56 protein-coding genes and 1 tRNA gene (2 of these 57 only partly in view) are annotated in these 57,671 nt (G+C 34.1%); 37 read left to right on the plus strand and 20 right to left on the minus strand.

Annotated elements, in window-relative coordinates; all coding sequences use genetic code 11:
* The 7 genes from sov to ACFQ39_RS02645 form a co-directional block, all read left to right on the plus strand.
* Window positions 1-234, plus strand: partial view of a T9SS outer membrane translocon Sov/SprA gene (sov, locus tag ACFQ39_RS02615; protein WP_377176152.1) — the 3' portion only. 6,801 nt of this gene lie to the left of the window's left edge; 234 of the gene's 7,035 nt are visible here — the last part of the coding sequence; its start codon lies beyond the left edge, outside the window; it ends in the stop codon at window positions 232-234.
* Between the two features lie 11 nt (window positions 235-245).
* The gene (gcvH, locus tag ACFQ39_RS02620) at window positions 246-626 is read left to right on the plus strand and encodes a glycine cleavage system protein GcvH (RefSeq protein WP_377176154.1); all 381 of its coding nucleotides are present in this window, start codon (window positions 246-248) and stop codon (window positions 624-626) included.
* Window positions 592-981, plus strand: a complete 390-nt coding sequence (locus ACFQ39_RS02625; protein ID WP_377176156.1) for a VanZ family protein — start codon at window positions 592-594, stop codon at window positions 979-981. Before gcvH ends, ACFQ39_RS02625 begins: the two co-directional genes overlap by 35 nt.
* A gap of 58 nt (window positions 982-1,039) precedes the next feature.
* Complete coding sequence (locus ACFQ39_RS02630) at window positions 1,040-1,759, plus strand: energy transducer TonB (protein WP_377176158.1); 720 nt, start codon at window positions 1,040-1,042, stop codon at window positions 1,757-1,759.
* A 129-nt stretch (window positions 1,760-1,888) separates the two neighbouring features.
* Entirely contained in the window at window positions 1,889-2,623 is a 735-nt protein-coding gene (locus ACFQ39_RS02635) for an energy transducer TonB (protein ID WP_377176160.1), read from the plus strand.
* Window positions 2,624-2,767: 144 nt separating this feature from the next.
* Window positions 2,768-3,349, plus strand: coding sequence for an acyltransferase (locus ACFQ39_RS02640; protein WP_377176162.1), 582 nt, complete (start codon window positions 2,768-2,770; stop codon window positions 3,347-3,349).
* 48 nt (window positions 3,350-3,397) lie between these two features.
* A complete protein-coding gene (locus ACFQ39_RS02645; RefSeq protein ID WP_377176163.1) occupies window positions 3,398-5,482 on the plus strand; it encodes a gliding motility protein RemB in 2,085 nt (694 codons plus the stop codon).
* Here ACFQ39_RS02645 and ACFQ39_RS02650 read toward each other — a convergent pair.
* The 3 genes from ACFQ39_RS02650 to ACFQ39_RS02660 form a co-directional block, all read right to left on the minus strand.
* Window positions 5,479-7,968 (minus strand): DUF5686 and carboxypeptidase-like regulatory domain-containing protein, encoded by a 2,490-nt coding sequence (locus tag ACFQ39_RS02650; RefSeq protein ID WP_377176165.1) that lies wholly within the window; start codon window positions 7,966-7,968, stop codon window positions 5,479-5,481. The genes ACFQ39_RS02645 and ACFQ39_RS02650 overlap by 4 nt on opposite strands.
* A 120-nt stretch (window positions 7,969-8,088) precedes the next feature.
* A complete protein-coding gene (locus ACFQ39_RS02655; protein WP_377176167.1) occupies window positions 8,089-8,973 on the minus strand; it encodes a helix-turn-helix transcriptional regulator in 885 nt (294 codons plus the stop codon).
* 153 nt (window positions 8,974-9,126) lie between these two features.
* Window positions 9,127-10,107 (minus strand): pyruvate dehydrogenase complex E1 component subunit beta, encoded by a 981-nt coding sequence (locus ACFQ39_RS02660; protein ID WP_377176169.1) that lies wholly within the window; start codon window positions 10,105-10,107, stop codon window positions 9,127-9,129.
* 259 nt (window positions 10,108-10,366) lie between these two features.
* Here ACFQ39_RS02660 and ACFQ39_RS02665 point away from each other — a divergent pair, with 259 nt between their 5' ends.
* The 8 genes from ACFQ39_RS02665 (at window position 10,367) to ACFQ39_RS02700 (ending at window position 16,178) form a co-directional block, all read left to right on the plus strand.
* Window positions 10,367-11,113 (plus strand): electron transfer flavoprotein subunit beta/FixA family protein, encoded by a 747-nt coding sequence (locus ACFQ39_RS02665; RefSeq protein WP_377176172.1) that lies wholly within the window; start codon window positions 10,367-10,369, stop codon window positions 11,111-11,113.
* Between the two features lie 23 nt (window positions 11,114-11,136).
* A complete protein-coding gene (locus ACFQ39_RS02670) occupies window positions 11,137-12,102 on the plus strand; it encodes an electron transfer flavoprotein subunit alpha/FixB family protein (protein ID WP_377176174.1) in 966 nt (321 codons plus the stop codon).
* Window positions 12,103-12,222: 120 nt separating this feature from the next.
* Window positions 12,223-12,834 carry a bifunctional nuclease domain-containing protein gene (locus ACFQ39_RS02675; RefSeq protein ID WP_377176176.1) on the plus strand — a complete coding sequence of 204 codons (612 nt, stop codon included), beginning with the start codon at window positions 12,223-12,225 and terminating at the stop codon, window positions 12,832-12,834.
* 10 nt (window positions 12,835-12,844) lie between these two features.
* Window positions 12,845-14,233: a NupC/NupG family nucleoside CNT transporter gene (locus ACFQ39_RS02680; protein WP_377176178.1), complete on the plus strand. Its 1,389-nt coding sequence runs from the start codon at window positions 12,845-12,847 to the stop codon at window positions 14,231-14,233.
* An 18-nt stretch (window positions 14,234-14,251) separates the two neighbouring features.
* Complete coding sequence (locus tag ACFQ39_RS02685) at window positions 14,252-15,076, plus strand: thymidylate synthase (protein ID WP_377176180.1); 825 nt, start codon at window positions 14,252-14,254, stop codon at window positions 15,074-15,076.
* A gap of 17 nt (window positions 15,077-15,093) precedes the next feature.
* On the plus strand, window positions 15,094-15,306 hold the full coding sequence (locus ACFQ39_RS02690) for a hypothetical protein (RefSeq protein WP_377176182.1): 213 nt from the start codon (window positions 15,094-15,096) through the stop codon (window positions 15,304-15,306).
* Window positions 15,307-15,308: 2 nt separating this feature from the next.
* A complete protein-coding gene (locus tag ACFQ39_RS02695) occupies window positions 15,309-15,692 on the plus strand; it encodes a 2TM domain-containing protein (RefSeq protein ID WP_377176184.1) in 384 nt (127 codons plus the stop codon).
* Window positions 15,693-16,178: a dihydrofolate reductase gene (locus tag ACFQ39_RS02700; RefSeq protein WP_377176186.1), complete on the plus strand. Its 486-nt coding sequence runs from the start codon at window positions 15,693-15,695 to the stop codon at window positions 16,176-16,178. It abuts the gene before it with no gap.
* 58 nt (window positions 16,179-16,236) lie between these two features.
* Here the strand turns inward: ACFQ39_RS02700 and ACFQ39_RS02705 are convergent, their stop codons facing one another.
* Entirely contained in the window at window positions 16,237-16,824 is a 588-nt protein-coding gene (locus tag ACFQ39_RS02705) for a hypothetical protein (protein ID WP_377176188.1), read from the minus strand.
* Window positions 16,825-17,030: 206 nt separating this feature from the next.
* Between ACFQ39_RS02705 and ACFQ39_RS02710 the strand changes: the two genes are divergently transcribed.
* Window positions 17,031-17,903 carry an AraC family transcriptional regulator gene (locus ACFQ39_RS02710; RefSeq protein ID WP_377176190.1) on the plus strand — a complete coding sequence of 291 codons (873 nt, stop codon included), beginning with the start codon at window positions 17,031-17,033 and terminating at the stop codon, window positions 17,901-17,903.
* Here ACFQ39_RS02710 and sppA read toward each other — a convergent pair whose 3' ends face one another.
* On the minus strand, window positions 17,904-19,676 hold the full coding sequence (gene sppA / locus ACFQ39_RS02715; protein ID WP_377176192.1) for a signal peptide peptidase SppA: 1,773 nt from the start codon (window positions 19,674-19,676) through the stop codon (window positions 17,904-17,906).
* A 130-nt stretch (window positions 19,677-19,806) separates the two neighbouring features.
* Here sppA and folK point away from each other — a divergent pair, with 130 nt between their 5' ends.
* Window positions 19,807-20,928 carry a 2-amino-4-hydroxy-6-hydroxymethyldihydropteridine diphosphokinase gene (gene folK, locus ACFQ39_RS02720; protein WP_377176194.1) on the plus strand — a complete coding sequence of 374 codons (1,122 nt, stop codon included), beginning with the start codon at window positions 19,807-19,809 and terminating at the stop codon, window positions 20,926-20,928.
* 2 nt (window positions 20,929-20,930) lie between these two features.
* Here folK and gldC read toward each other — a convergent pair whose 3' ends face one another.
* Complete coding sequence (gene gldC / locus ACFQ39_RS02725; protein ID WP_377176196.1) at window positions 20,931-21,266, minus strand: gliding motility protein GldC; 336 nt, start codon at window positions 21,264-21,266, stop codon at window positions 20,931-20,933.
* Window positions 21,267-21,279: 13 nt separating this feature from the next.
* Window positions 21,280-22,236 carry a gliding motility lipoprotein GldB gene (gldB, locus tag ACFQ39_RS02730; protein WP_377176199.1) on the minus strand — a complete coding sequence of 319 codons (957 nt, stop codon included), beginning with the start codon at window positions 22,234-22,236 and terminating at the stop codon, window positions 21,280-21,282.
* 70 nt (window positions 22,237-22,306) lie between these two features.
* Between gldB and nadE the strand changes: the two genes are divergently transcribed.
* Complete coding sequence (nadE, locus tag ACFQ39_RS02735) at window positions 22,307-23,095, plus strand: NAD(+) synthase (protein ID WP_377176201.1); 789 nt, start codon at window positions 22,307-22,309, stop codon at window positions 23,093-23,095.
* Between the two features lies 1 nt (window position 23,096).
* Here nadE and dnaG read toward each other — a convergent pair whose 3' ends face one another.
* From dnaG to ACFQ39_RS02770, 7 genes are all read right to left on the minus strand, one after another.
* Entirely contained in the window at window positions 23,097-25,064 is a 1,968-nt protein-coding gene (dnaG, locus tag ACFQ39_RS02740) for a DNA primase (RefSeq protein ID WP_377176203.1), read from the minus strand.
* Window positions 25,065-25,128: 64 nt separating this feature from the next.
* Window positions 25,129-26,367 (minus strand): ATP-dependent Clp protease ATP-binding subunit ClpX, encoded by a 1,239-nt coding sequence (gene clpX / locus ACFQ39_RS02745; RefSeq protein WP_377176205.1) that lies wholly within the window; start codon window positions 26,365-26,367, stop codon window positions 25,129-25,131.
* 5 nt (window positions 26,368-26,372) lie between these two features.
* Entirely contained in the window at window positions 26,373-27,035 is a 663-nt protein-coding gene (gene clpP / locus ACFQ39_RS02750) for an ATP-dependent Clp endopeptidase proteolytic subunit ClpP (RefSeq protein ID WP_377176207.1), read from the minus strand.
* 142 nt (window positions 27,036-27,177) lie between these two features.
* Complete coding sequence (gene tig, locus ACFQ39_RS02755; RefSeq protein WP_377176209.1) at window positions 27,178-28,500, minus strand: trigger factor; 1,323 nt, start codon at window positions 28,498-28,500, stop codon at window positions 27,178-27,180.
* 168 nt (window positions 28,501-28,668) lie between these two features.
* Window positions 28,669-29,010 carry a phage holin family protein gene (locus ACFQ39_RS02760; protein WP_377176210.1) on the minus strand — a complete coding sequence of 114 codons (342 nt, stop codon included), beginning with the start codon at window positions 29,008-29,010 and terminating at the stop codon, window positions 28,669-28,671.
* 35 nt (window positions 29,011-29,045) lie between these two features.
* Window positions 29,046-29,813 carry an alpha/beta fold hydrolase gene (locus ACFQ39_RS02765; RefSeq protein ID WP_377176212.1) on the minus strand — a complete coding sequence of 256 codons (768 nt, stop codon included), beginning with the start codon at window positions 29,811-29,813 and terminating at the stop codon, window positions 29,046-29,048.
* Window positions 29,810-30,526: a pyridoxine 5'-phosphate synthase gene (locus ACFQ39_RS02770; RefSeq protein WP_377176214.1), complete on the minus strand. Its 717-nt coding sequence runs from the start codon at window positions 30,524-30,526 to the stop codon at window positions 29,810-29,812. The genes ACFQ39_RS02765 and ACFQ39_RS02770 overlap by 4 nt, the downstream gene beginning before the upstream one ends.
* A gap of 84 nt (window positions 30,527-30,610) precedes the next feature.
* Between ACFQ39_RS02770 and ACFQ39_RS02775 the strand changes: the two genes are divergently transcribed.
* The 9 genes from ACFQ39_RS02775 (at window position 30,611) to ACFQ39_RS02815 (ending at window position 38,281) form a co-directional block, all read left to right on the plus strand.
* Entirely contained in the window at window positions 30,611-31,273 is a 663-nt protein-coding gene (locus ACFQ39_RS02775) for a CBS domain-containing protein (protein ID WP_377176216.1), read from the plus strand.
* Between the two features lie 2 nt (window positions 31,274-31,275).
* Window positions 31,276-32,157: an NAD kinase gene (locus tag ACFQ39_RS02780; protein ID WP_377176218.1), complete on the plus strand. Its 882-nt coding sequence runs from the start codon at window positions 31,276-31,278 to the stop codon at window positions 32,155-32,157.
* A 109-nt stretch (window positions 32,158-32,266) separates the two neighbouring features.
* Window positions 32,267-32,944: a type IX secretion system protein PorG gene (gene porG / locus ACFQ39_RS02785; RefSeq protein WP_377176220.1), complete on the plus strand. Its 678-nt coding sequence runs from the start codon at window positions 32,267-32,269 to the stop codon at window positions 32,942-32,944.
* 5 nt (window positions 32,945-32,949) lie between these two features.
* A complete protein-coding gene (locus tag ACFQ39_RS02790) occupies window positions 32,950-33,708 on the plus strand; it encodes an isoprenyl transferase (protein ID WP_377176222.1) in 759 nt (252 codons plus the stop codon).
* Complete coding sequence (bamA, locus tag ACFQ39_RS02795; RefSeq protein WP_377176224.1) at window positions 33,695-36,271, plus strand: outer membrane protein assembly factor BamA; 2,577 nt, start codon at window positions 33,695-33,697, stop codon at window positions 36,269-36,271. Before ACFQ39_RS02790 ends, bamA begins: the two co-directional genes overlap by 14 nt.
* A gap of 59 nt (window positions 36,272-36,330) precedes the next feature.
* Window positions 36,331-37,203 carry an OmpH family outer membrane protein gene (locus ACFQ39_RS02800; RefSeq protein WP_377176227.1) on the plus strand — a complete coding sequence of 291 codons (873 nt, stop codon included), beginning with the start codon at window positions 36,331-36,333 and terminating at the stop codon, window positions 37,201-37,203.
* A gap of 34 nt (window positions 37,204-37,237) precedes the next feature.
* Window positions 37,238-37,741, plus strand: coding sequence for an OmpH family outer membrane protein (locus ACFQ39_RS02805; RefSeq protein WP_377176229.1), 504 nt, complete (start codon window positions 37,238-37,240; stop codon window positions 37,739-37,741).
* 154 nt (window positions 37,742-37,895) lie between these two features.
* A tRNA-Val gene (locus ACFQ39_RS02810) sits at window positions 37,896-37,970 on the plus strand.
* 179 nt (window positions 37,971-38,149) lie between these two features.
* Window positions 38,150-38,281, plus strand: a complete 132-nt coding sequence (locus ACFQ39_RS02815) for a hypothetical protein (RefSeq protein ID WP_377176230.1) — start codon at window positions 38,150-38,152, stop codon at window positions 38,279-38,281.
* Window positions 38,282-38,430: 149 nt separating this feature from the next.
* On the opposite strand, the gene ACFQ39_RS02820 is transcribed toward ACFQ39_RS02815, so the two are convergent.
* Window positions 38,431-38,943: a gamma carbonic anhydrase family protein gene (locus ACFQ39_RS02820; protein ID WP_377176232.1), complete on the minus strand. Its 513-nt coding sequence runs from the start codon at window positions 38,941-38,943 to the stop codon at window positions 38,431-38,433.
* A gap of 85 nt (window positions 38,944-39,028) precedes the next feature.
* Between ACFQ39_RS02820 and ACFQ39_RS02825 the strand changes: the two genes are divergently transcribed.
* Window positions 39,029-39,907: a NifU family protein gene (locus ACFQ39_RS02825; RefSeq protein WP_377176234.1), complete on the plus strand. Its 879-nt coding sequence runs from the start codon at window positions 39,029-39,031 to the stop codon at window positions 39,905-39,907.
* Between the two features lie 10 nt (window positions 39,908-39,917).
* Complete coding sequence (locus ACFQ39_RS02830; protein WP_377176236.1) at window positions 39,918-42,062, plus strand: prolyl oligopeptidase family serine peptidase; 2,145 nt, start codon at window positions 39,918-39,920, stop codon at window positions 42,060-42,062.
* Here ACFQ39_RS02830 and ACFQ39_RS02835 read toward each other — a convergent pair.
* Window positions 42,049-42,492 carry a hypothetical protein gene (locus ACFQ39_RS02835; protein ID WP_377176238.1) on the minus strand — a complete coding sequence of 148 codons (444 nt, stop codon included), beginning with the start codon at window positions 42,490-42,492 and terminating at the stop codon, window positions 42,049-42,051. The two genes, ACFQ39_RS02830 and ACFQ39_RS02835, sit on opposite strands and share 14 nt — an antisense overlap.
* Before the next feature lie 52 nt (window positions 42,493-42,544).
* Between ACFQ39_RS02835 and ACFQ39_RS02840 the strand changes: the two genes are divergently transcribed.
* Entirely contained in the window at window positions 42,545-43,675 is a 1,131-nt protein-coding gene (locus ACFQ39_RS02840) for a saccharopine dehydrogenase family protein (protein ID WP_377176240.1), read from the plus strand.
* Window positions 43,672-44,232 (plus strand): DNA-3-methyladenine glycosylase I, encoded by a 561-nt coding sequence (locus ACFQ39_RS02845; RefSeq protein WP_377176242.1) that lies wholly within the window; start codon window positions 43,672-43,674, stop codon window positions 44,230-44,232. The genes ACFQ39_RS02840 and ACFQ39_RS02845 overlap by 4 nt, the downstream gene beginning before the upstream one ends.
* 36 nt (window positions 44,233-44,268) lie before the next feature.
* On the opposite strand, the gene ACFQ39_RS02850 is transcribed toward ACFQ39_RS02845, so the two are convergent.
* A complete protein-coding gene (locus ACFQ39_RS02850) occupies window positions 44,269-45,312 on the minus strand; it encodes an SRPBCC family protein (protein ID WP_377176245.1) in 1,044 nt (347 codons plus the stop codon).
* Window positions 45,313-45,492: 180 nt separating this feature from the next.
* On the opposite strand from ACFQ39_RS02850, the gene rsgA reads away from it, so the two are divergent.
* The 4 genes from rsgA to ACFQ39_RS02870 all read left to right on the plus strand — a co-directional run bounded on the left by rsgA (window position 45,493) and on the right by ACFQ39_RS02870 (window position 51,045).
* Window positions 45,493-46,437: a ribosome small subunit-dependent GTPase A gene (gene rsgA, locus ACFQ39_RS02855; RefSeq protein WP_377176247.1), complete on the plus strand. Its 945-nt coding sequence runs from the start codon at window positions 45,493-45,495 to the stop codon at window positions 46,435-46,437.
* A 206-nt stretch (window positions 46,438-46,643) separates the two neighbouring features.
* A complete protein-coding gene (dtd, locus tag ACFQ39_RS02860; RefSeq protein ID WP_377176249.1) occupies window positions 46,644-47,096 on the plus strand; it encodes a D-aminoacyl-tRNA deacylase in 453 nt (150 codons plus the stop codon).
* A 17-nt stretch (window positions 47,097-47,113) separates the two neighbouring features.
* A complete protein-coding gene (locus ACFQ39_RS02865; protein ID WP_377176251.1) occupies window positions 47,114-49,021 on the plus strand; it encodes a DUF3857 domain-containing protein in 1,908 nt (635 codons plus the stop codon).
* Window positions 49,018-51,045, plus strand: a complete 2,028-nt coding sequence (locus ACFQ39_RS02870; RefSeq protein WP_377176253.1) for a DUF3857 domain-containing protein — start codon at window positions 49,018-49,020, stop codon at window positions 51,043-51,045. Before ACFQ39_RS02865 ends, ACFQ39_RS02870 begins: the two co-directional genes overlap by 4 nt.
* Window positions 51,046-51,198: 153 nt before the next feature.
* On the opposite strand, the gene feoB is transcribed toward ACFQ39_RS02870, so the two are convergent.
* The 3 genes from feoB to ACFQ39_RS02885 form a co-directional block, all read right to left on the minus strand.
* Window positions 51,199-53,307: a ferrous iron transport protein B gene (gene feoB, locus ACFQ39_RS02875; RefSeq protein ID WP_377176255.1), complete on the minus strand. Its 2,109-nt coding sequence runs from the start codon at window positions 53,305-53,307 to the stop codon at window positions 51,199-51,201.
* 5 nt (window positions 53,308-53,312) lie between these two features.
* Window positions 53,313-53,540, minus strand: a complete 228-nt coding sequence (locus ACFQ39_RS02880; RefSeq protein ID WP_377176257.1) for a FeoA family protein — start codon at window positions 53,538-53,540, stop codon at window positions 53,313-53,315.
* Window positions 53,541-53,633: 93 nt separating this feature from the next.
* The gene (locus tag ACFQ39_RS02885; protein ID WP_377176259.1) at window positions 53,634-54,314 is read right to left on the minus strand and encodes an SCO family protein; all 681 of its coding nucleotides are present in this window, start codon (window positions 54,312-54,314) and stop codon (window positions 53,634-53,636) included.
* A 79-nt stretch (window positions 54,315-54,393) separates the two neighbouring features.
* Between ACFQ39_RS02885 and ACFQ39_RS02890 the strand changes: the two genes are divergently transcribed.
* A complete protein-coding gene (locus ACFQ39_RS02890) occupies window positions 54,394-56,286 on the plus strand; it encodes a M1 family aminopeptidase (RefSeq protein WP_377176261.1) in 1,893 nt (630 codons plus the stop codon).
* Between the two features lie 103 nt (window positions 56,287-56,389).
* Window positions 56,390-57,671 carry the 5' portion of an RIP metalloprotease RseP gene (rseP, locus tag ACFQ39_RS02895; protein WP_377176263.1) on the plus strand. It continues 47 nt past the right edge of the window, so the window shows 1,282 of its 1,329 coding nt (coding positions 1-1,282); it begins with the start codon at window positions 56,390-56,392; its stop codon lies off the right edge, out of view.

The raw sequence follows: 57,671 nt of genomic DNA on the forward strand, positions 1-57,671 counted from the left end.
GACAATCTCACTATCATTAGGTCATACGGCGCAACAGATGATCTCCAAAACAATCAGATTACAGGTGGACAAAATCTAACGACCATCAAATTCTTAGTCGATTATTCTCTAAACAAAAATTTGTTAACATCTTTTTACTTTGATTATAATAAGTCTAAATTTGCAATCTCGACAACTTACCCTAGAACAGCCATCAATTCGGGGATAAGTTTTCGTTACATCATAGGAAACTAAAACTAAAATAAATGAATATACCTGAAAATTTAAAATACACCAAAGATCACGAGTGGATCAAGATAGAAGGTGAATTTGCCATTGTAGGAATTACTGATTTTGCACAAAGCGAATTAGGAGATATTGTCTATGTAGATGTAGAAACTCAGGGTGATACTGTAGAACAGGAAGATGTTTTTGGCAGTGTGGAAGCCGTAAAAACAGTTTCAGACTTGTTTATGCCTTTATCCGGTGAAGTTGTTGAGTTTAATGAAGCCTTAGAGTCATCTCCTGAAAGCATTAATTCAGATCCTTATGGAAAAGGATGGATTATTAAAATTCTATTTTCAGATGAATCACAAATAGATAATTTACTTGATGCTACAGCATATAAAGAAATTATTGGAGCATAATGCTCTTTATATCGCAATAGCAATTACTACATTTATTGCCTATTTAAGTTTAAGTTCAGAGTCCAAAATAGACCTCGGTTTTACTTTTAAGTCGAAAGATAAATTGTATCACACCTTAGCCTATTTTACACTAACATTTGCATGGCTATTTGCTTTTCGAAATAAGTACCAAAACAACAAGTTTAAAATACTGACCTTATGTGCCTTAACATTTTATGGCATTATTCTTGAAGTCTTACAAGGAACATTAACGAATTATAGAACATCTGATTTATACGATGCGATTGCCAATTTTTTGGGAGTAATCTTAGGAATTTTTGCTTTTAATATCTTTTTAAAATGGTACAATCAATAAATTACTTGTTATTTTTTAAATTATTTCATTAAATTAGCCACCATTAAAATCTTAGAGAATGGAATTGAAAAAAAACCCTAAAGCTAATCTCGAAAAACACAATAAGCAATTTATGTTGCTTGGTTTGGTATTGGCACTTTTGATCATATATGTAGGGATAGAATGGAAAACTTTTGAACGAAACATTGCCGACCTGGGTGTTGTCAATGCTGAATTAGATGAAGAAATCGATATCCCTATTACAGAAAGAATTCAGGAAGTGAAGCCACCACCACCACCACCACCGGCTCCTGAAAAAATTGAAATTGTTGAAGACGATACCGAAATTGAAGAAACAGTTCTGGAATCTACAGAAACTGACCAGAATGAGGTAGTTGAGGTGCAAGAAATTGTTGAAATTGTTGAAGAAGAAGTAGTTGAAGAAGATGTACCTTTTGCTATTATTGAAGAAGTACCTACTTATCCAGGTTGCAAAGGATCGAATGCAGAGAAAAAGAAATGTCTTCAAGATAATATTCAAAAAATAGTCAATAAAAACTTTAATACAGGCTTAGCCAATGACCTAGGTTTATCTCCAGGTAAAAAGAAAGTTTATGTGATGTTTAAAATTGATAAAACAGGAAAAGTAACTGACATCGCAGCACGTGGACCACATGCCAGACTTGAAAAAGAAGCAATTAGAGTTGTGGAAAAAATCCCTGAAATGACTCCTGGTAAACAAAGAAACAGACCAGTTGGTGTGAAATATACATTACCAATCACGTTAATTGTAGAGTAATCTCAAATGAAAATATCTAAAAAGACCACCTAAAAAGGTGGTCTTTTTTATTTAATAGTAATGATAAAAATCATATTCTAACATCATAACCTTTTATAACTTAGATTTATAATTATAAATTTAAAAGTCATGTTAGTAAAAAAGCATCATAAAGCAAGACTTTCTCCTCATACAAAGATTTTCTTTCAACTTGGCTTAGTTTTAGCCCTATTTGTAATTTATATTGCCTTAGAATGGAAAACAGTAGATAGAACTGTAGACGAGTTGGCAAATTATTCTTTTCAAGAGGAATTGGTCGAAGACATTCCAATTACAGAACGTATTTTAGAATCTAAACCGTTGCCACCGCCACCACCTGCACCAGAGAAAATAGAAATTGTAGATGATGATTTGGAAATAGAAGAAACAATTATTGAATCTACAGAAACAGACCAAAATCAGATGATTGAAGTATCTGAAGTTGTGATTACTGAAGTTGTGGAAGAAGAAGAAGTTCCAGAAGATGTACCTTTTGCTATTATTGAAGAAACACCCGTTTTTCCGGGTTGTACAGGTACAAAACAACAAAAAAAGGAATGTTTACAAGAAAAAATTCAACAACATGTAAACAAAAATTACAATACCGGTTTAGCCTCAGAGCTTGGATTACCTTCAGGTAAAAAGAAAGTATATGTAATTTTTAATATAAATAGTAAGGGGGAAATTGCCAATGTGGCTGCAAGAGGTCCACATGCAAGATTAGAAAAAGAAGCTATCCGTGTTGTAGAGATGTTGCCAAAAATGACACCAGGTAAACAAAGGGGCGTACCTGTTGGTGTTAAATACACTCTACCCATAACCCTAATTGTTCAGGACGGAATGTAGTTCGTTTTAAAATGTTACATAACTCGTGTTGAGATTTGGTAAAAATTCTCAACACGAGTTTTTATTTATAACATCTTTTGTTTTAAAGTGAAAGTGAACGGGTAAAATATATTATTTTTATTTTTTCATTTAACAGAAATCTCTATGAATAAGAAAAACTTTTTTGCCCACGAATCCGCTGTAATAGATTCACCTTGTGAAATTGGTGAAGGAACTAAAATTTGGCATTTTAGCCATATAATGCCGAATTGTGCCATTGGTGAAAAGTGCAATATTGGTCAGAATGTAGTAGTTTCTCCTAATGTAATACTTGGCAAAAATGTAAAAGTTCAAAACAATGTTTCAATCTATACCGGGGTTATTTGTGAGGATGATGTGTTCTTGGGACCTTCTATGGTCTTTACGAATGTCATTAACCCGAGAAGTGCTGTCAATCGAAAAGAAGAATATATGCGTACTGTGGTTAAAAAAGGAGCTACTATTGGCGCGAATGCTACTATAGTTTGTGGTAATAATATTGGAGAATATGCCTTGATAGGTGCAGGAAGCGTTGTCACCAAAGAAATTTTACCTTATGCCCTTGTGGTTGGCAATCCTGCGAAACAAATAGGTTGGGTAAGTGCTTACGGCCATAGGTTACATTTTAATGATGATGGGGTAGCTATTTGTCCTGAAAGCAATGAAAAATATGCCCTTAAGAACAACATTGTTACCAAAATAAATTAGTTTTGTGCCTGACATAAATTGCTTCTATCAAACTTGTTAATAAATAAAATGAACAGATTACTTTTCGCAATTATACTTTTATTTAGTTCTTCAATTTTTGGCCAAATCGAAAAACCTCCTATCTATCCCGGATGCGAGAATTTAGACGCTAACCAGACAGAAGCTTGCTTTTTTACTAGCCTCAAAAATGATGTAATTTCTAAATTTAATGTGCCAGAAAAAGCAATTCGAGAAAATTACAAGGGAAAGGTTAATGTCATTTTTGTTGTTGACAATACAGGTAAAATAAATGTCTTACATGTGACAGCGATGTATCAGGAACTTGAGGACGAAGTAAATCGAATATTTAATACATTGCCCAAAATTGTTCCTGCCACCTATAACAGCCGAAATATAGAAAAACAATATTTATTACCTATTTCAATCCCTTTAGACAAAGCAGGGCAAGAATACCAAGTTCTCGCAAAACCCACACCAGTTGTCTCTGAACCATTCATGATTGAAGATACACAGAAAGTGGAAATTGAAGATGCCATTCAAAACACTAGTATATTTCCAGAATTCCAAAGTGAATTAAACATACCATTTACACACATAGGTTATGATGATATCATATATCATTTAGAGCAAAATGAGAATACCCATACAGCTTCGAAACCCTATTTGTATAACGAAGTAAAGCCATATATCGACCTCGAAGCAAAAAGAAATGCAATATTAAAAGACAAAGAAACCTGGGCTGGTAGAAAATTGTGGAATGAACATTTGTTTTTAGTAAAAGGAAAAAATTACTGGTTTACGGTGAACCCTGCTTTCGATTTCCAGATTGGTAAAGATAACTCTGACATAGATTATACTTACAACAACACAAGAGCGATCCAAATACAAGGTAGCTTAGGAAAAAAATTCAGCTTTTCAACATCTTTTTACGAAAGCCAAGGAAGGTTTGCCCAATATATCAATGAGACCACCAGAGAATATAATCCAATAATTGGTGCCAGTGCCATTGTACCTGGCCGAGGAAAAGCTAAAAGTTTTAAAGAAGGTGGGTTTGATTACCCTGTAGCAGAAGCTTATCTAAGTTACACCCCAAACGAATTCTTCAACTTTCAATTTGGTAATGGCAAGAATTTTATTGGTGATGGATATCGTACTTTCTTTTTATCAGATGTAGCCTCTCCCTATCCCTTCTTTAAAATAAGCACCAACTTCTGGAAAATAAAATATACCAATCTCTGGATGTGGATGTCTGATGTAAGAAGAACCACAACTGATGATGGAACCAATTTACAGAAATATGTTGCCATGCATCATTTGAGTTGGAATGTAACCAAAAACTTTAATATTGGGCTATTTGAGGCGGTCATTACGAATGAAAATAGTTATAATGGCTTTGATGTATCATTCTTTAATCCGATTATTTTTTACCGCGCTGTAGAGTTTTCAAACGGTGGAGATTTAAGCGGAAATGTTCAAATTGGTTTGAATATGAAATATAAAATCAATGAAAGAATTTCTGTTTACAATCAATTTTTAGTAGACGAAATGACTGTTGATGAAGTTTTTAGTGGAGAAGGATATTGGGGTAATAAATTTGCTTTTCAGTTAGGAGGGAAATTTTTTGATGCCTTTAAAATTAAAAATCTAATGTTGCAGGGTGAGTTCAATTGGGTAAGGCCTTATACTTTTGCACATGGTGAAATTCCTTTAAACTCGGGTCATTACAACCAACCAATCTCTCACCTCTGGGGAGGGAATTTTTGGGAAGTTGCAGGCATTGCGCGTTATCAAAAAGACAGATGGTATGGAGATATGAAAATTATAATCGGAGAAAAGGGATTCGATTTTAGTAACTCTAACGTGACTTATGGTGGCGATATCTATAAATCATACAATGATAGACTTTCTGATTATGACAATAGTGTGGCCCAGGGTAATACCACTAATATTTTTATTACAGAATTAAAGGCTGGTTATGTCATTAATCCAGTGACAAATCTCAATGCTTTTGCAGGATTTACTTATCGAGGTTTCTCTCCATTAGAATCTGCTGGCATCGTAAGAGAAGATCAAACAACTTGGTTTACAGTTGGTGTTAGGTCAGATTTGTTCAACTGGTATTTTGATCGTTAAAAATAAAATCCTAAACCAGCTTTAAATGCAAAGTTAGTGGCCCCTGGAATATCTCTATAGCTACCTCGATAAACTAGGTCAAAACGCAAGAGTTTAAATATATTTCCAACCCCAACATGGTATTCCCAGTAAAGTTTTTCTGGTGCCAAATACTGAATTTCGGATGCATTTAAAGCAATATTCTCATCAGAAATATTTCCTACTACACCTCTAACCCCTACTATTTCTCTCCATTGCAATTTTCGTATTAAAGGTATTTTAGAAAAAATTCTTCCATTAAAATTATGCTCTAAATGCAATGAGGCGTATTCATCCGTAACAAATTCATAGTAATCTAAAAGATCAAAAAGTCTTTGACCTGTAAAATAAGTTTGGTTACCAGGGACAATATTGAGTAGTAATAGTGGAACTTCGTGATAGGTCTTTCCAATCTCAAAATAGGCCTTAGATCTACCCAATAAACCAATTTGAAAGGGCTGTTCGTAATAAAACTGAAATTTGTGGTAATCAAAATCGCTATTAAAAAGTCCTTCTAAACCTTTTGTGTAACTAAAAAATAAAGTAGGGTATCTCCCTTCGTTACTTACCCCTCTATCAACACCTAATCCCCATGGTTTTCTTCCTGGTGTATATTGAATACTCATACTCACCTCAGCCTGGTTAATCACACTCCTAATATTACCGTTCTCATCCAAAAAGTTCGCATTAAATACATTTTGATCTGCGGATTTTAGAGATTTCAAAGTACCACCGACCTTGATTTCTACATTTTTTAGAGGTTCAATGGAGACTTTCCCATTTGTAATATTTACATCGGATAAAAAAGAGTTATCTCCCCTTGTAAAAAGTGAAGTTGAGGCGAAACTTTTATCAAGCACATCATTAGAAGTGGTTAGGCTTACACCTAACTGTTCTATATCACGCCTGTTTCCTAAAGATAAAACAATTCTTTTATTTTTTTCTACCAACCATTTTCCTTCTATTCCATATTTAAATTTTCGATCTCCAAAACCATAGGCAATATAGCCTTGGAAACGCCACATATCAGATTGAGTAAAATAGGTTCTACCTCCAGCACGCAATTTAAAACCTTCGATCTCATTTAAACCAATTGTTGAATAAATAGGGCCCCAGTCAAAACCATTTGCCACTTGCCAATAGCCCGAAGTGAGTATTTCAGCAATCCCATTTAATTCTTTGAAGCGTTTTACAGTTTGAAGTGTATCTAACATTTTATAGATTCCAACTTCATCGTCATTCAGTTTTTCCATTCGATTCTCAGACCAGAAATCATCATTTTTATGATATATCTCCTGATCAGGAATTACTTTCTTTTTATAATACTCTTCAGGACGTTTAAAATTGAATAGATGATTATCGTACAGAGTTGTTCTTTTACCGTATACTCCTTTAGATTCGTCTTTGCTCCTCAAAGCAAAATCACTCATAAAGTGATCTCTTTTAAGTATAAAAACACTGTCATTTACTACATCAAACTCCTGTTCGATATACACTTCTTTTACCCAGTTAACATCGGCACTTTTATTGGCGTACATTTCAATTTGTTTGATGGCAAAAGTGGTATCATTCACCCAAAAATTCCCTTTAAATGTTAATTCATTCTTTCTTCGTGGATAAAAAACAATATTGTAACACCATTTATTCTCAATAAATGAACTATCGGCCAATACGTAGTTATAGGTTTGAGGGCCTAATTTTGACAATGGACTTGCAAAACTTTTGTCGAAAAATTTGACAAAATTTTCATAAATATCATAGTCAACATATAGCTGTTTTATGAAAGCAATTAACCCTTGATTATCTTGGAAACCGGAGTTTTTATTTCCTAACAGTTCCTCATTGAATTTTTTTGGAATAGTATTGGTTCCATAAATTTTGTAAGCCGATTCATTTATGAAAATTGGCAAATAGGGTTTTCCTGTGATGGAAGAAGTATCCACTTCATCGAAAATAAATTCCATGCCCTTAAAAACCTTACTCGATTTAAATTTTTCGTCTATATTATTTAAGTCGAACTCAATTTTTTCATACTTGCTGTATTCAAATTGGTTGTAAAGATTTAAACCGTTCTTTCTCTTTTTCGCCCAAATCTTTTTTAAAATATCTATTGCAGGATTATCTTTATTCTTAACCCTTCCAGAATAAACAGTGACTTCCTTGAGCAGATCTGCGTCTTCCTTTAAAACAACCAATAGATTATAATTATTTGTCTCTAGAGGCACAATGGTCTTTTGGAAGCCCATAAAAGTAACTTCCATTTCACTGTAATACTCATCTGCTTCAATATAGAATTTTCCATTTTCATCAGAAACTGTTCCCTTGATTGAACCTTTAAGAAGAATATTGGCGAAGGGTACAGGTTCATTGTTCTCATCTACTACCCTTCCACTAGCTCTTACTTGTGCAAAAAGTTGAAAATGTAAAAACACAGAAAAAAATAAAAAGAAAATAATTTTCTTAGTCATAAGCCTTTCATAAAAAATCCTTTCAAAAAAGAAAGGAAATTAAGGTGTTCAAAATTAATGTTTTTAATACCAAAGCAAATGTTTTCTTAGAGAAATGATTGTTCAAAAAGTATACGACTGTTAAACGCCAATACTTTGTAAATATTTCTTGGGAGTAGATCCGTATTTTTTCTTGAATGCCGCTATAAAATGGCTAGGAGTGCTGTAACCTACCTCAAAACTTATTTCTGCAATATTATATTTTTTAGTTGTGAGAAGATTCCTAGCGTATTCCATCTTATAATTAAATAAAAAAGCAAAAGCTGTTTCCCCATAAATATGCTTAAATCCATCTTTGAGGTATTGAAGTGGCAGATTTACTTGATTGGCTAGATCTGTTAATGTAGGAGGCTCGGCAAAATTATCTATCAAAATCTCTTTGGCTAATCTTATTTTTTCAACATTATTATCATCTTCTAAATATGGACATTTTTGTTTATCATCGGCATCTGATTGATGGAAATACAAACTTAGCAATTCGTATACTTTACCTCTGGTGTATAATTTTTCTAAGGAAGAATGTAATCCATAATTATAAATTTGATTTAAAACAATCATCAAAGAAGGTTCTAATGCTTTTTCCAAATAGTATTTTTTTTCAATATTTTCAGGATTCAGAAAATGTATCAGATTAGCTTCTTTTGTAAAAAAGGAATGGAACTTATCAATAGAAATAAGCAAAACTATAGCCCTTGTGCGAGCATGCAACAATAAATCAACCGGAAGATTTACTTGTGGATTATAGATAAGGTATGAATTATTCTCACCGATCTCTAAATGGTAATTTCCATTGTTGAAATTTAATTGATAACTACCCTGAATTCCAAAATGCATTTGTATAACATTGCTATCTCCTTTATGAAAAAAGTTCTTATCAATAGGTCTATTATTTTTTAATTTAATGATTGAAAAACCTGGCTCAACCTCAAACTTAAATGCCATACTTTCATCGATACTTTCTGCCATGATATTTTAATTATTCAAATTAGATAATTGCTCAATCTAATAAATACGTACCAAAAATAAGCATTTTAAATCTTAATACTCAATTCTTTTAGCGACATTCATAAACAAAAAAACCATCCCGAAAGATGGTTTTCTCAAATTTATAAATGGTTTTTATTTTACGTACATCACTTTTTTTACCGCTGCAATTACATCGTTTGCATTTGGCAACCACTCTTCCAATAGAACAGGTGAAAAAGGTGCAGGTGTATCTGCTGTAGTAATTCTCTGAATAGGAGCATCTAAATAATCAAACACATTTTCTTGTACCTGATAGGTAATTTCACTTGCCACACTTGCAAAAGGCCAAGCCTCCTCTAAGATCACCAAGCGATTTGTTTTTTTAACAGAGTTAAAAATTGCCTCGTGATCCATAGGTCGAACGGTTCTTAAATCAATTATTTCTAAAGAAATCCCTTCTTTTTCAAGTATTTCAGCAGCTTTATAAGCTTCTTTAATAATTTTACCGAACGACACTACAGTAACATCTGTTCCCTCTCTTTTGATATCTGCGACACCAATTGGCAAAACATATTCTCCTTCTGGAACTTCTCCCTTATCTCCATACATTTGCTCCGACTCCATAAATATAACCGGATCGTCATCTCTAATGGCAGCTTTCAGCAAGCCTTTTGCGTCATAAGGGTTTGAGGGTACAATCACTTTCAGTCCTGGTGTATTTGCATACCAATTCTCAAAAGCTTGAGAATGCGTAGCTCCTAACTGACCCGCACTACCTGTTGGACCACGAAAAACAATCGGACATGGAAACTGACCACCAGACATTTGTCTAATTTTTGCAGCATTATTAATAATTTGATCTATTCCGACCAAAGAGAAATTAAAAGTCATAAACTCAACAATAGGTCTGTTACCATTCATCGCAGAACCCACAGCAATTCCAGAAAATCCCAATTCGGCAATAGGCGTGTCAATAACCCTTTTAGGACCAAATTCGTCTAACATTCCTTTAGAAGCTTTATAAGCTCCATTATATTCGGCAACTTCCTCACCCATTAAATAAACAGATTCATCGCGTCGCATTTCTTCACTCATTGCTTCGGCGATTGCCTCTCTAAATTGAATTGTTTTCATTTTCCAAGATTTAATTTAAAAACTCATTTTATTACCAACACATCAATTATCTTTATCCTAACATCCATCACCCAACCGTTATTAAATAATCCGTGTTCTAAAAGATGTGCAAAAATAAATATTTTTTATGGAAAAGATGCGATTTAAAATAGGTTTAAAAAATTAGTTTTAAGTATTTTTTATTATGCATGCATAGTATTTTAGATATTTTTATTTTATCTTCGTAAACTTTAAATTTTGAGAATTAACACAATTAGATATGAAAGTATTAGTATGTATAAGTCATGTCCCAGATACAACATCTAAAATTAATTTTTCTGATAATGACACTAAATTTGATGCAAATGGAGTTCAATTTGTTATCAATCCTTACGATGAATTTGCGCTCACAAGGGCTATGTGGCTTAAAGAAAAGCAAGGTGCTACAGTAACAGTACTCAATGTTGGCAACCAAACAACAGAGCCAACCTTAAGAAAAGCTTTAGCCATTGGCGCAGATAATGCGGTGAGAATAAATGCCGAACCTACTGATGGTTATTTTGTTGCAGGTGAGATTGCATCGTATGCAAAAAAAGAAAATTTCGATCTGATCTTGGCCGGAAAAGAATCCATTGATTACAATGGTGGAATGGTTCCAGGTATGATTGCACAGATGCTTGAACTTGACTTCGTGAATGCCTGTATTGGATTTGAGGTAGATGGAGATTCTGTAAAGGCAACACGCGAAATTGATGGTGGTAAAGAAATCTTGCAAGCTAAATTACCATTGGTTTTAGCTGGTCAGAAAGGTATGGTTGAAGAAAAAGACTTAAGAATTCCTAATATGAGAGGAATTATGATGGCGAGACAAAAACCATTAACTGTAGTTGAACCAACCCATGAAAATAGTAAAACTGAATCGACCAAGTATGAAAAGCCACAACAAAAATCGGCCTGTAAAATGATAGATGCCGAAAATTTGGACGAATTAATATCACTTCTACACAACGAAGCCAAAGTAATTTAATGATAACTTTTAAATAAAAAAATATGTCTGTTTTAGTATTTGCAGATCACGCCGAAGGAAAATTTAAGAAAATAGCTTTAGAATTAATTTCTTACGGAAAAAGTGTAGCCAAGAAAGCACAATCAAAATTAATTGTTGCCACCATAAACACCGATGAGGATCAGGAATTAGCTCAATATGGTGCAGATAAAATAGTCAAAATAAAGGATTCCCGCCTTAATGCATTTTCGGCAAGGGCATACAGTGATGCCTTAGCCCAGGTAGCCAAACAGGAGAGCTCTGATATTATTTTGATTGATTCGAGTAGTAACGGGAAATATCTAGCACCGTTGTTAGCCGTGCAGTTAGAGGCCGGAATGGCGACAAACGCAATTTCTGTACCGGAAACCATAGCCCCATTTGTTGTAAAACGCATGGCATTTTCATCAAAAGGCTTTGTATTCACATCAATCAATTCGGATAAAAAAGTTGTTTGCTTAGCGAAAAATTCCTTTGGTTTAAAAGAAGAGGCTACAAATCCTGAAAAAGTTTCTTTTGAGCCAAAGTTAGATGATAAAGATTTCGATTTAAAATCAATTTTAGTCGAAAAAACATCAGGTCAGGTAACCATTGCAGATGCCGATATCGTTGTTTCTGGAGGAAGAGGTCTAAAAGGACCTGAAAATTGGGGTCTAGTTGAAGATTTAGCCGGAGTACTGGGTGCTGCTACAGCTTGTTCTAAGCCGGTATCCGATCTAGGCTGGAGACCTCATTCTGAGCATGTTGGGCAAACCGGAAAACCTGTTTCATCGAATTTGTATATTGCAATTGGCATTTCCGGAGCGATTCAGCATTTGGCCGGAGTGAATTCTTCAAAAGTAAAAGTTGTGATCAACACAGATCCGGAAGCTCCTTTTTTTAAAGCAGCAGATTACGGTATTGTAGGAGATGCTTTTGAGGTTGTTCCTAAGCTTACAGAAAAATTAAAAGTATTTAAAAGTAACCAATAAACGATTTTTTCGTAAATTGGTAGAGTCAAGGCTGTTTGAATTTGGGCCAAATATGTCCTGAATTTGTGCAGCCTTTTTCATTTTTTATTAATATTTTCGCCATTTAATTACTTTCTAATTGTGAGTTTAGTAAGATTGAACATAAAGGGTATATCTTATAGTCAAACCCAGAGCGGAGCATATGCGCTAGTTTTAAGTGAAAATGATGGTGAACGTACATTGCCAATTATTATTGGAGCTTTTGAGGCCCAATCTATTGCAATTGCTTTAGAAAAAGAAATCAAACCACCTAGACCATTAACACATGATTTGTTTAAAACCTTTGCAGATCGTTTCAATATTCATATTAAACAAGTCATCATACATAAGCTTGTAGACGGGGTGTTTTATTCCAGCTTAATTTGTGAAAGTGATGGAATTGAAGAGATCATAGATGCCAGAACTTCTGATGCAATTGCTCTAGCCATCCGTTTTCAGTCTCCAATTTTTACTTTTGAGAATATTTTAGACAAGGCTGGGATTATATTAAAAATCAAAGACCAAACTAAATTGGAACAAGCTAAATTTAAGATGGAAGATCTTATCGCTGATATTGATGATGAATTGGAGGAGGACAATCCACTTAAAGATGAAAGCTTAGAGGAATTAAAGAAACAATTAGAACAAGCCGTATTAAACGAAAACTACGAATTGGCTGCTAGATTGCGCGATGAAATTTCTAAACGAGAATAAAAATAAGTTTATGCGCAAATTTTGGTTGGCTATTTTACTCGCATTCGGAACTACATCTATTTTCGGTCAAACCACCAATGAATTGATCATTGAAAATCAAGGTTTTTCATTTCAATCATTGTGGAAAGGAGTTTTAGGGATGATTGTACTTTTGTTGTTAGCCTATCTATTTAGTTCTAACAAAAAACAAATTAACTGGAAAACAGTTGGTATAGGTTTAACCGCACAATTATTGCTAGCGGTGGGCGTATTAAAAGTACCCTTCATTAGAAGTATTTTTGAATTTCTGGGTAAAATATTTGTAAAAATTCTCGATTATACCAGAGCAGGGAGTGAATTCCTTTTTGGCAGTTTAATGAACGAAGATAGTTTTGGATTTGTTTTTGTATTTCAGATTTTACCTACAATTATCTTTTTTTCCGCCTTAACATCGCTGTTATTCTATCTTGGTGTCATTCAATTTATCGTAAAAGGAATGGCATGGGTTTTGACTAAACTTTTAAACATTTCTGGCGCCGAAGGTCTATCAGTTGCCGGGAATATCTTTTTAGGGCAGACCGAAGCACCCCTGATGATTAAGGCATATCTCGAAAAAATGAATCGATCTGAGATATTATTAGTGATGATTGGAGGTATGGCAACAGTAGCTGGTGGTGTATTGGCAGCATACATCGGTTTTTTAGGAGGAGATGATCCCGAACTGCGTTTACAATTTGCAAAGCATTTACTCGCAGCTTCGGTTATGGCTGCCCCTGGGGCTATTGTTATTAGTAAAATGCTATATCCTCAAACAGAAGTAATTGATAGTGAAATAGAGATTACCCAAGACCAAATCGGCTCAAATATATTGGATGCAATTGCTAACGGAACTACCGAAGGGTTAAAGCTTGCGGCCAATGTAGCCGCGATGTTATTGGTTTTTGTTGCATTTATTGCCATGTTGAATGGTATTTTAGGAAAAATTGGTGGTTTAACCCACCTAAATGAATGGATAAGCACTCATTCTCCCTACCAAACATTGTCTATTGAAGCGATCTTGGGAACGATTTTTGCGCCATTGATGTGGTTGATTGGAGTAGCCAAAGAAGATACCATGCTTATGGGTCAACTTTTAGGTATTAAACTTGCCGCCAGTGAATTTGTGGGTTATATACAGTTGGCCGACCTCAAAAATATGGCAAACCCATTGCATTTAAAATATCAAAAATCTGTTATCATGGCTACTTATATGCTTTGCGGATTTGCTAATTTTGCCTCTATTGGAATTCAGATTGGTGGAATTGGATCTCTTGCACCATCACAACGAAAAACTTTATCCGAGTTTGGTATAAAGGCACTTATTGGAGGCACATTAGCCTCTCTTTTATCAGCAACCATAGCAGGAATGATTTTAGGTTAATTAATTACAACTAAAAAAATGAAGCAATATTTAGATCTTATAAAACATGTTAGAGATAATGGAATTTCAAAAACCGATAGAACCGGAACAGGTACAAAAAGTGTTTTTGGGTATCAAATGCGTTTTAATTTAGAAGATGGTTTCCCCTTGGTTACAACAAAAAAACTTCATTTAAAATCTATCATCCATGAACTTCTCTGGTTTTTAAAAGGAGAAACGAATATTCAATATTTAAAGGATAACGGAGTTAAAATTTGGGATGCATGGGCAGATGAAAACGGAGATTTAGGTCCGGTTTACGGATATCAATGGAGAAATTGGAATGGAGACGGCATTGATCAAATTACCGAGCTAATTCAAACCATTAAAACTAATCCGGATAGTAGAAGAATGATGGTCTCTGCATGGAATCCAAGTGTTCTGCCGGATACCAAAATCTCTTTTGCAGAAAATGTTGCCAATGGAAAAGCCGCACTTCCTCCTTGTCATGCTTTTTTCCAATTTTATGTTTCAGATGGAAAATTATCATGTCAGTTGTATCAAAGAAGTGCTGATGTTTTTTTGGGTGTTCCATTTAACATTGCCAGTTATGCCCTTTTTACTATGATGGTTGCCCATGTTACTGGTTTAGGTTATGGTGAATTTATACATACATTTGGCGATGCACATATTTATAACAACCACCAAGAGCAAATTGATTTACAATTAACCAGAGAGCCTAGAGAATTGCCACAAATGATTTTAAATCCAGATATCAAAAATATCTTTGATTTTACTTTTGAAGACTTTACCTTAGTAAATTATAATCCACACCCCCATATTAAAGGAGCTGTGTCTGTCTAATTCAATAAAATATAGATATGAATACCTCACAACTTAAATTAAGCCTTATCCAACAAATTGTTCAGTTAAATGATGAGCAATCTTTAATGAAAGTCCAAGAGTTTATAAAGAAATTGATTCCTCTAGAAGATTCTGTCGATCATTCATTTCTCAATAATAATCGCACCGACTCGCACAATAGCAGAGAAAATTTTAGTGAATACATAAAAGAATGGATCAAAGAAATGTAGTTATGTCAAACCTAGATCCTTCAGAAATTCATCAGACCTACGAAAAAGCGAGACTCAGGACCAAACAAAAACGAAGACTCTACTATCACTTTATGTTATTTTTAGTCGGTTCGGTATTTTTTATCGTTCTGAATAAATACATGAATATTTTTCCAGAAAAAGATTGGTTTTTCTGGGCCATTATGATCTGGCTTTTCTTTTTAATCATCCATACCTTGAATGTTTTTGTATTCAATCGATTTTTTGGTGAGGAATGGGAAAGAGTTGAAACTGAAAAGCTGATCAAAAAACATCAAAAGAAAGTAGAAAAACTCGAAGTAAAATTGGAACAAAAAGGAACATTTAATCCTGAGTCAACAGAAAACTCGAAAGAATCTACGATGTAAATGATTACAATAATCGCCGCGGTAGCAGACAATTATGTTTTAGGTAAAAACAATCAATTGATTTGGCATTTACCTGAAGACCTTAGACGATTCAAGAGAATTACAGCTGGTCATTGTGTGATCATGGGTAGAAAAACTTTTGAATCTCTAAACGGACCTTTACCTAAAAGGAAGAACATAATCATCACAAGAAATAAAGATTACAGAGCAGAAAACTGCTTTGTTGTTCATTCTTTGGAAGAAGCTTTACAACTTTCACAAGAAGATGATAATCCATTTATTCTAGGTGGGGCTCAGATTTACGAGCAAGCACTTCAATTTGCAGAAAGAATGGACCTTACTTGGGTACATCACAATTTTGATGGCGATGCTTTCTTTCCAAATTTTGATAAAAGTATCTGGGTTGAAATTGAAAGAGAAGATCATAAAAAGGATGAAAAAAATAAATACGACTATAGTTTTGTGAAATACAAAAAAAATGGGTGATAAAATCACCCATCTTCTCAATCTAACTATTTATGAACAAAATATGAATTTTCTATAATTAAAAGTGAATAGTTTCTGTAAATACCCTACCCTCTGTTTCCATTCTAATGATGTATGACCCTGGAGCAGCCTTTGAAAAATCAAACATTTTAGAAATACTTACTTGATTCGAAATACTTTCAGAATAAATCAAATCTCCAGATCCATTTTGGATACTAATTGTAAAATTGTCTTTACTAAAAGATAATTTAGAAACTGTTACCATGTTATCTTTTGCAATAACAACCGGTTTCATAATGATATATTCAAGATCTGTTATAACAGTTACACCACTTTGCGTAATTTCAAGGGGGATTACTTTGACCATAGACTTATCTTCGACTTCAATTTTGTAATTACCTTCTGGTAATGAAGATAAATTATAACTCTTAGCATAATTTCCGTCTTTCTTTACTTCCTCTTTGTAAATTCTTATTCCGTTTTGGTCTTTAATTGAAATAAGAGTACCCTTCTTTAAGTTACTGAATTTTACAGGTGCAATTTTTTCAATGGACTCATTTTTAGGATTTTCAATATCCCTTGCCATAATCATCGTTGCACTTAACATCAATGCTAGTACAAATGTGTTTTTAATAATTGTTTTCATAATACTGATTTTTTTAGTTTTTTTAGATAGGACAAATGTATGGCACATAACCCTACCCCGCTACAGGGATTTTAATCAATTTGTATGTTATTTTAACACCCATAACTTAACTCTGACTTAATATTGTTAATTTAACATACTTTTAGGTTAATAGAGTATAATTAGTTTAATGTGCTTTACGTAAATTTGCATCGTAAACATGAGTTATGAAAGCAACTAAACCCTTATTAGAAAAGGTTAGTCCGAGTTTTGGAAGTTCGATTCTGGTAAGAAAACATACTGAAAAAATCCATAGTAAATTTCCTTTTTGGCATTTTCACCCGGAAATTGAATTAGTCTATGTAAATAAAGGTGCAGGAAAAAGACATATAGGCAATCATTTATCTTATTTCAACAATAGTCAGCTTATATTATTAGGTGCTAATTTGCCACACAATGGTTTTACCGACAGGTTAACATCAACTGGATCAGAAACCGTAGTGCAGTTTAAACCTGATTTTTTGGGTAATGGGTTTTTTAATCTACCCGAAGCGAATAATATTTCTAACCTACTTGAAAAAGCAAAAAAAGGAATTCTTTTTAAACCTGAAACAAAAAAATTAGTTGGTCCTAAAATTGAAGGATTAACTGAGCTAGAAGGTTTTGCTAGAGTTTTAAAATTATTAGAAATCTTACATGATCTGTCTAAGGCAAATGATTATGTCTTGCTAAATGTTGATGGATTCGCTTTTGAAACAGAACCCCAAGACAGTGCGAAAATTGATACCATTTTTAAATATGTAAACAGTCATTTTCAGAGCCAAATAACATTAGATGATATTGCCGATCAGGTAAGCATGACGGTACCTGCCTTTTGTAGGTATTTCAAAAAATCTACAGGTAAGACTTTTACGAAGCTGGTAAATGAATATCGCGTAGTTCATGCCACTAAATTATTGAATGAAAGTCAAATGAGTATAACAGAGATCTGTTACGAATGTGGCTTTAACAACTTTTCCCATTTCAACAAAACATTTCAAGAAATTACCGGAAAAAGTGCTTCGAACTATCGAAGTGAATTGAAGAAAATCGTACAATAATTAATTTATAGTGAATAAAAACGGAACTCTAGCCTGGACACCTTTCCAATTTGAGAATTCGTCTATTTGCTTATAAATCTTGTAATTTTGCTCGCCTAATTCACTTTGAAGTAACTTTTCTTTTGAAGATCTGATAAAACTCATGCCTTTAAAAGCATCCTTAAACTCCTTTTGATAGTCCGGATAATTACGTACCTGATAACTAGATAAATCAGCTAAGTTAGCAGCTTTTTCTATGGCATCTTCCAAACTACCCAATTCATCTACTAAACCAATTTTCTGTGCCTGTGTACCTGTCCAAACCCTTCCTTGGGCAACACTATCTACTTCTGCAAACGTCATATTTCTACCGTCAGCCACCTTCTGAACAAAGGTTTGATAAAAATCATTGATATCACTTTGAACATTGCCATAAAATTCAGGATTCATGGGCTCAAAAATACTGTATCCACTGGATTGTCTATTAGTGCCTACTTGCTCTGCATTTATTCCGATATCGCCAACAAATTTGCTCAGGTTTGGTAAAATACCAAAGACACCAATCGAACCGGTAATCGTAGTTGGTTCGGCAAAAATGTAATCTGCATTACAAGCCATATAATACCCTCCAGATGCCGCTACATCTCCCATAGAAACAACCAAGGGCATCTTATCAGAGATAAGTTCAAGCTCCCTCCACATAATATCACTAGCCAAACCGCTACCTCCTGGTGAATTAATTCTCAAAACAATCGCTTTGACACTAGGATTTTTCTTCGCTTGTTTCAAAGCTGAAATAATCAAATCCTGTCCTAGTGTATTTTCATCCCCTTCACCATAAATAATTTCGCCTTGGGCATAAATAACTGCAACTCTATCTTTTGCCGTAGATTTTATTCTGCCCTTTCCAGATTCAATATATTTCTTTAAAGTGACATAATTTACATCCTCTACATCTTCAACACCAACTCTGTTCTTTAATTTTTCTCGATATTGATCTTTATAAATAGATCCATGAACCATAGTGGAAGTAAGCGCGAGTTCAGGATTTCTGGCTTGTAATTCATCAGCGATATTATTCAACTCCTCGGAAGTTTTATTTTTGCTATATCCAATATCTTCAATCATTTCATCCCAAATAGACTGTAAAAAGGATTTTGTTTGCTCTCTATTTTCGGCACTCATTTCATTTGCTAAAAAGGGTTCAACCGCACTTTTATATTTTCCGTGTCTAACCACTTCTAGTTTAAAACCAAATTTATCTTGAAAATCTTTTAAATAGATTACTTCACTGCTCAATCCTTTAAATTCTATCCCTCCAACTGGATTTATGAACATTGAGTCAGCTACAGACCCAAAATAAAAACTTTTTTGAGGGTACATATCTGCATATGCATACACAAATTTTCCGGTTTCTTTAAATTCTTGAATCTTATCTCTTAAACTTTGAACCTGAGAAATACCTGCATTAATATTGAGCACTTCAATGCTTATACCTTTGATATTGTCGTCTGTTTTGGCATTTTCAATGGCATTCACCATTTCATTCAATCCCATTCTTTTCTCATTTAAGCCGAGGATCATGGCAAAAGGATCATCAATATTGGGTGCATAATCTTTAATCTGCGCATCTAACTTAAGTGTAAGCACACTATTCTCTTTCACTGTTACTATGTCATCCCCTCCAAATTGCGAACCCAAAACGGAAGCAATCATGGCAAAGACAAAAAACATAATAAACATAGAAATAAAAAATCCTAAGATCACCGCTAGTAATTCGCGTAAGAAGGTCATATAAATTTTATTTAGTAGAATAATTCAAGGTATAAGTCGGGTAATAGCCTTTTTTGTTACAACGAAAATAAAATTTAAATCTACTTTTTAAATATTTCTGAAACCGAATTGTTTTCTTTGCATTTCTATTGTGAGAATTGTTAGAAATACATACTTATCTCTTGGCTCAAATCTGGGGGACCGGCTACAAAATTTACAGTCTGCGATAAATTTGCTCGCTGAAAAATGTGGTCATGTCTCAATAATTTCATCCATCTACGAATCAAAATCTTGGGGTTTTGAAAGTGAGAATTTCTATAATATTTGCTTAAAATTGAGCACTTATCTAAATCCGGAAGCTCTTCTCGAAAAAATACTTATCATTGAGAATGAACTCGGTAGACAAAGATCTAAAGACAAATCTTATCAGGCAAGAACCATCGATATTGACATACTGTTTTTTGATGATGAAATTATTTTTAGCAATACTTTATTAGTCCCTCATCCTCATTTGTCTAAAAGAAAATTTGTACTAGTTCCCTTGACAGAAATCGCTCCAAATTTCATTCATCCGATATCTAAAATTTCGATTTCAAATATTTTAAAAAATTGTGATGACCAGACAGAAATTTTAAAAACTGATCAGAAATTAACTCGACCTATTTCACTTTTTGAAAAGTATAATTATATCGCTATTGAAGGAAATATTGGTTCTGGAAAAACAAGTTTGGCAAAAAAGTTAGGTGATGATTTTAATGCAAAATTAGTGTTGGAAAGGTTTGCTGACAATCCATTTTTACCTAAATTCTACGAAGATGGTGAACGCTATGCATTTCCATTAGAAATGAGTTTTTTGGCTGACAGATATCATCAATTAACTGAAGACCTTTCTCAATTCGATCTATTCAAAAACTTTATCGTCTCTGATTATTATATTTTTAAATCCTTGATTTTCGCGCAAGTTACTTTACCTAAGGAAGAATATAACTTATACCGTAAGATGTTCGACATCATGTACAAAGAAATAACTAAACCAGATATTTATGTATTTCTTTACCAAGATACAGATCAGCTTTTAGCTAATATCAAAAAAAGAGGAAGACCTTACGAGCAAAATATTCAAAGTGACTATTTGGAAAAAATCCAAACGGCATATACCAATTTCATCAAAACAGAGGAAAATCTCAACACATTGGTCGTTGATGTCTCAGGCTTAGATTTTGTAAACAAAAATGAAGATTATATGCAAATTTTAAGCTTGTTAAAACGTTAAAACTACTTGATAATCCCTGTTTTTTCTGCGAAATACGCGCAAAAATCTTTCATGGTGGCACTCATTCTATCATCTCCTGTAGATACTTCAAAGGATTCTGCCATTGAGACCAATATTTGATGATAAAACCTTTTCATATCATCAACAGGCATATCTTTGGTCCAGAGATTTATTTTGTAGGTATCTTTATTTTTAGCATCCCAGACGGATAAGAAAGCAGCTCTTGCCTCCATATTCTGAATATTTCCGTCTTCTGCACTCCAAAAAATTTCTTCGGGCACCTTGTTCTCATCTAAACCTACTCTTATCTTGATATTTGATTTGTATTTAACAGCCATGTTTATATAATGTTTATGCCTTTTTAGGCTTGTATTTAGATTTTTTAAATATTTCTTCGTTGTTGGTATTCAAAGATTCTAATAAAGTAGCATCAGTATTTTCTAAAAAACCGGAAACAATAAGATAGCCAAACCATTTACCAATACCTCCGGGGGAATCTTGATCATTTGCCAAATAGAATTTTGAAAAGGGTGCATCAAAAATAAATCGCTCAGAAAGTTCCGTGTCATTGCTATAAATCATCTGATTTTCAATAAAATATTTCCAAATATCTCCTTCATTATCATTCAGCCAAATCATTTGCCCATCATCAAAGCCCAAAATTTCTGCAATCGGTGTTTCTGGCAAAAAAGCTTCCAATAATTTAATTCTCTTCCCTTCTTGAATCATTCTGGATACAAAACTTCTGTCGGGAGAAGGTTTTATAATTTTTTTAGCAAATTCATTACCAACATCAACAATTAAATGCTCCGGTGTATTATTTCTTTTGATGTATTTTGGAAATCCTCCATAAAAAACATGATCTTCTCCCAAATAATGATCCAATGAAATGAGCAACAAACTATCTGTTAAAATAACTTTGTTATCTGGGTCAATATTGGTGAGAAGTGTAACAACTTTCGGACTCTTAAACTTTGGAAAATAATAGGTAATGTGCTTAAATAGAGAGGATAATTCCTTTTCTTTAACATTAAAATCTGCATATAATTTTTCTGTTTCCGCGAATAATTCCAATTCATCTCGATCTTTTCTTTTATTTAACCAAACCGAATCTTGAAATTGTGCCGGAAATAGATAGGGATATTCCATCTTCAAATCGTTTAAAGCAACATTCTGGTCGTAAAACACTTGCTCAAAGCGTTTTACTTGCATATCTACTTCAATATTGCTTATATCTACAACAGGACTTTTCTTCTGATTACAGCCAAAAACTGCTAGCAAGACCAATAAAAACAAGAGTTTCTTCACGTTATTCGATTAATTAATTCAAAAATATTTTGTTTATTTTTGCTCGACAAAACTACTAAATACTTTCATTATGAACACAGAAAAGGTTGCGAATCACATCATCAATTGGTTAAAAGATTATGCTGAAAACGCAAAAGTAAAAGGTTTTGTTGTAGGGGTTTCTGGTGGAATTGATTCTGCCCTTACGTCTACTTTATGTGCAAAAACAGGTTTGCCAACACTTTGTTTGGAAATGCCAATTCATCAAGGTATCAATCAAGTAAATCGCGCCAAAGAACATATCACGCAATTAAAAGAAAACTATAAAAATGTGTGCTCGGAATTTGTAGATCTTACACCCGTTTTCGAATCGTTCAAATCGGCAGTCCCAAAGGGCAACTCAGAAGCGAAAACTGACCTTTCTTTGGCCAATACGCGAGCGAGACTGCGCATGACTACTTTGTATTATTTTGCTGGAATTCATGGTTATTTAGTTGCAGGTACCGGAAACAAAGTGGAAGATTTTGGAGTTGGATTTTACACCAAATACGGCGATGGCGGGGTTGATATAAGTCCGATCGCGGATTTGATGAAGTCTGAAGTTTACCAATTAGCAGAATTTTTAAAAGTTCCTGTTTCTATTCAAAAAGCTCAGCCCACAGATGGTTTATTTGGCGATTCCAGAACTGATGAAGATCAGTTAGGCGCCAGTTATGACGAATTAGAATGGGCGATGAATGAGGTTGATAAAGGCAAGTTAACCAAGGATTTTGAAGGTAGAAAAAGAGAAGTATTAGAAATTTACACGAAGTTAAACAGAGCGAATCAACATAAAATGAAACCTATACCTGTTTGCGAAATTCCTGAAATACTCAAATAAATTAAATTACTCTATTTAGTTTTTCGAACAATAATTTTTTGAGGTTATTGTATTCCATGATAGTATCTAATTTTTCCATACGAAGATCAATTTCTTCATTTTCAATCTCAACTGTTTTTAATTCTTCGCCGATAGATTGAATTTTTTGCTCAATTAAAATCCTTCTCAAGTTATAAATCACATCTAACACTAATTTATTCAAGTTCCTTTCTTTTGGCTTTACCTGAATATCTTTTCTACCCCAATCACTTAGCACATGCTTTTCATCTTCCATTAAAATATCGCTTACCGCTGAACCTAGATTTAGGTCTTCGTGCTGTGTAAAAAAATCTGAAGAAACCTCTTTGTTTTGATTGAGTTGATGAATAATTTCGAAATATATTTTTTTAAACACATCGTCTGTAAACTCTATTTCATCATCTTGAAGTTGGGTATAAATTTCGTATGAAACTTTGTTTTGAATGACAATTTTTTTGGGTTTACTGCCATTTTCAGGATCTAATTCATAATCGACAAAATCCACAGTTTCATTACCAAACAGAAGTAAAATCTCAATGATCTTTTTCTCTAACAAATACAACTGATCAATCTTAGGTTGCTTTTTTTTCTCCACTTTAACCCCGGTAAAAGCAGGCTGAAGCGATTGAACATCTGAAGGATTTTGTTGATTTCTTTTAAGGATTTGCGCTAATTCGCTAAATAAAACCGCTTCAGAAATGTCCAACAAATGAGAACATTCTTGCACATACACTTCCCTTTGAATATTATCCGGAATTTTGGCAATACTCTGCACTATATCCCTTATTAAACCCGCTTTTTTAATAGGATCATTTTGAGCTTCCTCCAGTAAAAGTGAGGTTTTGAATCTGATAAAGTCTTTAGCGTTTTCTTCTAAAAAAACTATAATTTCTTCGGTTTCTCTCTGTTTCGCAAAACTATCTGGATCTTCGCCATTTGGAAAAGTCACTACTTTAACATTGAGACCCTGCTCTAAAATAAGATCAATCCCACGAAGAGAAGCTCTAATTCCGGCAGCATCACCATCAAACAGGACGGTTACATTGGGTGTAAGTCTTTTGATCAACCTAATCTGATCAGGTGTTAAAGCAGTTCCAGAGGAGGCTACAACATTATGAATTCCCGCTTGATGTAATGAAATAACATCTGTATAACCCTCAACCAAAAAACATAAATCTTTTTGAGCAATACTTTGCTTTGCTTGGTACAAGCCATAAAGCACCTTGCTTTTATGGTAAATATCAGATTCAGGAGAATTTACATATTTCGCAACTTTTGCATCTTTAAGAAGTGTTCTCCCTCCAAACCCTAGTACTCTACCGCTCATAGAATGAATGGGGAACATCACACGACCTTTGAATCGATCGAACTGCTTTTGCTCGTTAACAATGGTCAATCCAGTTTTTTGAAGAAAATCGAGCTTATATTTTTTTTCTAAGGCGTAATCTGTAAAAGCTGACCATTCATCTAAAGAATAGCCCAACTCATATTTTTTAATCGTTTCTGCCGTAAAACCCCTTTCCCTAAAATAACTAAGACCAATCGCTTTCCCTTTTTGAGTTTCAAGCAGATTTTTATGAAAATAATTTTTGGCAAATTCACTTAGCAAATACATACTTTCACGTTCATCAGCTTGCGCTTTTTGCTCATCTGTTTGAACAGTTTCTTCAATCTCAATTTGATACTTCTTGGCCAAAAAACGAATGGCTTCCGGGTATGTATAATGCTCGTGCTCCATCAAAAAAGTAACTGCATTACCTCCTTTGCCGGAACTAAAATCTTTCCAGATTTGTTTTACAGGCGATACCATAAACGAAGGAGTTTTTTCGTCAACAAAAGGACTAAGACCCTTATAATTGCTTCCGGATTTTTTGAGGTTGACAAAATCGCCAATAACCTCTTCTACCCTAGCAATTTCAAAAACTTTATCGATGGTATTTCTTGAAATCATGGAATAATAAAACTGAAAGATAAAGATAAAAAAAACACCGTCTTACGAGACGGTGTCATGTTTTTTAAGAGGCCGCTTTCAATTTTTTAAGCGTATTCACATTTAATTTCTCCTGAGCATAAGACTTTGTAACTCTTAATTTCGTTTCGTCAGAACCAGGAAGTTCGAACATGGCATCTGTCAAAATTTCTTCACACAAAGACCGTAAACCTCTCGCACCGAGCTTATATTCTAATGCTTTATCTACAATATAATCCAAGGCTTTCTCATCAATAGTAAAATCGATACCATCAATTTCAAACAACTTTTTATACTGTTTTACCAATGCATTTTTCGGATCTGTAAGGATAGATCTCAAAGTGTCTCTATCTAATGATTTCATATAAGTGAGCACAGGCAATCTTCCGATGATTTCAGGTATCAAGCCAAAAGATTTTAAATCTGAAGGCAGTACATACTGCAAAATATCGTGATTATCTACGTCATCACCAGCTTTCGAAGCACCATAGCCAACGGCTTGCATATTGAGACGTTTGCTGATGAGTTTATCGATACCGCTAAAGGCACCACCTGCCACAAACAAAATATTTTTTGTGTCTACTTCTACAAATTTCTGATCGGGATGTTTTCTTCCACCTTTGGGTGGAACATTAACCACCGTACCCTCTAATAATTTTAAAAGGGCCTGCTGTACACCTTCCCCGGAAACGTCACGTGTGATGCTAGGGTTATCACCTTTGCGTGCAATTTTATCTATTTCATCAATAAAAACAATTCCTTTCTCTGCCTTATCCACATTATAATCAGCCGCTTGTAACAAACGAGTCAAAATTGTTTCTACATCCTCACCGACATATCCAGCTTCGGTTAAAACCGTTGCGTCAACTATGGCAAATGGCACGTCTAACATTTTTGCTATCGTTCTTGCAATAAGGGTTTTACCGGTACCCGTTTCTCCTACCAACACAATATTGCTTTTCTCAATTTCAACATCCTCTGTTTTGCCAACTTTTTGCTTTAACCTTTTGTAATGGTTATAAACAGCTACAGACATTACTTTTTTCGCCTGATCTTGTCCAATAATATATTGATCTAAAAAGTCTTTAATTTCTGAGGGCTTCTTGATAACAAAATCTGCACCTGATTTATCTTTTTTCGACTCGGCAATTTCTTCTAAGACGATCCCGTGAGCCTGCTCTATACATCTATCACAAATATGCGCATCGATACCTGCGATGAGCAAATTTGTTTCATCTTTTTTTCGCTTACAAAACGAACATTCCAGCTCTTCTTTTTTAGCCATAATTTTTATTTGTTCCTAGTCAAAATTTCATCAATCATACCATACTCTTTAGCTTCCTCTGAGGTCATCCAGTAATCTCTGTCTGAATCCTTTTCAATTTTTTCAAAGGTTTGCCCACTGTGATGCGCGATGATATCATATAACTCCTTCTTCAATTTTAATGTTTCTTTTAAGGTAATTTCCATATCAGAAACCTGTCCTTGCGTTCCACTCATAGGTTGGTGAATCATGATACGCGAATGTTTTAAGGCAGATCTCTTGCCCTTAGTTCCGGCACACATCAAAACTGCACCCATAGAAGCTGCCATACCTGTACAAATTGTTGCTACTTCAGGTTTAATAAACTGCATGGTGTCATAAATTCCCAAACCTGCATAAACTCCACCACCAGGTGAATTGATATAAATTGAAATGTCTTTAGATGAATCTACACTTTCTAAAAAAAGCAATTGTGCCTGAATGATATTCGCGACTTGGTCATTAATTCCTGTTCCCAAAAAGATAATTCTATCCATCATCAATCTTGAAAAAACATCCATTTGAGCCACATTCAATTGTCTTTCTTCAATGATATAGGGGGTAACATTGGTGATCATATTATCAACATATAAACTATTGATCCCTCTGTCTTTTATTGCGTATTCTTTAAATTCTTTACCGAAATCCATATTTAAAACTTTACTTTTAGATTGTAAATATACTTAAAATGACCTAAAATAAGCCTGTTTATTAAATGCCTTAAACTTCTTTAGACAAAAATACCTCAGAGATAAAATCTATGAGGTATTTATTTTGTGCCAACTCTTTTATTTATTTGTAAACTTCTTTGATAAAATCTTCAAAGTTTACCTCTGTTACATCTAAATTAACGTTTTCTCTGAAAAAGTTTAAGAGCTTTTCATTCATCAATTGTTCTGATAATCTTTTTGCTTCTTGTTGATTTCCAAGTACCCGATTTGCGATATCATCCAATTCACTTTCTTCTGGATTCATCTGACCGTATTGTGCCATTTGCGTTTTGATAAACCCTTTGGTATAGTCCTTTAAATCATCATAGGAAATTTGGATCCCATTGTCTTTACTCAATTTATTTTCGATCAATTGGTAACGTAAACCCTTTTCAGATTTTTGGTATTCCTCTTTAGCTTCCTCATCACTAAGTGATTTTTCACCTGCAACAGCCAACCATTTTTGAAGAAACTCTACAGGTAATTCAAATTTGGTGTTTTCAATTAGGCTTTCAGTAACCGCATTCAACATATGTTGATCAGCCTGCTGCTTAAATTGATTTTCAGCGTCTTCTTTTAATTTGGCTCTAAATTCTGCTTCGTCTTTTACATTTCCTTCTCCAAAAACTTTATCAAAAAGCTCTTGATTCAAATCAGCTAATTCAGTTTTAGAAATTTCATCAATCGTTGCTTTAAGAGGAACATCAAGACCGTGCGCGTCATCGTGAGTAACACCTAAAACTTTAATTAAGTTATGGTCATCTTCAAAAAGACCTTTTGATTTCAATTCTACCACTTCACCAACTTTCTTCCCTAAAAATTTCTTGGCATTTGCTTTTCCTTTAAAGTCATCTAATTTTAGAGTAGATTTTTTGTTGATTTCTTTCTCTTCATTTTCAAAAGTTACGGTAACATTATCTCCCTCTTCAACACTGTCTTTTTGAATAATTTTTCCGTATTGCTCTCTTATTCTTATGATCTGATCATCGATCATTTTGTCATCTGCGATGATTTTATATACTTTAATCGCCTTCTTTGGCTTTAAATTCACTTCAAATTCAGGAGCTAGACCTAATTCAAATTCAAATGAAAAATCATCTGCATCCCATGAAAAATCTTCTTTTATTTTTGGAAGAGGATTTCCTAATACATCTAATTTTTCTTCTACTAAATAATTACCTAAAGCATCTTGAAGCAATTTATTCACTTCATCTATCATAACAGATTTACCGTATTGCTTTTTTACCAAGCTCATTGGCACATGACCTTTTCTAAAGCCGGGAATATTTGCTTTAATTCTATAGTCTTTTAAAACATTCTCAACTTTATCCTTATAATCATCAGCTGTAATATCTATGCGAACAATAGAATTCAGTTGATCGATGTCTTCTTTTGTAATATTCATTTTACGTTTATTTACTATTTTGATTTTGAGGCTGCAAAATTATGAAATAAACCTCATTTAACCATATTATTGAAGTGAAATAATAAAAAAGTTCCGTTAACAGATTGTTAAAGAAACTTTTTATAGCGAATTATATGTCAGCGAGTTAGGTCTTTTTAAACTAGAAACTTACTTTTCTATGAGTTTATAAAGCAACGATTGAGTAAATGAGAGCAAAATACTAAAGAGCATCGCCCACCAAAAGCCATCTACTTGAAATCCATCAATAAGCTTTGACGCAATCATAATAATTACAGCATTGATAACCAATAAAAATAAGCCCAAAGTAATAATAGTAATGGGCAGTGTAAGCACCACTAACAATGGCTTCAAAAAGCCGTATAACAAGCTTAAAACAATAGCTAAAATTAAGGCTGTAGTTAAACTATCTACGGTAATGTGCGGTTTTAAAATATATTCCAGAATAAGTACCGCCAAAGCACTGAGTAAAAATTTCAAAATGAGTTTCATAGGTTTTGGTTTTATAAATTAATTGTTGAATTTACTCAATTTCTCAAATAATCCATCGTTAGTTTATAAAATTCTGTTGGGTTCTCAGCGTGCAGCCAATGTCCGGCATTTCTAACGGTCTCAATTTTAGCCAAAGGAAAATGATGCTTGATGAGAATTTCATCCTCTAAAGTTATGTAATCAGAATTTTCTCCCCGGACAAAAAGTGCTGGTTTATTGTAAACTGTATGATCGGCCAAAGGTTTTCCTACTTCTTCAATATGTTCAACAATTGATTCCAGATTAAACCTGAAATGATAGGTTCCGTCTTCCCTTCTATTTACGTTTTTTAGCAAAAACTGACGAATTCCGAAATCAGAAATATATTCTTTTAGTACATCTTCCACTTCAGTCCTTTGCTTAACCTTTGAAAAATCCACTGCCTGCAAGGCTTTTGTAATGATTTGATGATGAGGCGCATAATATCTTGGAGAGATATCTGCAACAATCAATTTTTTTACCACCTCTTCAAAATGAGTACTAAAGAACATCGCTGTTTTTCCTCCCATACTGTGACCTAACAAATTGACATTTTCAAGTTCATGAAATGCAATATACTTTCTTAAATCTGTCGCCATTAATTCATAAGAAAAACCATCAGAATGAAAACTTCTGCCATGATTTCTCTGATCTATTAAATGCACTTGAAAATCTTCAGCATATTTATTAGCTAATGTTTTCCAATTATCTCCCATACCAAATAATCCGTGTAAGATAATAAGCGGCTCTCCTTCTCCTAATACATTTCCATGTAATACGTTCATCCTTTTAATTTATGTAAATACATATTAATTACATTTTGAAACCCAAAATACAATGATTCTGAAATAAGCGCATGTCCTATAGAAACCTCATCTATAAAAGGAACTTCTTGTGCAAAAAATGCAATATTATCTAAGCTCAAATCATGTCCGGCATTGATTCCCAAACCAGCTGCATGTGCTACTTCTGCCGTCTCAACATAGGACTTTACTCCTTTTTTGTTTCCTAAAGCAAAATCTTTTGCAAAAGCTTCCGTATACAACTCAATCCTATCTGTTCCGGTTTTCACAGCTGTTTCAATCAATTTTGGATTTGGATCTAGAAAAATTGAGGTTCTAATACCATTTTGGCGAAACTCTGTTATAATTTCGGTCAGAAATCCAAGATGCTTCATTGTATCCCATCCAGCATTAGAGGTGATAGCATCTTCCGCATCTGGCACAAGGGTTACTTGTTCTGGTTTTGCTTTTAAAACCAAATCAACAAATTTTTTGACAGGATTGCCCTCAATATTGAACTCTGTATGAACAATAGGTCTCAAATCAAAAACATCTTTATATCGAATATGTCTTTCATCTGGCCTTGGATGTACAGTAATTCCCTGGGCTCCAAATTCCTGCAAATCTATGGCCGTTTGCACAACATTAGGAAAATCACCACCACGGGCATTCCTTAAAGTCGCTATTTTATTAATATTCACACTGAGTTTTGTCATCTGAGTTGTATTAAAAAAACCACTAAATTTATGGTGTGTAAAATTACATAATTCAATATTAATTTGTTTGCTTTGTAAAAGTTTATGATTTCAACTGAAAATTACATCATTAAAGACCTTAAACCATTAAGCCCAAACGACAGCTTAGAAAAAGCGATGTCATTGTTTGATCAGTCTGAGTTTTCACATTTAGCTGTGGTAAAAAAGAATGTTTACGAAGGAACTTTGGTTTATGAACAATTAGAACAAAATCCCAATAGTACCTCTGAAATAGATAAAGTAAGATCTCTGTTGCATCCAATATACGTAACAGAAAAAATGAATTGGTTTGAGATTTTGCAAACATTTGCTACACACAATTGCAATGCACTGCCTGTTGTAGACAAAGACAAAACCTATTTGGGTTATTTTGAGTTAAATGATTTTCTCAACATATTTAAATCTACACCTTTTTTGCACGAAAACGGTTATATTCTCACGATTGCGAAAGACATGAATGATTATTCTTTTAGTGAAATCACCCAAATTGTTGAGACGAATAATGCGACGCTTTTAGGGGCATTTGTGTCAAAAATTGAAGATGGTCAAACCGAAATTGTTCTAAAGTTAAGCTTTCACGACATTAATAATACCATTCAGACTTTTCGAAGATATGGTTATAGAATTTTAAATGAATTTAAAGAAGATAAGTACATTGATTACCTTAACGAAAGATCTGCCTATCTGGATAAATATTTAAATATTTAAATATGAAAGTCGGAATATTTGGGCAAAAAAATAACAAAACCACTCTTAAATACATACACACGCTAGTAGAGTTACTTATTAAGTACGATACTAAAATTGTCTTCGAAGAGAATATTTTCGAATATTTTTCGAAAAAATTTCCTGGCTACGCTTTCGATACCTTCAAGGATTATTATGATCTGGATAGTACATACGATATGTTTTACAGTGTTGGTGGAGATGGTACTTTTTTGAGGTCGATTACTTTTATCCGTGACCATAATATTCCCATCATCGGAATTAACACAGGCAGACTCGGTTTTTTAGCAACAGTTCAAAAAGAACAGATCGTAGAGGCCATATACCAAATTAACCAGGGACAATATAAAATAAAAGAAAGATCGGTTTTGGAATTGCAAACAAACGATCAAAATCCTGATCTGCAGGAAATCAATATAGCCCTTAACGAAATTGCCATCACGCGCAAAAATACGGCCTCCATGATCACTGTGGAGACATATTTGGACGATGAATTTTTAACAACCTATTGGAGCGATGGCCTCATTATTTCTACACCCACAGGATCAACGGGTTATTCATTGAGTTGTGGCGGACCGATTATTTCTCCTTCTTCAAAGAACATTGTTTTAACGCCCATCGCTCCGCATAGTTTAAGTGTAAGACCTTTGGTTATACCAGAATCGACTAAAATAGAACTTCATATAGGAAGTCGTTCAAAAGAAGCTGTTCTTTCGATGGATTCGAGAATGACAACCATAAGTAACACGACTAAAATAATGATCAGCAAAGCGGATTTTACCGTTAAAACCCTTCATTTAAACTCTCAAACATTTATAAAAACACTACGCGAAAAATTACTTTGGGGAGAAGACAAACGAAATTAATTTTTTTCGGTTGCTCGAGTTGATAATCAATAAATTGATTTTATCAATCAATTAGAGATAATACTTTAAAAACTAAGGTATTTTTATATATTTGCAAACTGTTTTTAGAATGAAAAGAAGGTATATTTTTTTTGGAGTTTTCCTGTGTTTTTTCACAGTTTCTCAAGCACAAATAAATGAATTAGGCGCTTTTTTGGGCGGGAGTAATTATATAGGCGATATTGGAAAAGAAAATTATATATGGCCCAATAGTTTTGCTGCCGGTCTTGTCTATAAATGGAATATGCATCCTCGCTACGCTATTAGAACTAATTATACGTACACAAAATTAACTGCAGACGATTTAGATTCCGACAATTCGTACAGAAAAGAAAGAGGTTTTGATTTCGCAAATGATCTTCACGATTTTTCCGTTGGTATAGAATTTAATTTTTTTAAATACAATTTAGACAAATTAGGTTATACCCAAACTCCATATATTGTACTTCAAGCTGGTGTTGCGAATTACGCCGTAAGAGGTGATGTTGAGGGTAATGAAGGGGGAAGAACTTTTAATTTTGTACTTCCTTTTGGTTTGGGTTATAAATTTAAATTAGCACCAAATATAGGTGTAGCCGTAGAAAGCACTTTTCGATATACGTTTAAAGATGATATCGATGGTTACCCTTACTCAGGTTCAGAGGGTGTAGATATTGGTAATTCTAATGGGAATGATTGGTATGTATTTACAGGAATCAGTATAGTTTATGCCTTCGGAAGACCGGGATGCTACACTGGAAGTTTTTAATGAAGATGGAGTTGAAAGATCAAATATTAGCCAATAAGTTACCTCAGCACGTAGCTATCATTATGGATGGTAATGGACGATGGGCTCAAAATCAAGGTAAAAAAAGGGTATTTGGACATAAAAACGGAGTGCAATCTGTTCGAGACACGGTAGAAGCGGCAGCAGAAATAGGCATCAAAGTTCTCACGCTGTATACATTTTCTACAGAAAATTGGAGTAGACCAAAGAGCGAAGTGAGTACATTGATGAGTTTACTTGTCAGCTCCTTGAGAAAGGAATTAAAAGTGCTCACTAAAAATAACATCCGACTTCACACCATAGGGAACGTCGGTAAATTACCCGAAAAAGCAAGAAAAGAACTTATAGAAACGATAGAAAAAACATCGGGTAATACAGGGTTAATTCTAAACCTTGCCCTTAACTATGGGGCGCGCGAAGAATTGATAAGAGCAGCTCAAAGCATTTCTAAAAAAATTGTTAATAATGAACTGCTTCCTGAAGAAATTGATGAAAAAGTTATCGAGAGTCATTTATATACCTTTAATTTGCCCGACGTTGATTTTTTGATAAGAACCAGCGGAGAATTGCGCCTGAGCAATTTTCTATTATGGCAAATTGCCTATGCCGAGATGTACTTCACCGAAGTCCTATGGCCAGATTTCAGAAAAGACGATTTTTATAAAGCGATTATCAATTTTCAAATGAGAGAACGACGATTTGGAAAAACAAGCGAACAAATTGAGAATATTAATGAAAAAGCTTAAAAACGCACTTTTACTTTTCTTTTTGGTTTTTACAATTTATCCCACAATAGCACAGCAAGCTCAGGATTCATTAAGCACCACAACCATAGATACAGTTTTACCTGTTACAGTTATTGATACCATTCCTAAGACGAATGATACGATACCAAAAACAAGTGAAAAGATAGACCTTACCAAGAAAAATTACATTCTTGGGGGTATTACTGTTGTAGGTAACGAAACCATTTCGGAACAATCTATTTTGATTTTTTCAGGTCTTGTGAACGGACAAGCGATTAAAATTCCCGGTGACAAATTATCTAGCGCCATTAAAAAATTATGGAATTCAAAACTTTTTAGCAATGTAGATGTATATGCCACAAAAATGGATGGCAATACCATTTATCTTGAAATTGCTGTTCGAGAATTGTCTAAAGTTGGCAAGGTAGAAATCAAAGGCATAAAAAAATCTAAAATCGAAGAATTATCGAAAGAATTGGAATTCCAACCCGGTTCTATGCTCACAGAAAACCTGATTACTACAACTAAAAATCAAATTGCAGATAAATATAAAGAAAAGGGCTTCCTTAAAACTAAAGTAACAATTAGTACAAAGCCAGATACTTCAGCAGTGAATACAGAAAATGCCTTGATCTTGATCGATAAGGGTGAAAAAATAAAAATAAAAGAAATTACTTTTCATGACAATAGCATGCTTTCGGATAATAAGCTTAAGAAAGCCATGAAGAAAACAAAGGAAAAAAAGATTCAAAACATATTTAAATCATCTAAATATATCGATGATGTATACGAGGAGGATCTTTTAAAGGTTGTCGAAAAATATCAAGAAAACGGTTTTAGAGATGCAATCATCGTTAAAGACAGTCTTTCTTTTAATGATGATAATACCATTAATTTAGATATCACCGTAAGCGAAGGGCAACGTTATAAATTTGGTGAAATTACATTTTTAGGAAATACAGTATTTACAGATCAGCAGTTGCAGAACATCCTCAAAATTCAACCAGGCGTAACCTATAACGGAAAATTTTTAAATGAACGCGTAAAAGGAGATGGTACGCCAGAATCTCAAGATATTACGAATACTTATTTAGATAACGGATATTTATTTTCGAGAGTTGATCTCGTTGAAACCGGAGCTGATGATAATGTAATTGATATCGAGGTAAGAATTGTAGAAGATGAACCTGCCACCATCAATAAAGTGACTGTTGTTGGTAACGATGTGACGAATGACCATGTACTTTACAGAGAAATTTATACCCGTCCGGGTGATTTGTTTAGTCGTTCAGACATCATTAGATCTATTCGAGAATTAGGTCAGTTAGGCTATATAGATCCAGAGAATATTGTTCCGGATGTCCAACCTAATTATACCGATAAAACAACCGATATTGAATATAGCGTAGCCGAAAAAGGTTCGAGTCAGGTAGAACTTCAGGGAGGTTATGGAGGTGGAGCTTTTGTAGGTACGCTAGCCCTCTCTTTTAATAACTTCTCGATCAAAAATTTATTTAATATAGACGAGTACAAACCCGTTCCTCGTGGAGACGGACAAAGTATTTCTTTGAGACTGCAAGCGAGCAGATTTTCGAGAACTTACAGTGTGAGTTTCAGTGAACCTTGGTGGGGAGGCAAAAGGCCTAAAGGATTTAATTTCTCAGTTTATAGTTCTAGTCAGTATGCCTTCGATTTTCAATCTAGAGATGTTGATAAAGACCAACGCTTGGATATCATAGGAGCTACAATAGGTTTAAGTCAGCGTTTAAAATGGCCGGATGACTTTTTTACCCTTTCAACTTCTTTAAATTTCCAAAGATTTGTTTTAAATGATTTCTTTTTATCCACTTTTGGATATAACAATGGTACTTCCAACAACATCAATTTTACAGCAAATTTGGGCAGAAACTCAGCAGGACCAAGTCCTATTTATCCGAGATATGGATCTCAATTTAATGTGATTGCAGAAGTAACGCCACCCTATTCTTCTTTCAATGATAAAGAGTATATAAATTTACCAGACGAAGAAAAGTTTGAATGGTTGGAATATTATAAGATAAATTTTATGGGGCGATGGTTTACTCAGATCTATAAGGATTTAATCTTAATGTCTAACGCCGAATTTGGATTTTTAGGAGCTTACAACCAGGATATAGGTGTTTCTCCTTTTGAGCGTTTTTATGTTGGAGGTGATGGAATGGCAACCGGACAATTTGATGGTAGACAAGTCATTGCATTAAGAGGTTATCCTAATTCAAGTTTGACATCTTTTGCAGGTGGAACAGTGTATAACAAGATTTCTTTTGAACTTCGTTATGCCATCACCCTAAAACCCTCTGCCTCCATTTATGCCTTAACCTTTTTAGAAGGTGGTAACTCTTTTGATAGCTTCAAAGAATTTAAACCTTTTGAGCTAAAAAGATCTGCCGGAGCTGGTATAAGGGTATTTATGCCTGCTTTTGGTTTGTTGGGTATTGACTTTGGATATGGTTTTGATGATATTCCTGGAACAGATGAAATTTCGGGTTGGCAGACCCATTTTATAATAGGTCAGCAGTTTTAAGTATTTTACTATATTTGCCAGTGTTTTTGGTCTGGCACGATATTTTCAAGATAAAAAATATGATGATAAAAAAGATTTTTTTTATCGCTTTTTTAATCACAAGTTCTTTGACTTTTGCTCAGAAGGAATTGCGTATTGGATATATAGATATGGAGTATATATTGGATAATGTTCCTGAATACCAAGAAGCGCAGTCCAGATTAAATGAAAAAATTAAAGGCTGGCAAAAGAAGCTTGACGATCTCGAAATTGAGATTGAACAGATGAATACTTCTTTAGCCAATGAAAAAGCTCTATTGACCAACCAAATGATTCAGGAGCGCGAAGAGGATATCGATATCAAGAGACAAGAATTGCGCAAATTGCAAAGTGCCTATTTTGGTCCTTCAGGAGATATGTACCAAATGCGTAAACAATTTGTAAAACCTGTTCAAGACCAGGTGTTTAATTCTGTTCAAGATATCGCAGAAAGAAAAAGGTACGACTTTATCTTCGACAAATCGAGTGATTTGATCATGCTTTATAGCAATAGTAAACATGATGTAAGTGAGTTGGTTTTGAATGATATTGTAAAAGATCGAAAAAGGCAAACTTTAGAAGATAACAAACAAGCCCGCATCAATAAAACGGCTCAAACTGATCCGGCATTAGAAGATGCCGAAATGATAAATGATAATGTCGACTCGGATACTTTTACTGAGGATGAAACCGAAGATGGTGAGGAACAAGAGAAAACACCTGAACAAATAAAAATTGAAGAAAAGGCGGCAAAGCAAGCCGAATTAAAAGCGCGAATCAAAGAACAACAAGAAGCAAGAGAAAAACTGAGAGACTCATTAAAAAGAGTGGCAGAAGAAAGACGCGCAGCAAAATTAAAAGAGATTGAAGAAAGAAATAAACAAAGAGAAGAACTGAAAAAAAACAACAATTAAAATTTTTGAACTATTATTAACAAATTATTGAAAAATGAAACTATTTAAAAATTTATTTTTAGGATTGATTTTGGTAGCGGGTTTGCAGGTTGCGAATGCACAAAAAATCGCGCATATTGATAGCGAAGCTTTATTGATGGCAATGCCCGAAGCAAAAGCTATGGAGGGTGAATTAAAAAAATTATCTGAAACTTATGCTACAGAATACAAAACTCAAGCCACTGCTTTACAAGCAAAATTAAAAAAATACAGTGAAGAAGCTCCTACACAAACTGATGCTGAAAACGGAAAACGTCAGCAAGAAGTAGAAGATTTACAAGCTAGATTGCAGAAATATGGTCAAACTGCTGATCAAGAAATTCAAAAGAAAAGATTTGACTTGTTGAAGCCAATTCTTGAAAAAGCACAAACTGCTGTAAATGAAGTGGCTAAGGCAAAAGGAGTTAGTTATGTATTAGATTCATCTCCTGGAAAAGGACTTTTAGTTTTTGAAGGAGAAGATTTAATGGCTCCGGTAAAAGCTAAATTAGGTATCTAATTTGCAGATTTCAATCTTTAAAAAGCCTCTTTTTGAGGCTTTTTTTTATGGTATATTTTGATTCGTTTATTTTTTCGGAACTAAAAATTCATATCACTTCTATTTTTTTATTTCAAACAAATTTTAGAATTTAGCAAGCTGAATAAATTGATAAGGGTAATTAACTCAGTTGGTTTAGAGTGTCACGTCGACAACGTGGAAGTCACTGGTTCGAGTCCAGTATTACCCACAAAAATAAAAATCCTGTTGCTTTGAGCAACAGGATTTTTTCTTTATCAGATGCCCTTGGTAAAAGATTAAAAAAATGGTACCAGCGAATTAGGGTTTGAACCATGTTGTGTCAAAAACTGATAAATATCATTTTTTTGAACCTTACTCTTGCCTTATCTTTAAGTAAATTATCAACATATGAATATAGTGTTCTACTTTTTGTTCGTTGCGGCAATCATCGCAATTCCCTTCTCTTTAAAAGCCTTGATTAGCTATACCAGCTATATCATTACCTATTACAAGCATAATTCTAAGCTTTTGTACAAATAGGTAAAATTAATAAGGGGGAACCGCAGATTCAATTCCTATTTTATACTAATACAAATAGGAAAAACGCATGATGTTTATTTTCTTTGGTCTTTTTCTGACTAATGAAGAAGTTTTTTATTGCTCATATCCAACCAATACTGCCAATAGACTTATTCCTTGTACCAAGCGGCGTATTTGATATAATTATTGGCTATTCTTTGGATTTCACCCGTAATCAACTCCTCACTGATATCTTTTACCTTTTTGGCGGGTACACCACCAAAAATGGTCCCTGAAGGCACGCGTGTATTTTTTGTAACAACTGCACCGGCCGCTATAATACTATTGCTTTCGATCACGCAATCATCCATCACAATAGCTCCCATACCAATCAAGACATTGTCATGAATGGTACAACCATGCACGATAGCATTGTGTCCAATAGACACATTATTTCCAATTGTAGTTGGAGAGGTTTGGTACGTGGCGTGAATTACGGCTCCATCTTGTACATTGACCTTATTCCCCATCTTTATAAAATGCACATCACCTCTAACGACAGCATTATACCAAAATGAACAATCATCTCCAGCTTCTACCTCACCAACAATGACTGCATTTTCTGCAAAAAAACAGTTATTGCCAAACTTAGGTTCATTTCCATTTAAGGCTTTAATAATCATCCCGATTTATTTAGGTTTAACAAAGGTTTCAAAAATACTAAATAAATTCTTTCGTATTTTTGTGATCAATTTAATAAACTAAAAAATGGTACAAATCAATATAGAAAGAACAAACAACCCAAATATCATTAAATTTGTTTTGAACAAAATGCTGACAGATGGTGCTTTTGAATTTAGCAGCTTGGAGGAAGCCAAAGATTCTCCTTTGGCACAGCAGCTTTTTAAACTTCCTTTCATCAAAAAAGTGTTCATATCAGCCAATTTTATTGCCCTTGAGCGATACGATATGTTAGAATGGGGTGACGTTGAAGAAGATTTGAAAGAAATTTTAACGGCCTATTTTGAACAAAACAAGCCACTTTTTCAATCTGAAAGCAAAAAAGCCATCGAAATTTATGCAGAAGAAACGCCCAATCCAACCGTTCAAAAATTTGTGACGAATCAATTTTTAACCAAACATTTAATCGAAGTTAAAAACCAAGATGATGCAACAGAGGTTCCGCTTGCTGCTGCGCTTTTTCAATTCCCTTTTGTCAAAGAGGTTTTTATCAATCAAAATTATATCTCGGTAACCAGAGATAACAGTGTTGAATGGTTTATGGTAAACAATGAAATGAGACAGTTTATTAAAGATTATTTAAGCAAGGATAATCTTATTGTTACCGAAGCATTTGTTCCCTCAGAAAATCAGAGGAGTGAGAATAGTCTAGATATGAATGCTTTTGATGAAACTTCACAAAAAATCATAAGTATTTTAGATGAATATATTCGTCCTGCTGTGGCAGGTGATGGTGGAAATATCCTGTTTAAATCTTATGACCCTGAGAATAAAATGGTAAACGTCATTTTACAAGGTGCTTGTAACGGATGTCCGTCATCTACAATCACATTAAAAAACGGAATAGAAGCAACGCTTAAACAATTTCTTCCTAATGAAATTGAAGGTGTAAATGCATTGAATTAAAACCAAAATCATGAAACATATTTTATTACTCGGCTTGACTTTTTTCTTAAGTCTGCCCATCATCGCCCAAAACAAAAAAATGCAATTAACATATCCTGAAACAAGAAAAGATAACACGGTAGATACCTATTTTGGTGAAAAGGTAGCAGATCCTTATCGCTGGTTAGAAGATGATTTATCTGCAGAAACAGAAGCTTGGGTAAAATCGCAAAATGAAGTTACATTTAATTATTTGAGTAAAATACCTTTTAGAGAGGATATAAAAAAAAGGTTAACTGAACTTTGGAATTACGAAAAATTTACGGCGCCTTTTAAAGAAGGAGAATATTCGTATTTCTATAAAAATGACGGCTTGCAGAATCAATATGTGCTTTACCGTCAAAAAGAAAATGGAGATCCGGAGGTATTTTTAGATCCAAATACTTTTTCTAAAGATGCTACTACATCTTTAAGTTCCATTTCATTTAGCGAGAATGGAAAGCTAGCCGCTTATGCCATTTCTGAAGGTGGATCTGATTGGAGAAAGGTAATTGTGATAGACGCTATTAGTAAAAAGCAATTAGGAGATACTTTACGAGATATAAAATTTAGTGGCGTTTCCTGGTATAAAAATGAAGGATTCTATTATTCTAGTTACGATAAACCTGAGGGAAGCGAACTTTCTGCGAAAACTGATCAGCATAAGTTATATTACCACAAACTTGGAACCGCTCAAAAAGAGGATCAAGTTATTTTTGGTGATGAATTAAAAAGAAGATATGTAGGTGGCTATGTGACTGAAAATCAAAAATACCTCATCATAAGTGCCGCAGTTTCTACTTCTGGCAATGAATTGTATTATGCTGATTTGACAACAACTGATAAAACAATTAAACCTCTTATTTCTAATGTAGAAAACGATTATAACGTTATAGAAGCTGATGATAAGGCTCTTTATGTTTATACTAATCACAATGCGCCTAATGGAAAACTCGTAAAAGTGAATTTGTCCAAAACAGATCAAAAAGATTGGGTAACTTTGGTTCCAGAAACCAAAGATGTGATGAGTGTCAATTCTGGGGCAGGTTATTTTTTCGTCGAGTATATGAAAGATGCCGTTTCCGTGGTAGAACAATATGACATGAAAGGTAACAAACTCCGAAATATTGAATTACCTGGTATCGGATCTGCCGGCGGATTTGGAGGTAAAAAAACGGATAAAGATCTTTATTACTCCTTTACAAATTATGTTACTCCTGGGTCAATTTATAAATTAGATCCAAAAACGGGAAAATCAACACTTTATAAAAAACCAATTGTTCAATTTAACCCTAATGATTTTACTTCTGAACAAGTTTTTTACACTTCTAAAGACGGTACAAAGGTCCCTATGATCATTACATACAGAAAGGGAACCGTTCTCAACGGTAAAAACCCAACAATTCTTTACGGATATGGCGGATTTAATATTAGCCTCACCCCTAGTTTTAGTATAGTAAATGCTGTTTGGATGGAAATGGGTGGTATTTATGCAGTGCCCAATTTAAGAGGTGGTGGAGAATACGGGAAAGCATGGCACGACGCAGGAACCCAAATGAAAAAACAAAATGTTTTTGACGATTTTATCGCAGCTGGCGAATACCTCATAGAAAACAATTATACATCTAAAGATTATTTAGCCATTAGAGGTGGTTCTAATGGTGGACTTTTGGTAGGGGCAACCATGACGCAGAGACCGGATCTGATGAAAGTTGCACTCCCCGCAGTAGGTGTTTTAGACATGTTGCGTTACCATACTTTTACAGCCGGTGCGGGTTGGGCTTATGACTATGGAACTTCTGAACAAAGTGAAGAAATGTTTCATTATTTAAAAGGATATTCACCGGTACATAATGTAAAAGAGGGTGTGGAATATCCAGCCACATTGGTAACTACAGGAGATCATGATGACCGCGTAGTACCGGCCCACTCATTTAAATTTGCCGCAGAATTACAAGATAAACAATCCGGAAATAATCCTGTTCTTATCAGAATAGAAACCAATGCCGGTCATGGTGCAGGTACACCTGTATCAAAAACCATAGAGCAATATGCCGATATTTTTGGATTTACTCTTTACAATATGAATATTCAATTAGATGATCAATTGAAGAGTTCAACACCTATTTCACATTAATCACTGTCTGAATTTTTCCGTTGATCTCAAACTGATCACCAACTCTTTTTTGCCATAAGGCTCGCCCCAGCGGCGAGCCGGGCGAAATAAAATATACAATTTGTCCGTTTAGCTTAAGCATTCCTAATCCCACAGCAACGAAATAATTATGTTGATCTGTCTGAACAAAACTTCCCAATTCTACCTGCCTTTTTCTCACCGGGCTTATTTGTTTACATAAATTGAGCATTTCTAACCATTCTCCATTTTGGTGACGATTTTTTTGAATTTCGGCATGAATCATAGACCTTCCCGTTTCATATTTATCGCCCATAGAACTTTTTGTCTCATTGAGCAATGATTCTTGAAGTGAATCATATATTGCCCCTAAATCATTCAATTTTTTCTGAATCTTGTCAATGCAAGTCAGTAATAATTTTTCTTTTTCCATTAGAATAGACCTATTTGAAGCTTTTTTGTACTTTTCCTGAAAATTAGTAAAAATGAAACAAATAGTAGTACTGGGTTCTGGTATGGTAGGTAGTGCAATGGCCCTCGATATGGCCAGCTATCACAATGTCATGGTCGCTGACAAAAATTTGGAAAATCTTCAAAAATTAAAGAAAAAAAATAACAAAATAAAAACCATTGTACTGGATGTAACAGATGAATCTGAATTAACTCAAATTATAAAACCAGCAGATCTTGTAATTTGTGCAGTGCCGGGTTTTCTTGGTTTTGAAACCATGAAAAAGATCATAAAAAATAAAAAGAACGTTGTCGATATATCATTTTTTCCTGAAAATGCTCTTGAATTAAATGAATTGGCTATTGAAAATGAAGTAACTGCTGTTGTAGATTGTGGAGTTGCTCCAGGCATGGGAAACATTATATTAGGTCATTATGATAATCTTTTTCAAATAGAAAATTTCACCTGTATGGTTGGCGGTTTACCCGAAGAAAAAAAATGGCCTTTTTACTATAAAGCTCCCTTCTCTCCAGTTGATGTGATTGAAGAATACACAAGACCTGCCAGATATGTTGAAAACGGATTCCTTGTCACGAGAGAAGCATTGAGTGATGTTGAATTAATCGATTTTGATGAAGTGGGCACCCTTGAAGCTTTCAATTCTGATGGCTTGCGTTCTCTTATTTATACAATGCCTCATATTAAAAATATGAAAGAGAAAACATTGCGTTACCCCGGTCATGTAGAATACATACAAGTACTTAAAAAAACGGGTTTTTTCAATAGTAAACCCATTGAAATAGAGGGTAAAAGAATTGCACCAATTGATTTTACGTCTAAAATATTATTTGGAGAATGGAAATTGGGCGAGAATGAAAAGGAACTTACGATCATGGAAGTTGCGATGGAAGGGAAATCTGATGGCCGGTCAAAAAAAATAACTTATCACTTGTTAGACCGATTTGATAAAACCACAAGTACCTCTTCTATGGCGAGAACAACGGGATACACGGCTACTGCAGTAGCAAATTTCGTTTTAGAAGGGCATTTAAATAAGAATGGCATTCTTCCTCCGGAACTGGTTGGAAAAGTTGACGGTTCTTTAAAATATGTACTGAACTATTTATCGGAAAGAGGCGTAGTTTATCATAAAACCGAAGTATGAAAAGATGTACCTGGTGTGGAGAAGATCCATTATATGTAAATTATCACGATACTGAATGGGGTGTACCAGTTTATGACGATCAAAGAATATTTGAATATCTTATTTTAGAAACTTTCCAGGCGGGACTAAGTTGGATAACTGTGCTCAGAAAAAGAGAAAATTTCAGAAAAGCATTTGACAATTTTGACTTTGTGAAAATTAGCTCTTATGATGAAAAAAAATTGGAAAGCTTAATCGATGATGCCGGAATTATTCGAAACAGATTAAAAATAAAAGCCGCAATAAGCAACGCCCAAAAATTCATAGAAGTTCAAAAGGAATTTGGCAGTTTTTCAAAATATATCTGGGCATTTGTAAACCATCAACCCATAGTAAATCATTGGAAAGATATGTCGGATCTACCAGCTACCTCAGAAATCTCTGACCGGCTTTCAAAAGACTTAAAAAAAAGAGGCTTTAAGTTTGTCGGCTCAACAGTGATGTATGCGCATATGCAGGCAACAGGGATGGTAAACGATCATGTGACCCATTGTTTTAGACATAATGAAATCCAATAAAAAAAGATCCAAATTTATGATTTGGATCTTCTAATTCTATTCTGTCAAAGATATAGCGTTTTCCTTGACCGGTATATATATTTCTGTAATTAAATCTGCCGGATTAGGTGTATTGATAGGTGAATTTACATATATTTCAAACGGTTCACCTTTATCATCTATATCGTAATCAGGTAATTTTGCTGCTTCGTCATAAGCTTCTGTCCAAGCATTTTCAGAATTCTCATAGCCACCCTTTAAAGTGGTTTTAAAATACATGCCTCTTTCCATAAAACCAGAAACAATGTCACTTCCAATGGGTGTAATCATTTTTTCAGAAATAGGATAACAAACCGAATACATGGCAGTGCCACCTTCTTCATCAAATTTGTGATAAATAGTAAACGGACTACCTGTAGTTCTTACATTATTAGTATTTACAAAATTATTTACTTTAAGCATCATAAGTGGATATTTAGCGCCAATTTCTTCAATCGAGCTCGAAGTAGTAGTAAACAAGAAAAAGCCACCGCTATAATCTACTAAACCATTGTGCGTAATACTAAATTCTTTCACTTTCTTTTGAATTGTATTGTCTAATAATTCTAAACCCCTCTCTTCCATTGGACCCATATTTTCTTCCATACTTCCTGCCATAAATCTGGAGAAAAAACCTAATTCACCTTTCATAGTCCAGGTTAATTTTGTTCCGCCATCCACTTTTTCAAGTATCCAATCATTTTCTGAAAGCATATCACCAAAAGGAGTTTCGAAAACAATTTCCTGATCTATTCTGTTGGGTTTATCTACACTAATCGTTTTCATCATCCCTTTGCCATCTTTACCAGTCCAGGAGTAACTTGCCCCCTCACCTACTGTATTTGCAGGGTACGTTTCTTGAATAGTTGAATCTTGTTCATACCAAGGACCCCAAGCTTCCCAATTCTTGTAATCATTTAATTCATTAAAAACCAACTCCGACTCTGCATTAATCACTCTTGATCGAGTGACTTCATATTTTCCATCTAAAGTGGCCAAATAAATGGCTCCAATTACTATTAGAATTAAAATAAGTAAAAGAATGTATTTTAGTATTTTCATAAAGTTTATATTAGATAGTATATCAAATATAGCAAAATTGTAGAATTTTCTGAGTTTTGTTTAAATATTCATGATTGTCCAATAAATTTGAGTAACGAAAAATAGGTTAGCGTCTTTGGACTATTTAGTAATTCCATAATAAAAATGTAATTTGCACTTTGAAATTTTAGTAAAAAATTGATGGAAGGTGTTGTTATAAAATCTACAGGAAGTTGGTATACTGTTCTTGCTGGAAATCGCGAAATAGCTTGTAGAATTAAGGGTAAATTCAGGATAAAAGGGATAAAAAGCACCAACCCGGTAACCGTGGGAGATCATGTTACCATAGAAATGGAAGAAAATGAGGAAAACGGAGTGATCACTCAAATTCATGATCGCAAGAACTATATCATTCGAAAATCTGTCAATCTATCTAAACAAACACATATCATCGCAGCTAATATAGATGTCGCTTTTTTATTAGTTACACTTGATGAGCCACCCACATTCCCTGCCTTCATCGATCGCTTTTTAGCAACGGCAGAAGCCTATGATATTCCGGCCATACTTTTGTTCAATAAAATCGATTTGTATACTTCAGAAGAGCTGATTCAAAAGAAAGATAAACTCATTGAACTTTATGAGAAAATCGGTTATAAATGTATAGAAATTTCGGTAAAAACAGAGTTGAATATAGATTTAGTGAAACAAGAAATGATAGGAAAAGTATCTATGTTTACCGGACATTCAGGTGTTGGGAAGTCTTCACTTATCAATAAAATTTCACCCGATTTGGATTTAAAAACAGCTGAAATCTCAAATCAGCACAAACAGGGGCAGCACACAACTACTTTCGCGGAAATGTTTATCCTTCCCACAGACCCTGAAAGTTATATCATAGACACACCAGGCATCAAAGGTTTTGGTGTAGTAGATTTTTCTGACGAAGAAGTAGGTGATTTTTTCCCCGAAATATTTGCCTTAAAATCGTTGTGTAAATTCAGTAACTGTATTCACGTAAATGAACCCAAATGCGCCGTTAAAAAGGCTCTAGAAGAGGGTGAAATTGCAAATTCTCGGTACCGCAGTTACCTGCAAATACTTGCAGGAGAAGAAGAGCATTACAGGACAGATTTTTTCGAATAGATAGCATTCTTAACAACATTCCAATAACTCTCTAAAAATCATTTATTTAAATATATTTTGTTAAAAAAGTTAATTTTTTAGTTTTATTATTAAAAATAATGTCATTAATTAGCCAATATTATTTTTCCCCCTGCGTTCATAATTCTATGAATTTTTAATTTTTACTCAGCTTCAGGGTTGCGAATTTAATCCTAAGCTCTTTTAGGATGAAAGCAGTTATTCAAAGGGTACTTCAAGCCTCAGTTTCAATAGACGGAGAAATTTTCAGCCGGATCGATCAGGGTTTACTCGTTTTATTAGGAATTTCTAATGAAGATGACGAGAATGATATCGCATGGCTTTCCAAAAAAATTAGTCAATTAAGGATTTTTAATGACGAAAATGACGTGATGAATAAATCGCTCATTGATGTGAATGGCAACGCTCTTGTTGTTAGCCAATTTACTTTATTGGCGAGTACTAAAAAGGGTAATCGCCCTTCCTATATACAAGCAGCAGGTCCTGATATAGCTATTCCTCTCTATAAAAAATTTGTTGCTCAATTTGAAAGTGACCTAGGTCGAGAAATAAAAACGGGCATTTTTGGTGCCGACATGAAAGTTTCTCTGGTAAATGACGGGCCAGTAACCATAATAATTGACACCAAAAACAAAGAATAAATTTCAAATTCTATTATATGCAATCAAAGCGCATCCGACTACTTTTCTTTCTCCTTCCCATTTTAACTTTTTCACAAAACATTTATGACATTTCTCTCATCCCTGAAGACCTTAAAAAAGGTGCTTCTGCAGTTGTGCGATATGATGATTTGGAGGTGGAATTTTTAGCCCAAGACAAAATGGTTACTCGGGTAAAATTTGCCATTACTGTCTTTAACAAATCGATGGATGATTACAATTCGCTTTCCTTGGGATTTGACAATCAAAGTATAATTAAAAAAACAGAAATATTAATTTTTGATAAAGAAGGAAATCAGATCAAAAAAATTAAAAAAAGTGATTTTAAAGAATATGCTGCTGCAGATGGTTTTTCGCTTTATAACGACAATAAAATCCTAAACTACACCTATACGCCTACACAATACCCTTTTACAATAGAAAGATCTTATGAGATTCAAACAGAAAATACAGCATTTATACCTGCATTCATCGCGGTTGGAAGTTTTAGGACAAGTGTAGAAAAGTGTAAATATCAGATTACTTACCCTGCTGATATAGCTATTCAGCTAAAAGAGATAAATACAGAGGGATATAAATTTAAAAAAACAGTTGATAATCAATTAATTAGATATGAATTTGAAAACCTAAAAGCTATTGTTCCTGAAAGTTTGGGTCCAAAGTTAGAAGACATTGCTCCCATGGTGAAGCTAGCCCCAAACAAGTTTAGTTTGGCAGGAGTAGATGGTGAAGCTAATAATTGGTTGGAGTTTGGTAAATGGTACAGAGAGAATTTATTAGTTGGTCAAAATGTACTAAATCCTGCGACGGTTGCCACAGTTCAAGATTTAGTTAAAAATGTTGATGATCCGGTAGAAAAAGCCAAAAGAATCTATAAATATATGCAAGATAAAACACGGTATATCAGTATCCAAATTGGCATTGGAGGTTGGAAACCTATGCCTGCTATGGATGTAAATGCATTAGGATATGGAGATTGCAAGGCGCTCACTAATTACACATCCTCGCTCCTTCAAACAGTTGGCATAAACTCTTATTACACTGTAATTTGGGCCGACGAAAAAAAAGATTTTGATTCAGAAATTCCGGTAATGCAAGGTAATCATGCGATCTTGATGGTTCCTTTTGCAAAAGACACTGTGTGGCTAGAATGCACCAATCAAAAAGTTCCGTTTGGACATTTAGGGAATTTTACAGATGACAGGAACGCCCTGGTAATGACTGAAGAGGGAGGGAAAATAATCCGGACTAAATCATACAAAGCCCATGAAAACCTCCAGTACACCACGGGAAATTATAACATTGATGAACAAGGAAACCTTTCAGCCCAACTAAAAATTGAAACAAAAGGAGCTCAACTCGATGATCATTACTTCACGGCAGACCTCGAACCATTGGACAAGGAACGGTACTATAAAAAATACTTTTCAGAAATCAACAATATTAAACTCAATAAAGTTCATCCATCGATGGATTATTCGAACGGATCCTTTTTAGAAAATCTCTCATTTGACGCAAAAAAATACGGCATGAATGCAGGAAATAGAATGCTCATAAGATTAAATGCGTTTAATTTAATGACTTCAATTCCTAGAAAAGAAGAAGATCGAAAGTTTCCATTCATTTTAAAAATGGGCTATCAGGACATTGATGAAGTTGTGGTTCAAATACCAGAAACCTTTAGAATTGAAGCTTTGCCCGAAACAAAAACGATATCTACTCTATTCGGCACCTATTCTCTTTCCATTGAAAAGATAAATGAACACGAGGTTAAATATACCCGGTCTTTAACCATGAAAGAAGGAAAATATGAAGCCAAAAAATATGAGGAATACCTAGAATTTAGAAAACATATCCTACAAATCGATAACTCTAAAATTGTCATCATAAAATCAAATAATTCATGAGAAACTCCTTTTTATTCATTGCCTTCACCCTCATAATTTCTTTTAATCTAATAGCCCAAGACATAAAATTTGGAAAAATAAGTAAGGAAGAACTTGAGGAGAAATTTTATCCCCAAGACACATCTGCCAATGCTGTTGTTCTTTATAAAAACAGAGAAAGCTATTTTACTTATAATGATAATATGGGTTGGATATTACATACCAAAGTACATGAAAGAATCAAAATATATAACAAGAATGGTTTCGATTCAGCCACAAAAAAAGTAAGGTTATATTTTGATAATGGAGAAAATGAGTCTATTTCTATCAAAGCTTTTACCTATAACTTAGAAAATGGGAAAGTAGAAAAAACCAAACTAGAAAAAGATGGTATCTTTTCAGAAGAAATTTCAGAAAAATGGGAAAGTAGAAATTTTACATTACCAAACTTAAAAGACGGGAGTGTTGTAGAGTGGGAATATACCATTGACTCACCATTTTATACCCATATTGATGATGTAATTTGTCAGTACAAAATTCCTATCAAAAAGCTTGAAGTTAGAGTTAAGGTACCCGAATTTTTAGAATTTAAAGTAACACCTAGTGCATATTATCCTATTTCCTTTCAAGTAGGAAGCGATAGTCAAACTGTTAACTACTCTGAAAAAACAAGAACAAGTTATGGTTATGGAGGAGGAGTAACTTCGTCAAAAGTTAATTATGGAAGTGCACAAATACAAGAAAAAACCTATACGGTAAATCAAGAAAATATTCCCGCTTTAGTGGAAGAGCCTTACATAAGTTCTTTAGATAATTATCGCGCTTTGTTAGATTTTGAGATCTTGGCCTACAGACCTACAAATGGTGTCCCAAAGTTTTATAATTCTAGTTGGGAAGATGTTGTTAAAACAATTTATGACAGTGATCGTTTTGGGGGCCAACTCAAAAGATCGAATTATTTTAAAGACGATCTCGAAAAAATCCAAGCCGCTACAAACAATCAGAACGAACTAATAATAGGCGTTTTTGAATTTTTAAAACAAAAGTTTAGTTGGAATGAGAATTTTGGCTATTATACTTCGGTAGGAGGAATAAGATCTGCCTACCAGGAAGGCACGGGCAATGTTGCGGATATAAACCTGACCTTAGTAGCCATGTTACAAGAAGCAAATATAAGCGCCCACCCTGTTTTGCTGAGTACAAGAAGCCATGGGATTCCTATGAATCCAACACATGAAGGTTTTAATTATGTTATTGCCGGAGTAGAAATAGCAGGAAACTATATTTTAATGGATGCTACAGATAAACATGCGGTGCCCAATTTATTACCCGTTAGAGACCTCAATTGGTTTGGAAGGGTGGTAAAAGAGGATGGTAGTTCTGTTCAAATACCATTATATCCATCAGAACATAGTGAGAAAAATATAAAACTTTCTTGTAATATTAATACTGATGGTAGTATTGATGGCACAATGATCGCAAATTTGTCTTCCGTTAATGCAATGATATTTCGCGAAAAATATGAAACGCTAACAGAAGAAGAACAGAAAACCAAAATAGAATCTGAGTTTACAAACTTTGAAATTGAACAATTAAGAATAAATAACTTAGATAACAACTATAAAAATATCCAAGAATTAGTAAAATTTAGTGCTGTTAACCAAGTTGATTTGATCAATGATAAAATTTATTTTTCTCCCCTTTTGTTTCTTACTGAAAGTGAAAGTCCATTTAAACTTGATGAAAGAAATTTTCCTGTAGATTTTGCTACTCCTTGGATAGAAGATTATCGAATTTCAATTAAAATACCTCAAGGATACACAGTTGAATCTGTACCTGAAGAAATGGCCATTGGATTGTCCTCAAATCTCGGTTCATTTATCATAAAAACTGAAATTAATCAAAATAAAATTGAAGTTATTTATCAGGCTAAAATAAATAAGGCAGTCATTCCATCCATTGTTTATCCAGAATTAAAGAAACAATACGACATGGCAATTGCTAAACAACAAGAAAAAATTGTCATTTCACCTGCTATCCCCTAATTAAATCAAAAATGCCATCCTAAAGGATGGCATTTTAACAATTGCAATTCTTATCGCAACTACCTTTATTTTTTTCTTTTTTAAAGAAGAATTTTTTTATTAAAAATCCTGCAGCGAGAATTAATAAACCATATGCCAAAATAGTCTGCCACATTAGTTCAACAAATTAAAAGTGATCCATGCTGTGATATAGGCAATAAGCCCCATACCTATTAATTGTAGTAATGGCCATTTCCAACTATTTGTTTCTTTTTTAACAATAGCTAGGGTACTCATGCATTGCAATGCAAATGCATAGAAAACCAATAAAGACATGCCAACGGCAAGATTAAATCTCTTTTCACCTGTCTCAGGATTGATCTCATTCGCCATTTTTTGTTTGATGGTACTCGCTTCTTCGTCTTGATCGCCAACACTATAGATAGTGGCCAACGTTCCTACAAATACTTCTCGCGCCGCAAATGAAGAGATAAGTGCAATACCAATTTTCCAATCATAACCTAATGGAGCAATGGCAGGTTCAATAGCTTTTCCCATCACACCTATATAACTATTTTCAAGTTTGTAGGCAGCTAACTCATTTTCATAATTGTCATCTGTTGGAGTTATAGACGATTCTTTTTGGAGGTTTTCCTCTGCATTTTTAAAGTTAGCTGGTCCGTTGGAAGCCAAAAACCATAAAATGATCGATATAGCCAAAATAATCTTACCGGCTCCAAAAACAAAAGCTTTACTTTTTTCATAAACTGTATAAAAAACATTTTTCAGGGAAGGAAGTTTATAGTTGGGCATTTCAATTAAAAACAAACTTTCTCCTTTTACTTTTAAAACTCTGTGTAAAAAATATCCGGTGATAATGGCCGAGGCAAAACCGAGGAGATACAAGGCGAAAAGTGTTAAACCCTGTAAGCCAAAAAATCCAAAAACTCTTTTTGGTGGAACTACCAGAGCTATGATAATAGCATATACTGGTAATCTGGCGGAACATGTGGTAAAAGGTGTTACCAAAATCGTGATTAATCGCTCCTTCCATCCATTGATATTTCTTGCCGACATGATGGCTGGAATAGCACACGCTGTACCAGAAATAAGGGGTACCACACTTTTACCACTCATTCCAAATTTTCGCATAATTTTATCCATCAAAAAAACGACACGACTCATATATCCTGTTTCTTCCAAAATGGCAACAAATAAAAACAAGATGGCTATCTGTGGAATAAAAATGACTATTCCACCGATTCCGGGTATGATGCCGTCAGCTAATAAACTCGTAAAAATTCCTTCAGGCAAATGATTATTTATCCAGGAACTAAGATTGGCAAAAAATGAATCAATTAGATCCATGGGGTAGCTTGCCCAATCAAACACAGACTGAAAAACTAAAAAGAGAATCAATGCAAAAATGACATAGCCAAAAAAGCGATGTGTAAGAATTCTATCTAATCTACTTCTCAAATCTTTGGCAAGTGAAATATCTTGATGGTAGGTTTCTTTGAGAATATGATTTATTTTCTGATACCTTAAAACTGTTTCTTTATGTTGATGCTTTTTGAGTAATTCTTTAGAGGTTTTAAAAGAGTCTATTTTAGCTTGTTCTTCCTCATTTAAACGCAATGCACCCGTTTGTGTCACTTTTAACCAAGCGTGATAAACAGGTTTTTCGGGAAACGCCTCTCTTAACTTATCAAAAAAACCTTGGTCAATTCGATCTGCCATATCCGCAAAGGGAAATTTTTCGGCTTGATCGTAATTTGTAATTGCTTCTTTTAATAGTTCTATACCTTCACCTTTTCTGGCACTAATCAAAACAACTTTGGATTGCAGGAGTTCTTCCAACTTTGGCACATCGAGGAAAATTCCTTTATGTTTCATCACATCAGCCATATTCACTACCAAAATCGCGGGTATTTCCAAATCTTTAATTTGAGAAAAAAGCAGCAAATTTCTTTTTATATTTTCAATATCTGCAATAACCACCACAAGATCAACTTCATCTAAAGAGTCTGCAGTATGTAACAAGGTTTCTAAAACAATATGCTCATCTATAGAGTTAGGATTCAAACTGTAAGTTCCTGGTAAATCAATAATGGTTGCTTGAAGTTCTTCGTTGAGTTTGAGTTTACCGGTTTTTTTTTCAACTGTAATTCCGGGATAGTTCCCAACTTTTTGTTTTAAGCCGGTTAATTGGTTAAATAGGGAAGTTTTACCAGTGTTTGGATTACCCACGAGGGCAACTTTTATGGTTTTTACATCTCCCATAAAAATTACATTTTGGTAACCAATATTTTCTGTGCAGTTTCTTTTCGAATCGCTAAATGACTCCCGTTTACTCTGATATAAAGTGGATCTTTGAGCGGTGCCACCTGAATCAACTCAACATCAATTCCAGGTAAACATCCCATTTCGAGTAAAGGCAAAGGAATTGCGTCGAAATTCATTTCTTGAATTAAGGCCTTTTCTCCAACAATAAGATTTGCAATACTAAATTCCAATTTATTTAGACTGATTAAAAATATACTGCGAAAGTACGGAAAATTATCTTTTTTAAACTGACTTTTATCAGTCTGAAAAAGTTAAAAAAAAGACTATTCACTTTCTTCTTTCTTAAGAATAGCGATATCATTTATAATTCGCTCCATTTCAGCTTTATCGGTTCCATCATAAAAGCCTCTTATTTGCTTTTTCTTGTCGACTAAAATAAATTGCTCGGTATGAATAAAGTCTTGATCACCTCCATCACCTTCGTCTAAAACAGCAAAATATGATTTTCTAGCAAGGTTATAGATGTGTTTTTTATCCCCGGTGGTCAAATCCCACTTACCATCAATGGCACCTTTCTTTTCTGCATAATCTTTTAACATGGGTACACTATCCATTACTGGTGTTACAGAATGAGATAAAAACTTTATCTCATCATCATCAATAAAATAGTTCTGTAATTCAGACATATTGACCGCCATTACAGGGCAAATCGTCTGACAGCGCGTAAAGAAGAAATCTGCGACATAAATTTTGTCTTTAAAATTTTCTTGCGTGATTGTATTACCATTTTGATTAACCAAAGTAAAATCACCAATCTTGTGATTTTTTGTAATATGTTTTAGCTGATCATCAACTAGTCTTGGATTTACATCCGCAGGATTGTAAACAGGTAAAACTGTTTTTGGTTTCGACAAGAAATATAATACAGGAATAAAGAAAAGGGCAAAAAAGAATAAAAAGATTAAAGTTGACTTCGATTTTTTGAAAAATTTAATTAATTCCATTCTTGTTATATTTGTGAAAAATTGCTGTAAGTTGCGAGAACAAAATTACTTACTTATTCCTAAAAAGCTTTTATGTTTTTTGATCTTATTTTCGGAAATAATATCGGCTCAGGAAACATCTGTTTCGGACTCTACGGATCTTCTATCCCAAAAAGAAAAACTATCGGCTTCTAATAAGATAGCTTTTAAAGCAAATCCAAATACAAGCGATTACGACATTTATTACCACAAACTTAATTGGAAAGTAGATCCTGCAAAAGCTGAAATTGCAGGTAGAATTACAACCTGTTTTAGTGCCAAAGAAAATCTCGATCAGATTACTTTCGATTTGGCCGATAATTTAATCGTGTCAGAAGTAAGGCAAAGAGGGGTTAATCTGTCATTTATTCAAAATTCTTTAGACGAATTGGTTATTGAACTTCCCAAAACTTTAGAACTAAATCAAAAAGATTCAGTAACTATAATCTATTCTGGCAATCCTGTAAGTTCTGGTTTTGGATCGTTTGAAATAACCCAACATAACGGAACGCCAATACTTTGGACTTTATCTGAACCTTACGGTGCAAAAGGTTGGTGGCCCTGTAAACAAGATCTCAACGATAAAATTGATTCAATCGATATTTTTATAGAGCATCCCAGTAAGTACAAAGCGGCCTCTAACGGATTGTTGATTTCCGAAAAAATTGAGGGTAACTCTACCCTAACCCACTGGAAACACAAATATCCTATACCAGCCTATTTAATTGCGATCGCAGTTACAAATTATGTAGCCTACGTAGATCTTGTTGAAAACGAACCTTATGAAATTTTAAATTACGTCTATCCTGAAAATGAAGTTTCTCGAAGAAATGCAACTGCGGTGACACCAAGTTTGATGAAATTATTTTCCGAGTTGATCGAACCCTATCCTTTTTCAAAAGAAAAGTACGGTCATGCAGAATTTGGTTGGAGTGGCGCCATGGAGCACACTACCATGTCGTTTATGGGAAGCTGGGGTAGATCGATCATTGCTCATGAATTAGCACACCAATGGTTTGGCAATAAAGTAACCTGTGGATCTTGGCAAGACATTTGGCTAAATGAAGGTTTTGCTTCTTATATGGAAGGAATTACCATAGAAAATTTAGACGGTCCTGCGGCCGCCGCTAGTTGGAGAAGAAGTTTAATCAACAATATTACCAGTGTTTCTGGAGGATCTGTTTTTGTGAAAGATACTAGCTCTGTTAATCAGATTTTTAACAGTCGATTATCATATAGAAAAGGAGCGATGGTTTTACATATGTTGAGATACAAATTAGGGGATGAAACGTTTTTTGATGCAATAAGATCCTATTTAAACGATCCAAAACTTTCCTATGGCTATGCAAAAACAGGAGATCTAATCGCTCATGTTGAAGAAAAAAGCAATCAGGATTTGACAGAATTTTTCGCAGATTGGTTTTACGGGGAAGGATATCCGGAATATAAGATCAGTTGGTTTCAAGATGATAAAAACAGATTGAGCATTACAGTAAATCAATCGCAATCACATCCTTCAGTATCGTTTTTCGAAATGCCCTTACCTGTTCGAATTAAGGGTACAAATGGAGAATCAGAAATTCTACGATTAGAAATATCAGAAAACGGACAGACCTTTGATCTCGATGTTCCCTTTTTAATTAGTGAAATTGATATTGATCCTGAAAATAATATCATCTCGAAAAATAATTCTTCTATACTTGGTATTCATGGAGAGGTTCTTAAAAATCAAATTTCTATTTATCCAAATCCTGTTCAGAGCACACTTTTTATAAAAAATGAAAGTTCCGCAGAAATTTATAAAATTGCTATCTATAACATGCTTGGAAAGGAAATCATGAAAGAACAAAATAATTTTACTAAAATTAATATAGAAAAGCTCCAACCTGGAGTCCATTTACTTTGGGTTCAAACTTCACGGGGTAATTTTCATAAAACCATTATCAAATCCTGAGGAATCAATGGGTTTGTTTTAACACACTTTTCTAAAAAGCGAACTCCCATTTTCAATTGAAAAACCTTACATTTGTGCGATTTTCAACTATTTAAGTTTATAAATGGATACATACATAAAAATTGCTCAATTTCTGTTAAGTTTATCGTTATTGATCGTATTACATGAATTGGGTCATTTTATCCCTGCAAAAATTTTCAAAACACGCGTAGAAAAATTTTATCTCTTCTTCGATTATAAATTCTCTCTCTTCAAAAAGAAAATTGGCGAAACCGTTTATGGTATAGGCTGGATTCCTTTGGGTGGTTATGTGAAGATAGCCGGAATGATTGACGAAAGTATGGATAAAGAGCAAATGCTAAAACCACCACAACCATGGGAGTTTCGTTCTAAACCGGCTTGGCAAAGACTGATTATCATGCTAGGTGGTGTAACCGTAAATTTTCTCCTTGGTATTTTTATCTATACAATGATTTTAAATGTATGGGGAAATGATTTTATTGCTCCAGACGGTGTAAAAAATGGATTTGCAGTCACTGAAGAATTCAAAACATTTGGGTTTCAGGATGGAGATAAAATCTTAAAAGTAAATGGGGAAGTACCAATGGATGTAAGCAATATCAATCATCATTTATTGTTGAGAGAGATCAATGATATTGAAGTTGAACACCCTAATGGAGACATAGAGTCAATTCAAATTCCGGAAGACATAGGTCTTAGGATATGGACTTCTGGTGATATGGAACCGTTTAAAATAATCTTTGATCCTATTATTAATGAAGTGGCTCCCGATAGTCCGGCAGAATTAGCCGGTGTTGAAGCCGGTGATGAAATCATGGCGGTAAATGATCAAGAAATAGTATCATGGCCAGAGTTTACAAAACTTGTTGGAAGCCATGTAGGCACTGAGCCACTAAAGCTATCGTTAAAAAGAGACAGCGGCATATACGAAGTGAACGTTCTGCCAAATGAAGATAAAATCATTGGGGTCAATTATGATTTTACAACCTCTGTGACACCTGGACATCAGGATTATGGCTTTTTTGAAAGTGTTCCTCTTGGATTTGATAAAGCATATTGGACTTTAAAAGATTACATTTCTCAGTTCAAGTATGTATTTACAAAAAAAGGAGCAACTAGTTTAGGTGGGTTTATAACCATTGGAAGTATTTTTCCAACAACCTGGGATTGGCAAAAATTTTGGGAAATCACCGCGTTTTTATCCATCATGTTGGCATTCATGAACTTATTACCTATCCCGGCTTTAGACGGCGGCCATGTAGTTTTTACTTTATATGAAATGATAACGGGGCATAAACCAAGTGATAAATTTTTAGAATATGCTCAAATTACAGGTTTCGTTATTTTAATGGGACTTCTACTAT

This window comes from Namhaeicola litoreus, assembly GCF_042679565.1.
Taxonomy (GTDB): domain Bacteria; phylum Bacteroidota; class Bacteroidia; order Flavobacteriales; family Flavobacteriaceae; genus Namhaeicola; species Namhaeicola litoreus.

Excerpts from the sequence above, each read along its gene's own strand:
- sppA (WP_377176192.1), bottom strand. The coding sequence starts at position 19,676 with ATGACCTTCTTACGCGAATTACTAGCGGTGATCTTAGGATTTTTTATT.
- gcvH (WP_377176154.1), top strand. The coding sequence starts at position 246 with ATGAATATACCTGAAAATTTAAAATACACCAAAGATCACGAGTGGATC.
- ACFQ39_RS02775 (WP_377176216.1), top strand. The coding sequence starts at position 30,611 with ATGATTTCAACTGAAAATTACATCATTAAAGACCTTAAACCATTAAGC.
- ACFQ39_RS02655 (WP_377176167.1), bottom strand. The coding sequence starts at position 8,973 with ATGGCAGAAAGTATCGATGAAAGTATGGCATTTAAGTTTGAGGTTGAG.
- ACFQ39_RS02835 (WP_377176238.1), bottom strand. The coding sequence starts at position 42,492 with ATGGAAAAAGAAAAATTATTACTGACTTGCATTGACAAGATTCAGAAA.
- ACFQ39_RS02645 (WP_377176163.1), top strand. The coding sequence starts at position 3,398 with ATGAACAGATTACTTTTCGCAATTATACTTTTATTTAGTTCTTCAATT.
- ACFQ39_RS02700 (WP_377176186.1), top strand. The coding sequence starts at position 15,693 with ATGATTACAATAATCGCCGCGGTAGCAGACAATTATGTTTTAGGTAAA.
- clpP (WP_377176207.1), bottom strand. The coding sequence starts at position 27,035 with ATGGATTTCGGTAAAGAATTTAAAGAATACGCAATAAAAGACAGAGGG.
- ACFQ39_RS02815 (WP_377176230.1), top strand. The coding sequence starts at position 38,150 with ATGAATATAGTGTTCTACTTTTTGTTCGTTGCGGCAATCATCGCAATT.
- ACFQ39_RS02820 (WP_377176232.1), bottom strand. The coding sequence starts at position 38,943 with ATGATTATTAAAGCCTTAAATGGAAATGAACCTAAGTTTGGCAATAAC.
- ACFQ39_RS02790 (WP_377176222.1), top strand. The coding sequence starts at position 32,950 with ATGGAGTTGAAAGATCAAATATTAGCCAATAAGTTACCTCAGCACGTA.
- ACFQ39_RS02670 (WP_377176174.1), top strand. The coding sequence starts at position 11,137 with ATGTCTGTTTTAGTATTTGCAGATCACGCCGAAGGAAAATTTAAGAAA.
- ACFQ39_RS02825 (WP_377176234.1), top strand. The coding sequence starts at position 39,029 with ATGGTACAAATCAATATAGAAAGAACAAACAACCCAAATATCATTAAA.
- ACFQ39_RS02695 (WP_377176184.1), top strand. The coding sequence starts at position 15,309 with ATGTCAAACCTAGATCCTTCAGAAATTCATCAGACCTACGAAAAAGCG.
- ACFQ39_RS02705 (WP_377176188.1), bottom strand. The coding sequence starts at position 16,824 with ATGAAAACAATTATTAAAAACACATTTGTACTAGCATTGATGTTAAGT.
- gldC (WP_377176196.1), bottom strand. The coding sequence starts at position 21,266 with ATGGCTGTTAAATACAAATCAAATATCAAGATAAGAGTAGGTTTAGAT.
- dtd (WP_377176249.1), top strand. The coding sequence starts at position 46,644 with ATGAAAGCAGTTATTCAAAGGGTACTTCAAGCCTCAGTTTCAATAGAC.
- ACFQ39_RS02850 (WP_377176245.1), bottom strand. The coding sequence starts at position 45,312 with ATGAAAATACTAAAATACATTCTTTTACTTATTTTAATTCTAATAGTA.
- ACFQ39_RS02630 (WP_377176158.1), top strand. The coding sequence starts at position 1,040 with ATGGAATTGAAAAAAAACCCTAAAGCTAATCTCGAAAAACACAATAAG.
- ACFQ39_RS02680 (WP_377176178.1), top strand. The coding sequence starts at position 12,845 with ATGCGCAAATTTTGGTTGGCTATTTTACTCGCATTCGGAACTACATCT.
- ACFQ39_RS02665 (WP_377176172.1), top strand. The coding sequence starts at position 10,367 with ATGAAAGTATTAGTATGTATAAGTCATGTCCCAGATACAACATCTAAA.
- ACFQ39_RS02800 (WP_377176227.1), top strand. The coding sequence starts at position 36,331 with ATGATGATAAAAAAGATTTTTTTTATCGCTTTTTTAATCACAAGTTCT.
- ACFQ39_RS02650 (WP_377176165.1), bottom strand. The coding sequence starts at position 7,968 with ATGACTAAGAAAATTATTTTCTTTTTATTTTTTTCTGTGTTTTTACAT.
- ACFQ39_RS02865 (WP_377176251.1), top strand. The coding sequence starts at position 47,114 with ATGCAATCAAAGCGCATCCGACTACTTTTCTTTCTCCTTCCCATTTTA.
- bamA (WP_377176224.1), top strand. The coding sequence starts at position 33,695 with ATGAAAAAGCTTAAAAACGCACTTTTACTTTTCTTTTTGGTTTTTACA.
- ACFQ39_RS02690 (WP_377176182.1), top strand. The coding sequence starts at position 15,094 with ATGAATACCTCACAACTTAAATTAAGCCTTATCCAACAAATTGTTCAG.
- porG (WP_377176220.1), top strand. The coding sequence starts at position 32,267 with ATGAAAAGAAGGTATATTTTTTTTGGAGTTTTCCTGTGTTTTTTCACA.
- ACFQ39_RS02660 (WP_377176169.1), bottom strand. The coding sequence starts at position 10,107 with ATGAAAACAATTCAATTTAGAGAGGCAATCGCCGAAGCAATGAGTGAA.
- ACFQ39_RS02845 (WP_377176242.1), top strand. The coding sequence starts at position 43,672 with ATGAAAAGATGTACCTGGTGTGGAGAAGATCCATTATATGTAAATTAT.
- clpX (WP_377176205.1), bottom strand. The coding sequence starts at position 26,367 with ATGGCTAAAAAAGAAGAGCTGGAATGTTCGTTTTGTAAGCGAAAAAAA.
- ACFQ39_RS02635 (WP_377176160.1), top strand. The coding sequence starts at position 1,889 with ATGTTAGTAAAAAAGCATCATAAAGCAAGACTTTCTCCTCATACAAAG.
- ACFQ39_RS02640 (WP_377176162.1), top strand. The coding sequence starts at position 2,768 with ATGAATAAGAAAAACTTTTTTGCCCACGAATCCGCTGTAATAGATTCA.
- rsgA (WP_377176247.1), top strand. The coding sequence starts at position 45,493 with ATGGAAGGTGTTGTTATAAAATCTACAGGAAGTTGGTATACTGTTCTT.
- tig (WP_377176209.1), bottom strand. The coding sequence starts at position 28,500 with ATGAATATTACAAAAGAAGACATCGATCAACTGAATTCTATTGTTCGC.
- nadE (WP_377176201.1), top strand. The coding sequence starts at position 22,307 with ATGAACACAGAAAAGGTTGCGAATCACATCATCAATTGGTTAAAAGAT.
- ACFQ39_RS02830 (WP_377176236.1), top strand. The coding sequence starts at position 39,918 with ATGAAACATATTTTATTACTCGGCTTGACTTTTTTCTTAAGTCTGCCC.
- ACFQ39_RS02770 (WP_377176214.1), bottom strand. The coding sequence starts at position 30,526 with ATGACAAAACTCAGTGTGAATATTAATAAAATAGCGACTTTAAGGAAT.
- dnaG (WP_377176203.1), bottom strand. The coding sequence starts at position 25,064 with ATGATTTCAAGAAATACCATCGATAAAGTTTTTGAAATTGCTAGGGTA.
- ACFQ39_RS02885 (WP_377176259.1), bottom strand. The coding sequence starts at position 54,314 with ATGGAATTAATTAAATTTTTCAAAAAATCGAAGTCAACTTTAATCTTT.
- ACFQ39_RS02710 (WP_377176190.1), top strand. The coding sequence starts at position 17,031 with ATGAAAGCAACTAAACCCTTATTAGAAAAGGTTAGTCCGAGTTTTGGA.
- feoB (WP_377176255.1), bottom strand. The coding sequence starts at position 53,307 with ATGGGAGATGTAAAAACCATAAAAGTTGCCCTCGTGGGTAATCCAAAC.
- ACFQ39_RS02625 (WP_377176156.1), top strand. The coding sequence starts at position 592 with ATGCTACAGCATATAAAGAAATTATTGGAGCATAATGCTCTTTATATC.
- ACFQ39_RS02765 (WP_377176212.1), bottom strand. The coding sequence starts at position 29,813 with ATGAACGTATTACATGGAAATGTATTAGGAGAAGGAGAGCCGCTTATT.
- ACFQ39_RS02870 (WP_377176253.1), top strand. The coding sequence starts at position 49,018 with ATGAGAAACTCCTTTTTATTCATTGCCTTCACCCTCATAATTTCTTTT.
- ACFQ39_RS02780 (WP_377176218.1), top strand. The coding sequence starts at position 31,276 with ATGAAAGTCGGAATATTTGGGCAAAAAAATAACAAAACCACTCTTAAA.
- ACFQ39_RS02840 (WP_377176240.1), top strand. The coding sequence starts at position 42,545 with ATGAAACAAATAGTAGTACTGGGTTCTGGTATGGTAGGTAGTGCAATG.
- ACFQ39_RS02805 (WP_377176229.1), top strand. The coding sequence starts at position 37,238 with ATGAAACTATTTAAAAATTTATTTTTAGGATTGATTTTGGTAGCGGGT.
- ACFQ39_RS02685 (WP_377176180.1), top strand. The coding sequence starts at position 14,252 with ATGAAGCAATATTTAGATCTTATAAAACATGTTAGAGATAATGGAATT.
- ACFQ39_RS02760 (WP_377176210.1), bottom strand. The coding sequence starts at position 29,010 with ATGAAACTCATTTTGAAATTTTTACTCAGTGCTTTGGCGGTACTTATT.